Source organism: Desulfovibrio desulfuricans DSM 642, assembly GCF_000420465.1.
GTDB lineage: Bacteria > Desulfobacterota > Desulfovibrionia > Desulfovibrionales > Desulfovibrionaceae > Desulfovibrio > Desulfovibrio desulfuricans.
On the sequence record NZ_ATUZ01000015.1, the window covers coordinates 57,672 to 115,342 of the forward strand.

Genomic DNA, 57,671 nt, shown 5'->3' on the forward strand with positions numbered 1-57,671 from the left:
GCTGCCAGGGACGATGCTCTTAAATCGCGTGCTGCGGGCATGGTTGAAGCTGCCAACATGCTTGATGGTGTTGTCGGTTCCGTTACCTCGGCATCTCAGGAAATTTCAGCCCAGGTTGAGCAATCCAGCAATTTTGCCTTGAGCCTCTCAAACAGCATGAATTCTGTTGCCGCTGCCATGGAGCAGATGAATACCTCTGTTCATGAGGTATCAACCAATGCGGCGCAAGCTTCATCTTCGTCTGAACTGGTAAAAGTCAATGCGAATAAGGAGCTTGGCGAAGTTCGTATCATGGTTGAAGCCATCAAGTCCGTGCAGACCATGGCAAACAGCCTGAAGACCGGAATGAGCGAGCTGGGGCATCAGGCAGAAGACATTGGCAAAATTATGAATGTCATCAACGACATTGCAGATCAGACCAACCTGCTGGCCCTGAACGCAGCCATTGAAGCCGCCAGAGCGGGGGATGCAGGCAGGGGCTTTGCCGTGGTTGCGGACGAAGTTCGCAAACTTGCAGAAAAAACCATGCTGGCCGTAACGGAGGTGGGCGATGCCATCAAGGCCGTGCAGCAGGGAACGCGAAACAATGTCGACAGCGTTGATGCGGCTGTGGAGGCCATTTCAAAGGTCAACGGCATGGCCGAGGGAACAGGGGAATCCATCAGCCAGATCACACTCCATGTGAACGAAATGGCTGGGCAGATTCAGGTCATTGCCCGCGCAGTGGATGAGCAGACGCACGCTTCTGCTGAAATAACGCAATCCATCTCTGCGGCAGATCAGAATACGTCCGAGACTTCGGCGGCGCTTCAGGAGATATCAACGGCACTGATTGACCTTTCGCAGCAGAGTCAGGTTCTTGAGTCTCTTATTACCAAACTGCGGAATGGTGCAAAGCAGATTACGGCAAAGCTTGATTAGCGGTGCGCAAACAGCGCGGAAAGGCCGCGTTTGCCACTGGTTTTTTATTTGCATGGTCATAAGCTCGGGCGGGCAAAGCATATTCGCCTCCAGAACGCCAACAGTTTGCAAACAACGATTGAGCGCGTTTCTGGGGACGGCGCATTGCCCGCCTTTACTTTGCCTCAGGCATGCGGAATTGCGGAGTACAGGTCTGTGCTATATACTCCCGCTCTATGATTATTCTTGGCGACAGAGACATCAAGACGCTCCTTCTGGATCTGGCGCAACAGCGCGCAGTGGAAGACGTGCTTTCGCTGGCTGTTAAAAGCCTCGGCACCGCGTGCGATTCCGCGCTGGTACGCATATGGCTTGTGGAACCGGACACCGCCTGTCCCACATGCGCGGACAAGTCAATCTGCGCGGGCCGGGGCCGATGCCTGCACCTCAAGGCCAGCTACGGCAAATCCCGCACCGATGGCAGGCTGTGGACAGAAACGGAACTGTCTGGATTTTATCGCTTTCCCCTTGGCAGTCGAAAGGTAGGGGCCATAGCTCTGACCAACAAACCGCTTGAGGTTGCCCGCATTGACGGCACGGAACCCTGGATCGCCGACCCGCAATGGATCGAGCGGGAGGGCATTGTTAGTTTTGCCGGGCAGCCCCTTGTTTGCCGGGGGGAAACTCTTGGGGTCATAGCGGTTTTTTCGCGCGGCATGCTCGAAGCGGGCACCCTTGAACTGTTGCGCATGGTTGCCGATCATATCGCCTACGCCATTGCCAATGCGCGTCTTTTTGAAATAGCCGATGCCAGCAACCAGAAAAAAGAGCTGGAAAACGCTCACCTGCGCGAAGAACTCTGCGAAGCGCGCAAATTTACGGGCATAATCGGCGAAAGCGCCGCAATCAAGGAACTCCGCGAACAGATTCAGATTGTCGGCGATACGGAAGCAACCGTACTCATTCAAGGCGATTCCGGCACGGGCAAAGAACTTGTCGCCCATGAGCTGCACAAGCACAGCAAAAGAAGAAACAGCCCGTTTATCAAGATAAACTGCGCCGCAATCCCGCAGCACCTTTTTGAAAGCGAATTTTTTGGTCATGCCAAAGGGGCTTTCACTGGCGCGATCAACGACCATATGGGATTTTTTCAACTGGCTGACGGCGGGACTCTTTTTCTTGATGAAATTGCCGAGATCCCGCTGGAGCTTCAAGGCAAGCTGTTGCGGGTCATACAGGACGGAGAGTTCAGGAGAGTCGGCGAAGGTAAAAGCCGACACACCGATGTGCGGATCATCGCCGCCACAAATAAAAATCTGAAGCAGGCCATCCAGAACAAGACATTCAGGGACGATCTTTATTACCGCCTGCAAGTCTTCCCCATCCTCATGCCAGGCCTTAAAGAGCGGGAGGAAGACATCCCCCTGTTGGTGCGGCATTTTATTGGCATTTTTTGCAAAAAAAATAACCGTTGCGCCTTTGACCTGACGGAAGAACAGATGCTCAGGTTGCGGCACTATAGCTGGCCGGGCAACATCAGGGAATTACAGAATTTCGTTGAACGAATGGTCATCACCGGACGGCCAGAGCAGGCTCTGACCTATCTTGCCCTTTGCGGGCCAGCAGATCAGGCGGGAAAAAATAGCGGCGAGACTGCTGCTGGCCCGCAAAAGATTTTGACGGAAAGGCAGATGCGGCACATGGAAAAAGCCAATCTGAAAGCCGCGCTGGAACGGACAAACTGGCTCATATACGGAAACCGGGGCGCTGCGGCCTTGTTGGGGATAAAACCAACAACACTTATTTCCCGGCTCAAACGGTTTGATCTGTATAAGCTCCGCCCGGCATCCATATCCTTTGACGAGCCAAAGGATTTTTCCGGGGCCGATTAATTTACGCAGTTCCCTATGAAAAAAGGCGAAGTTCCGGCGGCAATGGCGTGCTCCGAAACTTCGCCTTTCATGTCATCTGCCTGCAGTGCAGATCAGCTCAGCGAGGTGCGGGATTGTGGAGGAACGGCATTTCCTATCCCTCGCCCTCGGCCTGGCTTTGCTTTCCAGCCCCCTTGAGGCCGTACATGGTTGTACTGCCTGAGGACCAAAATTCCATCACTTCGCATTGCACCATTGAAGTCAGAATTTTTTTTACTTCTCTGGGGCCTTTTTCAGGAAAAATTTCCAGAAAATCTTTGAAGTAAAATTTGGTCTTGTTTTTCTCGCTGATGAAATCAACGATTTTTTGTTGATCCGGCGTCATGGTAACCTCATTGTGCCTTGGCACCCCGCAGAGGGAAGCGGGGTGCCCCAGGCTGTTAGAACTTGAACTGCGTGCTCTGACGCCACGTGTAGTAGGCGGGATCACGGAAGTCGTCGATAAGGTGGTGGGTGAATTCAAGGCCGGTCATCTTGAAGAAGGTTTCCCAGCCGATGCGTTCAGCCCAGTCGCCCAGACGTTCGTACTTGTTGGCGTTGGCCGCGTACACATCCACAATATGCTTGATGGTTTTGGTCAGTGTGGGCCAGCGGGGCGGTTCGTTGGGGATGTAGCCCACAACGACCTTGGAGAACTTGGGCATGCTGATGCGGTTGGAAACCTTGCCGCCGACCATGATGGCAACGCCGTCGCCCTCGGCATCCGAAATGGGCAGCGCGGGGCACATCGTGTAGCAGTTGCCGCAGTACATGCAGCGGTCTTCCTTGATGGCGATGGAGTTCACCTTTTTGCCGTTATGTTCCACCTTGGTGGGGCGCACAGCGGCGGTGGGGCAAGCGGAAACCGCCAGCGGAATTTCGCAGAGCTGGTCAGCCCATTCGTGGTCGACCATGGGGGGCTTGCGGTGAATACCCACAAGGCCGATGTCCGAGCAGTGCACAGCGCCGCACATGTTGATGCAGCAGGCAAGGGCGATACGCACCGGGGCGGGCATGCGCATGTCTTTAAACTCTTCAAAGAGGGCGTCCATAACAGCCTTGACCGGGCCGGAGGCGTCGGTCGCGGGGGTGTGGCAGTGCAGCCAGCCCTGAGTGTGCACCATGTTGCTGATGCCGGCGCCGGTGCCGCCCACGGGGAACTTGAACGAGCCGCCGTCAAACTTGCGGCTGTTCAGGTCGTCGCGCAGAGCCACCATGGTGGCCTTGTCTTCCACCATGAATTCGATGTTGCTGCGCGTTGTCCAGCGCAAATGACCGCCGCAATACTTGTCGGCAATATCGCACAGCTCACGGATGTGGGTGATGGACATGGTACGGGTGCCGCCAATGCGCACCGTGTAGCAGGTTTCGCCGCTTTCGGCCACGTGTACGAGCACGCCGGGCTCCAGAATTTCGTGGTAGAGCCATTTGCCAAAGTTTCTGGCAATTACCGGCGGAAAGAATTCATTATATTTGCGGGGGCCAATATCGCTGATACGGCCTTCCATCGGTTTTGCGGGATTGTACCCGGAAGAAATAAAAGCCATGTTCTTCTCCCCCTTTGACTAGCGTTGATGGCGTTTGCGGTAAGCAGCGAGGTCACGGTTCCAGCCGCCGGGCACTTCTTCTTCCTTGAAGAAGATGTACGGGTTGGAACGCGGTTCCTTCACATGGTAGGCAGCGGCGGGAGTGTCGGTGACTTCCAGCAGCTTCTGGAACGACAGGCGCTTCATGGTTTCACCCACGCGCTCGCGGTTCTTGCCTTCTTCCATCCACCAGTCCCAAATCTTTTCGATGACTTCTTTCACGTCATCGTAAGGGGCTTCACAGGAAACGAAGGGCACGAGCAGCGAACCCATCTGGGCGCCGTCCACCACGGGGGCCTTGGCGCCCACGAGGATGCTCGCGCCGCGTTCGTCACCGATGTGCAGAGCGCGGGGCATGGTGTTGATGCAGTGCATGCAGCGCACACAGTCGGCGGTCTTGATGGAAAGCTTGGAGCCGTCCCACTTCATGCACTTGGAGGGGCACAGATCAACGACTTCCTTCTGGATGTCGAACTTGCCCCAGTCGCGACCGGAGTGAGCGCCGGCGTTGGGGGCGAATTCGCCGCCCACGTAGCCCTTCACGGCGTCCTGGTCGATCTTGATGTCGTCCTTCCAGGTACCGACAACGGCAAAGTCGGAACGCGCCATGGCGCACACGCAGCCGTTGGGGCAACCGTCGAACTTGAACTTGAACTTGTAGGGGAAGGCGGGACGGTGCAGTTCGTCCTGATAGTCCATGGTCAGCTGGTAGCACATGTCCTGCGTGTTGTAGCAGGCATATTCGCAGCGCGACTGGCCAAGGCAGGCTTCAGGCGTACGCAGGTTGGAGCCGGAACCACCCAGGTCGACATTCATCTTGTGGGTCAGTTCGTGGAAGATTTCTTCCAGCTGGGGGGTCTGGGTACCGAGCAGCACGATATCGCCGGTGGAACCGTGCATGTTAGTCAGACCAGAACCACGCAGATCCCAAATATCGCACAGGTCGCGCAGGAACTTGCTGTGGTAGTACTTGCCGGAAGGCTGGGCCACACGCATGGTGTGGAAGTGCGCCACGCCGGGGAACATTTCGGGCTGGTCGCAGTAACGGCCGATAACGCCGCCGCCGTAACCGAACACACCCACGATGCCGCCGTGCTTCCAGTGTGTTTCCATTTCGTTGTAGGAAAGCTCAAGCACACCCAGAAGGTCTTCAGGGCAGTCCACAGGGATCTGATACTCGACATTGTTGGCATTGGCCGCGCGATGCGCAGCTTCCTGCTTGATATCGGATACAAAGCTCGGCCATGGACCGGATTCAAGCTGATCCAACTGCGGCGTTGCGAATTTTGACATCATCACACCTCAAAAGTTCATTGTTCTGTCCAGCCCAGAGCACAAAGCCAGACATTGATCGAGCAAAATCAAATGCCACCGGAAGCTGTGCAAAGCACGGCAAGTTGCCCGCTCAGTCTCCGTGGTTTCCTTTTGCCAGCTTCAGCCCAATATGCTTTCCCCATTGTGTGGGGGAGCAGCATCATTGGGCCGTAGTATTCAAAAACCAAGCCGTTACATATTATTCCTTTAATTGCGGTGTGTTGCCGTATTCTCTACTCATCAATCGCTCTTGGTAAAAATGATATTTCATAAATAAAAACGAAATTTCGTTGTTTTTACGCAAATATTGCTGTGTTTAAGGGCTGATGCTCTGCGTGGGGATATGGTCGGTTGCTTGATTGGCTCTGGAATCTGAGGGGGAGGTGGGCTAAAAAATATTTTTTTTCAGGGGAGGCGGGAGGCGATATTTTTTCTGATGGGGCCTGAAGGGCACATCTGCGCATGCCACGTATCAGATTAATATTGCAGATTAAAAATTTTCAAGGCAGGGTGTCACAGGCAGACAAATGTGAAGGTAAGGTTATTTTTTGTCTACTGGTATCTCATGTTGACAGGAATACCAATTATGGCATGATTCAACCACCTCAACTGTTTTTTTCGTGCAATTCCCCGGCTTCCGTCGGGGTTTTGCATTTTTTTTGGTGCCTGCCAATGGGAATTCCCCAACTGCCTTGTGCACCGGGCAAGTAGCAAAAAACGCAAGGCCGCACAAATAGAAAACCGCGCACACCGCCTCTGATAAAGGACGGCTGCGCGGTTTTATGTCTTTCGGGCCTGAAGAGCGGTGAGCAGGGATTGTTCCCCACACTCCGGCGCGGCTGCCAAACGTCAGCTTTTGCGGATGCGCACCTTGTACTTGCGCAGAAAGTCGGCAGGCAGGTAGGTCATCTTGGCCTGACGCAGGCCTTCTTCGTCCAGATCCTGCGCCCGGTTGATGTAGGTAAATCCCGCGCCAGCGTTGCGCGAGAACAGGCAGTTGATGGTCTGGTACACGCCCTTGAAGCCGTTGAGGCCTTTTTCGTAATGCACGCCAAGGTTTGCGCCGTCCAGATTTTCACCTACGCTGAAGGCCACCATCTTGCCGTCCACATAGAGCGAACCGCCCACAAGCCCGGTAAAACAGTTCCAGTGGCTGAGCACACGGTTGATGGCTTCGTTCTCGGCCCTGAGCGAAGGCGATTCCTCGCATTCGTGCCACTGGCACCAGTCGTCCTGCACAGCCAGCACGTCTTCAACCATGGCATCGTCCAGCGTGTGGTAATCCGGCTGACCATAGGTCTTCACATAGCTGTTGAGATGATTTTTCTTTTTATGAAAGCGGTTGCCCGGCAGTTCCGCCAGTTCTTCCTGTTTGTACAGGTATTCCCACTGGCCGCGGTCTTCTTCCGCATCCACAAGGCCGGGCAGTTCGCGCTGCCAGATTTCCAGCAGCTTTTCCGGCACGCGGTTGATGTTGTGGGCCTCGGGATTGAATCCGCAGGGCAGCAGATCCTTCCACGACACCGCGTTCCAGTCGCCCACAGGGGCCCAGCACACGGCATAGGGCCGGGTCTGGCGGATCCAGCAGAGGTTGTCCTCAAAGCACCATTCAAGCCCGTAGTAATCCTGCCAGCCCCACAGGTTTGCCAGGGTGTAGTCCAGTGAACGCTGGGGGGTGCGGCCCCACAGTTCGTAATACTGTTGGCGTGCATCCAGACTGACAGGGGTAAAGGTCTTGCTCACAATCGTCTCCTCGCGTCTCAATGCGCAAATGCAGACAGTGCGCGGGCGCATGCCAAGGTGCCGCAGTTGCGGCCTCTCGGGCGGTATTTACGGGGTTTGCGGCTGACGGCAGCGGCTCATGGCAAAGCGCGTCCAGTCGCTGAAAAGCACCACATAAAGCATGATGCTGGTTTGCAGAATCTGGGATACGAGCATGGCCACAAATACGCCCGAGGCCGTGCCCCAGAGCATGTGACCAAGCAGCCAGCCCAAGGGCAGGCGCACCAACCAGAAACTGCCGCCAAAAATCATGAGGTTGTACTTGGTGGCACCGGCTCCCGTCATCACGCCGCCCATCACAGTGCTTGCGATGGAAAAGGGCGTGGAGAGCAGGTTGTAGGTAAGGTAGCTCACAATTTGCGCTTGCGTGCCCGGCTCCTGCGAGAGCAGGTGGGCCACCTCCTGCCGGAAGGGCCAGAGCAGGGCGGCCATAAAGCTCATGGCCACAGCCGCAAGCGTCACCATATTGAGGGCCACGCGCCGGGCCTCGGCGGATTTGCCCGCGCCAAGGCTGTTGCCCACCAGCACGGCCACGCTCATGTTGAAGGCCATGCCCGGCAGAAACAGCAGGGCCTCCACCCGCAAACCGGCATTGAGACCGGCCAGTGCGTTGACGCTGTCGGAGGGCAGTGACGCCACCAGAACAAACAGCATCATGTAGCCGGACTGCCATACGATCTGCGCCGCGCCTGCGGGCAGGGCCACCTTGAGCAGGTAGGGCAGGCCAGCGCGGAGCCAGCGCAACGAGGGCAGGGATTTGCGGCTCAGATAGCCGGAATGCGCCAGCAGCACACAGTTGCACACAGCACCAAGATACTGCGCGCCCACGTTTGCCCAGATCAGGCCCATATAGCCCATGTTGGGCATGCCAAACCAGCCGAGCCCAAGGCCAAGGCAGGCCAGCAGGTTGCACAGACACACGCCGGAAGCAACCCACAGGGGCGGCAAAACCTGGCGCGTGGCGCGAAACATGACCCCGGTTGACGCGTACAGATACTGCGCAGGCAGCCCAAGCATGCTGGCGGCCCACATTTCGCGGGTTTGCGGCATGATGCTGTCAGGCACCATGAGCACGCGCAGTATGCCATCGCTGAAAAGGGCGGCTGCCAGGGCCACAAGAAGGCCAAGCCCCATGCAGCCGATAACTGTTGTGCCGATATAACGCTGGGCGCGCATGACTTTAAGCGCGCCCAGCGACTGGCTCACAGCCGCAGTTGCTCCGCTTGAAACAGCCATGGCAACCACCATCAGCAGGATGCTGCACTGGTTCACCATGCCCAGCGCCGCCTGAACGTCCGCGCTGATCTGTCCGGCAACCCATACAGCCACAAAGCCCATGAAGAACATAAGGTACATCATGAGCATCTGGGGCCAGGTCAACCGCCAGACCGCGCGGGGGGAAGTGCTCAGGTCGGGCGCGGGCCGGGCCTGCTGCGCGGATGCGCCGCGTAATTGTGTCACATTAATCCATCAGGCATCGCGCAAGATCCTCAAGGGTTTCGCGGCGGCGGATAAGTTTGGCAGTGCCGTCGCTTTGAATGAGAACTTCAGCGGGGCGACGACGCTGGTTGTAGTTGGAACCCATAGTAAATCCATAAGCTCCGGCGTCAAGTACCCCAAGCACATCTCCCTCGCGCATAACGGGCAGTTCGCGTTCCTTGGCAAGGATATCGCCGCTTTCGCAAATATTGCCCACAATGGTCTGCACCATGTTGTTGCGGGCCTGCGTGTCGGCACCGTAGATTTCCACATCGTGGAAGGAATCGTACATGGCGGGGCGCACAAGCACGTTGAAGCCCAGATTTGTGCCTACGTAGCGCTTGTCGCCATTGTTTTTGACGGCAAACACGGTGCCCAGCAGCACGCAGCATTCTGCGGCCACATAGCGGCCCGGCTCCACAAGAAAACGGCCTTTGTAACCGGATTTTTCAGACCAGCCCGCAATGAGGGCGTGCAGGTGTTCGCCAAGGTCGGTCATGCTCAGGCGGGCCTGCCCCTCGTACTTGTGGTAGGGAATGCCAAAGCCGCCGCCAAAGTCGATGACTTCAAGCTTTGCCAGCATGCTGGCGGGCAGGCGGTCGGCAAGGTGCAGCAGCACTTCGGCGGCATCAAGGTAGCCGTCGGGTTCCATAAAGAGCGAGCCGATGTGCTGGTTGATGCCAGCCAGCGTGAGGTCGTGCTTTTCAAGCAGGGCAAAAACTTCGTCCAGCTTGTCGGGGGTGACGCCGAACTTGGTGTCCTTGCCAGCTGTGATGACCTTGGCATGGTGACCAGCGCCAATGCCGGGGTTAAAGCGCACCATGACCTTGCCGCCCTTGTTGATGCGGCCAAGGGTATCAAGCTGTGAAAGAGAATCCACACTGATAAGCAGCCCGCGCGAAACGGCGTTTTTCAGCTCGGCTTCAGAATTGTTGTTGGAAATGTACAGAATTTCGGCGGGCGTAAAACCGGCCAGCTCGTCCATGTACAGTTCGCCGGGGCTCATCGCGTCCACCACCAGCCCTTCTTCGCGCACTATGCGCAGCAGGGCGGGGGTCGCATTGGCCTTGACAGAATAGTTCACGCCGAAACCGGGGTGTTTGGAAAGCCCCATAAGGTCGCGGCAACGCTGCCGCAGCACGTTCTCATTGTATACATAGAGAGGGGTGCCGAAGGTTTCAGCCAGCTCGCGGGGGGTGTGGCGGCCATAAAAATTGCATTCGTCGGTGTACGTGGAGCGGATATCGGACATAAAATACCTCTGAGATACCTCTGAAAGATTGCGTGTGCCGCCCGAACAAGAGCGGGGTTTTCCCGTTGAGAGCAATTGCTGATTATTAGTGTCGTATGGCACTCTGTCAAGCCTGCAAGCGGCTGTAACGGCGGGGTGACAGCCGTGTCGCGTCAGGGGGGGATGCAACTGCGGCAGTTGTATTTTTATCGCAATGGCACGCAAAAGATCAAAGCCAGCAAACCCGCTCTGGCAGGGGAATTGGAGGCATTTGCGGCAACGTTGCAGATTGACAGAAGGCCCCCGGCGTGTTTTGCTTGCACTTTATTATCGGGCGTTATTATTTTCGCGGGCGGGTTTCTGCCCTGGCAGCTTCTGCCGACAATGCGGCACACTGCCGCAGACCGCCCACACACACTGCAATGGAGTAGTTATGCCTATTAAAAAAGGCGATACGGTGCGCGCGCATTACACGGGTACCCTTGACGATGGCACGGTGTTCGACTCTTCGCGTGAGCGCGAACCCCTGGAATTCGTGATGGGCAAGGGTATGCTGATCCCGGGTTTTGAATCCGCCGTTGATGGTCACGAAGCGGGCGAAACCGTTACCGTGACCGTTGCGCCTGATGATGCCTACGGCGAGGCTGATCCCGAACTGGTGTTCACCGTTCCTCGCGCCCAGGTGCCCGACCATATTCCCCTGAACGTGGGCGTGCCGTTGCAGCTCTCCAACGAGCAGGGCCAGATGGACGTGACCATCACCGAAGTTGGCGCGGACGAAATCACCCTTGACGCCAATCACCCCCTCGCTGGCAAGACGCTGACGTTTGAAATCGAAATCGTGAGCGTGAGCTAAAGCGGTTTCTGGTTCGCGCTTCCGGCTTTGCCGCTGCCTTATTGGCCGTGTTGATTGATTCCGCTCGGCTGGCTTTGTGTGGTGGCGGGCAGTTCCAGGGCGCGTTCCGTTAGAGTACACTGTTCCGGGCCTGGCCTTCATGGTCAGGCCCGGAGATTATGGCTTTGGTGCGGGCGTCTGCACGGCGTCCGCAAGGCCTCTGCAACAGCCCCCCTTGTCCGCGTGCGCCAGGGCAGCACGGGCGCGGGCGTTTTGCGGTTTGCATGCAGCGGCATAAATCCAACCGCCATAAGCGGGAATATCGGCACCCCCAACACTGCGTCAGCCCTGAACGCGAGGTTCGTCCATGAGCAGCAAATCCGCCAGACAAAGCGCCATTGAGGCCATCACCACCTACAAACCCGAAGCGGCCCCCCTGAATTTCGTGGACACCAAACCCACTGATATTTTCGGGTGCAACGTGTTCAATGACCGCATCATGCGCGAACGCCTGCCCAAGAGCGTGTACAAGGCGCTGCGCAAAACCATTGAATTCGGCGAACGCATGGACCCCGCCATCGCCGATACCGTTGCCGCAGTCATGAAAGACTGGGCCATTGAAAAGGGTGCCACCCATTTTACCCACATTTTTTATCCCCTCACCGGGCAGACTGCCGAAAAGCACGACAGCTTCCTGATGCCTGACGGCGCGGGCGGCGTGATCGCGGAATTTTCCGGCTCCATGCTCATTCGCGGCGAACCTGACGCTTCTTCCTTCCCCTCCGGCGGCCTGCGCTCCACCTTTGAGGCGCGCGGCTACACCGCATGGGATGTGACCAGCCCCGCCTACATCATGGAGAACCCCAACGGCACATTCCTGTGCATCCCCACCATGTTCCTTTCGTGGACGGGTGTTGCACTGGACAAAAAAACGCCCATGCTGCGTTCCGGCCAGGCCCTGAACCGCGAGGCGCACCGCGTGCTGGCGCTCTTTGGCGAAGACACGCCGCTGCCCATTGTTTCCTACGCCGGGCTTGAGCAGGAATACTTCTGCATTGACCACAACTTCAATTTTGCGCGTCCCGACCTCCAGATCGCCGGGCGTTCCCTGTTTGGCGCGCGTCCGGCCAAGGGACAGGAATTCAGCGACCAGTACTTTGGCGTTATCCCCCAGCGTGTGCTTTCGTACATGATGGAAGTGGAGCGCGAACTGTACAAGCTGGGCGTGCCCGTGCGCACCCGCCACAACGAAGTGGCCCCCAGCCAGTACGAAATTGCGCCCCTCTTTGAGGTGAGCAACCTTGCGGTTGACCACAACCACATCATCATGGCCAAGCTGCGCAACGTGGCAAAGCGCTACGGCCTCAAGTGCCTGCTGCACGAAAAGCCCTTTGCGGGCGTGAACGGCTCGGGCAAGCACCTGAACTATTCCATCGGCAATGCGGAACTGGGCACCCTGTTTGATCCCGGCGAAACCCCGCATGCCAACGCCAAGTTCCTGGTGTTCTGCGCCGCCATGATCCGCGCCGTGCACAAGTTCGGCGGTCTGCTGCGCGCAACGGTCGCCAGCGCCAGCAACGATCACCGTCTGGGCGCCAACGAGGCTCCGCCGGCCATCATGTCCATCTTCCTCGGCGATCAGCTGACGGAAGTGTTTGAAGCCTTCCGCGCCGGACGCGTTGAAAACGCCGCCGGTGGCCGCACAGGCCGCGCCCTCAATCTGGGCGTGGATACGCTGCCGCCGCTGCCCGCCGATCCCGGCGACCGCAACCGCACAAGCCCCGTGGCTTTTACCGGCAACAGGTTCGAGTTCCGCGCGCTTGGCTCCAGCCAGTCTGCGGCGGGTTCCATCACCGCCCTCAACACCATGATGGCCGATTCGCTGGGCTTTGCAGCCGACTGGCTTGAAAAGGAACTGGCTCAGGGCAAGACCTTCAATCAGGCTCTGGAATCCTTTATCAGCCATGTCATTGACGAGCACAGCGCCGTTATCTTCAATGGCGACGGCTACTCCGAAGTGTGGCACAAGGAAGCCGAGCGCCGTGGCCTGCCCAACCTGCGCACCACCCCCGAGGCTCTGGCCGAGCTGACCAAGCCCGAAGTGGTCAACCTTTATGAAAAGGCGGGCGTGCTCAACAGGGCCGAACTCAAGGCGCGGCAGGAAATTTACCTTGAGCAGTACTGCAAAACCGTGCGCACCGAGGCCAATCTGGTTATCCGCATGGCCAATACCATCATTTACCCTGCGGGCATGCGCTATCAGGGTGAACTGGCCGCCACGGCAGCCAATATGCGCGCCATCGGCAAGGATCCCAAAACTGTGACCCTGGCCGAAATCACTTCAAATCTGCGCCTCATGCAGGATGCCTGCGGCCAGCTTGAAGAAGTGCTGGCCAAGGCGGACAGCCTGGGCTACGGCTTTGAAGCCGCCCTGAGCTACCGCGAATATGTGCTGCCCCGCATGGTTGAAGTGCGCCGCTACGCAGACATGCTTGAAGTGCGCGTGGCTGACGACCTGTGGGCGTTGCCCAACTATCAGGAAATTCTGTTCGGCAAGTAGGCCTGTAGGACAGGGGAGGGCAAAGCCGGTTCGGGCGCGCCCTCCCGCTTGCCATAGCTGATGCTGTAACGGAAATTTACTGAAAAACCGCTCTGCGTTGTTGACAGCCTGCGGCTGGATGCGTAGTGTGACTTGAAACATAAGGAACTAGGCATTTATATGAACGTTTTCTCCAACACCATTTCTAACAGCTTCAAAGGCTGGTGGTGGCGCATCCAACTGCGTGGGGGAGACGTGCGGGCTTAATAGTTCCGGTACGTTGGCATTGTCGTAAGTAGACGCCGTCTCCCCAAGGGAGGCGGCGTTTTTTGTTTTTCAGGCACAAAAACCCAAAGGATGCGCCAGATGAAAGAGAACGGTGATGCGCAGCATATGCTGACGCTGCAACAAACCGCCCGCTGGTTGCCAGCGGATATGGACACGCCCATCAGCCTGTTCATGGGCATGGTCGGGGCCGGTAACGGCATCTTGCTTGAAAGCGCCGAGGTGGATGGTCGCTGGGGCCGTTACAGCATTCTGGCCTGCGATGCGGCTTTGTTCATCTCCTGCCGCGATGGCAAGCTTGCGCTGGACATCCGCAACGACATCTTAACGCCTCTGGCGCGCTTTGAGGGCAAACCCTTTGTGGACGGCCTGCGGGCGCTCATGGCTGCGCTGACCATAGCTGGCCCGGCCAATATCACAAATCTGCCGCCTATTACCCGCGCTCTTTACGGGTATCTTGGATTTGGCATGGCTGGCCTGTTCAACCCCAAGCTGGCCCCGGTCATGCCGCAGAGCGAGGCCGACTGCCTGCTCATGCTGCCGTCAACCGTGCTTGTGTTCGACCATCTGTATAACCGGCTCTGTCAGGTGAGCCTGGGCGAACACCGCGCGCTGCAAAGCTCGCGAGAATCGCTGGAAGCCCGCGCCACGGGGCAGGCCGGTGGGGTGCGCATCAATCCCGATAACGTCTGCGCCGAACCCGGTGAAGAAGGTTATAAGGATTACGTGCGCCGCATCAAGGAGATGCTGCGCCAGGGCGAGGCCATTCAGGTTGTGCCTTCCGTGCGGTTTTCCACGCCTTTTGAGGGCAATCCCTTTGAACTGTACCGCCGCATGCGCCGGTTCAACGCCTCGCCCTATATGTTCTACATGCGCTTTCCCGATCTGACGCTTTTCGGCTCCTCGCCTGAGGTCATGGTGCGTTGCACGGCGGGGCATTTGCAGCTTTCGCCCATTGCAGGCACGCGCAAACGCGGCGCGGACGACCTTGAAGACGCCGCCCTTGCCGCCGAGCTGCGTGACGACCCCAAGGAACGCGCCGAGCACGTCATGCTGGTAGACCTTGGCCGCAACGACCTTGGCCGCGTGGCCCAGCCCGGCTCGGTGAATCTGGAACGCTATATGGAAGTTGAGCGCTACTCCCACGTCATGCACCTCACCAGCCGGGTCAGCGCCCGGCTTGAGGAAGGCCTGGACGCTCTGGACGTGCTGGCGGCCACCTTCCCGGCGGGTACGGTTTCGGGCGCGCCCAAGGTGCGGGCCATGGAAATCATCCGCGAGGTGGAAGGCCGCGCGCGTGGCCCCTACGCTGGCTGCATCGGCTGGCTCGGTCTGGACAAGGACAGTGTGAACCTTGATACAGGCATCACCATCCGCAGCATGTGGATGCGTGACGGCAAGCTCTTCTGGCAGGCGGGCGGAGGCATCGTGCATGACTCCGATCCCGATCTGGAATGGAAGGAAGTGTGCAACAAATCAGCCATCATGCGCCTGGCCCTGCGTGCGGAGGACGAAGAATATGTTTCTGCTCATCGATAATTACGATTCCTTTACCTACAATCTTGTGCAGGCTTTTTACGCCTTGGGCCACAAGCCCGTGGTGCTGCGCAACGATGACCCCGCCGTGCTGGACATGGCGGTGAATCCCGAGCTTTCCATGGTCTGCATTTCGCCAGGGCCGGGGCATCCCGCCGATGCGGGGCTTTGCCCGGAGTTCCTCAAACGCCTCAGCCCGCGCATTCCCGTGCTGGGCGTGTGCCTTGGGCATCAGCTTTTGGGGCTGCATGCCGGGGCCAAGGTTGAGGTCGGCCCGTGCATCATGCACGGCAAACAGTCTGAAATCGTGCACGACGGCACGGGCATGTTTTTGGGCCTGCCCAACCCCATGCGCGTGGGCCGCTACCACTCCCTTGTGGTACGCGCCGATGAAGACGCGGAAAACCCCCGCTTTACGGTCACTGCCCGCGCACCCGAAGGCGAAGTTATGGCCCTGCGCTACAATGACCGCCCGTGGGTGGGGGTGCAGTTCCACCCCGAGTCCGTGCTTACGCCGGACGGCCTGCGCCTGCTGGGCAACTTCCCGCAGAGCATCCTCGGCACAGGCGCGGAAACCTCCGACTTCTCCGGTATTCTGGAGCGTCTGGCCCGCAGGGAAAACCTCTCCGCCGAAATGGCGGCGGCGGGTTTTGCAGCCCTCATGGACGGCAAGATGACTCCGGCGCAGGCGGGCGGTTTCCTCATGGGGCTGCGCATGAAGGGCGAGAGCGCCCTTGAACTGGCCCACGCCACGCGCGCCGCACTGGCCCGCGCCGTGCGCGTGGACGGCATTTCGGGAACAACCATCGATGTGGTGGGCACCGGCGGGGATGGACGCAATTCCTTCAACTGCTCCACGGCCTCTTCTCTCATTCTGGCAGGCATGGGCTACAGGGTGGTCAAGCACGGCAACCGGGCGGTTTCGTCCAAGTGCGGCAGCGCGGATGCTCTGGAAGCCCTCGGCATCACGCTGGAAAAAGACCCCGCCTCTGTGGCCGAGATGGTCAAAAAGCGCAATTTCGCCTTTATCTTTGCCCCGTACTTCCATCCTTCCTTTGCCAATATCGGCCCTGTGCGCAAGGAGATGGGCGTGCGTACCCTGTTCAACATTCTTGGCCCCATGATCAACCCGGCGCGGCCCAGCCATCTGCTCATGGGCGTGGCGCGGCCCGAACTGGTTGAGCTGGTGGCCGAAACCCTCATGCAGTCGCCCCTGCACCGCGCCGCCGTGGTCTGTGGCTCGGGCAATTATGACGAGGTAACGCCTATCGGCCCCACCAAGATGGCCTTGCTGCACAATGGCAAGGTGACGCCCATGATGCTTGACCCGCAGGAATTCGGCATTGCATCCTGCACTGTGGAAGATCTGGCCGTGAGCGGCAAGGAAGAAGCCGTGGCCGTGCTCAATGATATTCTCAACGGGCAGGGGCCGCGCGCCATGATGGACATGGTGGTGCTCAACGTGGGGCTTGCCATCTATCTGCTGGAAGAAAAGATGGATATGGCCCTGTGCATGGCCCGCGCCCGCGAGGCCGTGAGCGCGGGTGTGGGCAGGAAGGTGCTCAATGCTGCTTGAGCGTTTTCGCAAAGCCAAGGAGGCTGAGGTCGAGACCCTGCGAGCTCTGGAAGCTCAGGGCGTTCTGCCAGCGGTGTATGAAGGGCAGCGGCCAGATTTTGCTGCGGCCTTAACTCTCCGTGCGCCGGGCTGCCCTCTGGCGGTGGTGGCGGAGTATAAGCGTGCCTCGCCTTCACGCGGCGTGATCTGCGAGAGTCTGGATGTGGAAGATGTGGCGCGTCAGTATGCCGCCGCAGGGGCCAGCGCCGTGTCGGTGCTGACGGAAGAAACCTTTTTTCGCGGGCGGCTGGAATATCTGGCCCGCGCCGCTGCCCCGGCGCTCTACAATGGGCCGCCCGCGCCTCTGCTGCGCAAGGATTTTATTTTTGATCCTTTGCAGGTGCGGGCCACGGCAGCCACGCCAGCCTCAGCCCTGCTGCTCATTGTGCGGCTGACGCCGGACGCCGCGACCTTGCGCGCCCTGCGTGAACAGGCGGAGGGCTACGGCATCCAGGCTGTGGTGGAAATATTTGATGCCGAAGATCTGCGCCTTGCCCGTGAGAGCGGGGCGCGCATCATACAGGTCAATGCCCGCGATCTGGAAAGCCTTGCGGTGGATCGCGATGCCTGCCTGCAACTGATACAGGCCTGCCCGCCCGTCAATGGCGAACTGTGGATTGCAGCCAGCGGCATGTGCAGCGCGGAGCATCTGCGGGCAGCGGCATCTGCGGGGTATCACGCCGCCCTTGTGGGCAGCGCCCTGATGGAAGGCGGCGCTCCGGGCGAGGCCTTGGCGGCCATGCTGGGAGCCACGGTCAAAACTGATGGAGATTGCACATGCTGATCAAGTTCTGCGGCCTCACACGGCAAGAGGATGTTGACCATGCGGCCAGCCTTGGTGCTGCCATGTGCGGTTTTATCTTTCATCCTCGCAGCCCGCGCGGCGTGACGGTTGCTCAGGCGGCAGCCTTGGACAGTGGCTCCATGCTGCGGGTGGGCGTTTTTGTGAATCAGGGCTCGGACGAAATCCGGCGCATCATGGACGAAGCCCGGCTTGATTACGCGCAACTGCACGGTCACCAGAGTGTGGAATGCGCCCGCACCATCGGCGCGGAGCGCGTCATTCGGGTGCTCTGGCCCGACCGTTACACCCACCGTGCTTTGCTGTACAATGATTTACAACGCAATGCCGAAGCCTGCGCCTATTACCTGCTTGATGCGGGGCTGAAAGGCGGTGGGAGCGGGCACAAACTGGACTGGTCGGATCTGGCCAGCCTGCGCCCGGCGCATCCCTGGCTGCTTGCCGGGGGATTGAGCGCAGCCAACGTGGCAATGGCCGTAGGCATGTGCGCGCCTGCCGGGGTGGATTTCAATTCCGGCGTGGAAGACGCGCCGGGGTGTAAAAACAGGGAAAAAATGGCGGCTGCATTTATGGCCGCAAACTCCAAAGGCAATGGGTATTCGCTATGAAAGACAGTTACTTTGGCGAGTTCGGCGGCTGCTTTGTTCCCGAACTGCTTATGCCGCCCCTTATGGAAGTGGAAGCGGCCATGCGCGACATTTATCCCACCGAAAAGTTTCAGGCAGAGCTGAAAGACCTGCTGTTCAATTATGCCGGGCGCGAAACGCCGCTGACCTATTGCCCCACGCTTTCGGGCGAGCTTGGTTTTGACCTGTGGCTCAAGCGCGAGGATCTGCTGCACACGGGCGCGCACAAGGTCAACAACACCCTTGGGCAGGCCCTGCTTGCCAAATATATGGGCAAAACAGCCCTGGTGGCGGAAACCGGCGCGGGTCAGCACGGCGTTGCCACGGCTGCGGCAGCCGCCAGGCTGGGCATGGAATGCACCATCTATATGGGTGCGGAAGACGTGGTGCGGCAGGCTCCCAACGTCATGCGCATGAAGTTGCTGGGCGCCACCGTGCATGCGGTGGAAAGCGGCACCCGTACCCTCAAGGACGCCATCAATGAGGCATTGCGCGCCTGGATCGGCAGCCAGAAAACAACCCACTACTGCTTTGGCACCGCTGCCGGGCCGCACCCTTTCCCCAAGCTGGTGCGCATGCTGCAAAGCGTGATTGGCCGCGAAACCCGCGCCCAGATGCTGGAAAGAACCGGGCGGCTGCCTGATGCCGTGGTGGCTTGCGTGGGCGGCGGCTCCAACGCCATCGGCATGTTCCATCCCTTTGTGGATGACGCCAGCGTGCGCATCATCGGCGTGGAGGCGGCAGGCACGGGCGAGACCGGCTGCTTCAATTCCGCCCCGCTGAATCTTGGCACCCCAGGTGTTCTGCACGGCGCGTACAGCATGCTGCTGCAAAACGAAGACGGTCAGGTTGAACCCTCGCACTCCATTTCTGCCGGGCTGGATTATCCCGGTGTGGGGCCGGAACATTCGTGGCTGCAAAAAATCGGGCGCGTCCATTACGGCATGGTCAAGGACGCCAACGCGCTCAATGCCTTCCAGCGCCTGTGCCGCGCAGAGGGCATCCTGCCCGCGCTTGAATCTTCGCACGCTCTCGCCTGGGTGTTCGACCACCCGCAGGAATTCAAAAAGGGCGATCAGGTGGTGGTGAACCTGTCTGGTCGCGGCGACAAGGATCTGGGCATTGTCAACAAGGCGCTGGGCTTTGCGGCGCAGGGCCAGGAAGAGGTGTAGTCATGAATATTCTTGAACAGAAAATCCGCGATGCCAAGGCGGCCGGTCGTCCGGCACTGATTCCCTTTTTGACGGCGGGCTTTCCCGATCAGTCCACCTTCTGGCCCACGCTGATGGAACTGGACGAAGGCGGCGCGGATATTATCGAAATCGGCGTGCCCTTTTCCGACCCTGTGGCAGATGGCCCGGTGGTGGAAGACGCCTCGCGCCGCGCCCTGAGCGATGGCGTAAGCCTGCGCGGCATTCTGGAAGAACTCATTGAACGCAAGGGGCTTATTCAGGCTGGCGTGGTGCTCATGGGCTACCTGAATCCTTTTCTGCAATATGGCTACGAAAAGCTGGCGCGGGATGCCGCGCGCGGCGGCGTGCATGGTTTTATCGTGCCTGATCTGCCCTATGAAGAAGCCGGGCCGCTGCGCGAAGCCCTGAAAAAAGAAGGTATTGCCCTCATTCCCCTGGTTGGCCCCAATACCAGCGCGGAGCGCATGGCCCTCTACAACAGCGTGGGTGAAGGCTATGTGTACGTGGTTTCGGTCATGGGCATCACTGGCGAGCGCAACGACCTTGCGCCTCAGGTGGCTGTGACCATGCGCCGTGCGCGTTCCGCCTTCAAGCTGCCGCTGGCGCTTGGCTTTGGCCTGCGCGAGCCTTCGCAGCTTGAGGCCCTTTCGCCCGATGCGCGGCCCGACGCCGTTGTTTTCGGCAGCGCCCTGCTCAAGCATATCGATGCGGGCAACAGCGCCGCCGAATTTCTGGCCCGCTGGAAGTAGCTGGAAATAGAAGCTGTATTTATCGTCTTATGCACAAAATGAGGGCGCTTTTCCGTAGGGGAGAGCGCCTTTGTTATTTGAATTGAAATTTATTTTCAAAAAAATGGTTCAGACTACTTGACTTTGAAAATCGTTTTCAATTAAAAGAAGGGCACAGAGCAACCCACCCGCGCAAGATTGAACTGTGCGGCAAAAGACGGAGGATCATATGTGCGTAACCCTGATAGGCGGTATGGACCGACTGAAAAAAGATTACATGGCAGCGGCGGAGCAGGACGGGCATTCCCTGAAGTTCATTACCCGCAATGAGCGCAATTTTGTGGACAAAATCGGCAACCCTGACGCCATGATCGTGTTCACCAACAAAATTTCGCACGAAGCCAAGCGCAAGGCCGTGCAGGTGGCGCGCTCGCGCAACATTCCTCTGCAAATGGTTCATTCGTGCGGCGTGTCTTCCCTGCGTGAATGCCTCAAGGGCGCATAGGCTGCTGAAGGAGCGCTCTCTAATGCAGAACTGCCAACCCGGTGAAGGGAAGGGAGGCCGCTGACCAAGGTCGGCGGCCTCCCTTTTTGCAGGGCACTGTGAGCGACCGTCTCTGCGAGGGAAAGTCTGTGCGGGGAAATCTGGCCGGGAAAGTTTGGTCAGGAACGTTTGAAAAGTTCGCGGGTGTTTTGCTCATGGCCGACCGGGTTGGAGTAAAGTTGCGGAAAATTAGTATCCATAGCTTGACATTTGGTGGGCAGGTAGCTAAATCAATCAGGACTTTGGAATTGAATTTCAATTTTTTGAGCAGCGTGTTGTATCCGACCCTTCGGCAGGATCGAAAAGGGTCAGGTAAGACAAGCCGTTTGACGGCAAGGCTGCTGGCAGGAAGGCTGGTATGGACAAATTTTTGTTCGCGGTAATGGCTGGGATGTCGTACGTGCGGCGTCAGTCTGTTTATAGCATGGGGAGGTTCGTGCATGAGCGCGGTTCGGCAGTTTAATAATCCCGATGATGCCAATTTCAACGCTGATGGAAAGCTGCGGATAGCTCTTGCTGGCAATCCCAACTGCGGTAAAACAACAGTTTTCAACGGCTACACTGGCGCGCGCCAGCATGTGGGCAACTATCCCGGTGTCACGGTTGACAGAAAAGAAGGACACATCACCGTGGGCGGCAAGCAGGTTACCGTGGTTGACCTGCCCGGAACGTACTCGCTGACCGCCTATTCCATGGAAGAGCTGGTGGCGCGCCGCGAGTTGGCGGCTGGCAATGTGCAGGCCGTTATTGACGTTGTGGACGCCTCGGCCCTTGAGCGCAACATGCTGCTTACCGTGCAGCTGCTCGAAATGGGCATCCCCGTGGTGCTTGGCTGCAATATGATGGACGAAGCCCGCGCCGCAGGCATCCATATAGATATGGAGCGCCTTAGTGAGCTGCTGGGCATCCCGGTGTTGCCCATGGTGGCCCGCTCTGGCGAAGGCCTGGATGATGCCATGGCCGTTGCCATGAAGCTGGCGCAGGAAGGCAAGGCCAACGCCCTGCGTATTTCTTACGGCAGTGATATTGATCCCGTGCTGCTGGACATGGAAAAGAGCATTGCCGACAACGGCCTGCTGGCCCCCCAATATATGCCTCACTGGGTTGCCCTCAAGATGCTTGAAGGCGACAGCGAAATCATGAGCGAGGTTCGCGCCGCCAATGCCGCGCTGGCCGAAGAGCTTGAGGGTATGCGTAAAAAGGCTGCCGCTCATGTGCGCAGCACGCTCAACGCCAATCTTGAATCCATCATCACCGATTACCGGTACGGCTTTATCCGCAGCCTGCTGCGCGATGGCATCGTGACTCAGGATGCCGGCAAGGACCGTCTGGCCCTTTCCGACAAGCTGGACAAGGTGCTCACCAACGCCTTTCTTGGGCCGCTGCTCATGATCGGCGTGCTCTACCTCATGTTTCAGGTAACGTTTACGCTCGGCGCATACCCGCAGGGATGGGTTGAGGATGGGTTCGCCTGGCTTGGCGAAACCTGCACAACCCTGCTGCCAGAGGGCTTTGCCCAGTCGCTGATCGTGGACGGTATCCTTGCGGGTGTTGGCGGCGTGGTCAGCTTTGTGCCCCTCATCCTCATCATGTTTGCGCTCATCTCCTTTATGGAAGACAGCGGCTACATGGCCCGCGTGGCCTACATGATGGACCGCATCTTCCGCTTTTTCGGCCTGCACGGCGCATCGGTCATGCCCTATATTATCGCTGGCGGTATTGCGGGCGGTTGCGCCATCCCCGGCGTCATGGCAACCCGTACCCTGCGCAGCCCCAAGGAAAAACTGGCAACCCTGCTGACGCTGCCTTACATGACCTGCGGCGCAAAGCTGCCCGTGTTCTTGCTGCTGGCCGGGGCATTCTTTCCTGACAATGCCCCCACCGTCATGTTTCTTATCATGATAACCGGTTGGGTTATGGCTCTGCTGGTGGCGCGCCTGCTGCGCTCTTCCATCGTCAAGGGCGAGGCCACTCCCTTTGTTATGGAGCTGCCCCCGTACCGCATGCCTACCCTCATGAGCCTTTTGCTGCACTGCTGGGAACGTGCCTGGATGTACCTCAAGAAGGCCGGTACCGTACTGGTGGCCATTTCCATCCTGATCTGGGCCGCCATGACTTTCCCCGGTCTGCCGGAAGACAAGTCCGCCCCCTTTGACGCCCAGATCGCCCAGCTTGAAGAAAAGATCGCGGCCATCCCTGAGGGTGACGAAGCCCGCGCGCCCATTGAAGAAGAACTCGGCAACGTGCGCAACGAACTTAAGGAAGAAGCCTTGTCCTTCTCCATGGCTGGCCGTCTTGGCAAGGCCGTGGAACCTGCCACGCGCCCCATGGGTTTTGACTGGCGCACAGACATAGCCCTGCTGGCCGGTGTGGCCGCCAAGGAAGCTGTTGTGGCCACCATGGGCACTGCCTACGCCATGGGCGACCAGGATCCCGAAGATGCCGCCCCCCTGGCGGAGCGCCTCAAGGGTGATGAAGCATGGTCAAAGGCCACGGCGCTTTCCCTGATGCTCTTCGTACTGCTGTATTCCCCCTGCTTTGTGGCCCTGGTGGTCATTCGGCAAGAGGCTGGCAGCTGGGGCTGGGTGGCGTTCAGCATAGTGTTCAATACAGCTCTGGCTTTTGCTGTAGCCACAGCCGCCTACCAGATAGGACGCACTGTCTGGGGATAGCGCCACTGTCTGATTTCTGATTCCCCTCCTTGATGCCTGTGCCGCCTGCCTTGACAAAGGTCTGGCGGCACAGGCATTATCTGCTGGCGCACATTTGCAGGCCTTTACCGAGGGGTTCAGCAATGCTCAACCGGCTTTTTGCAAGTATAATCCTTATGGTTCTGGCTGTGTCTCCCGCTGCTGCGGCTACAACGTGGAATGCGTATGTGGTAAGAGTGGAAGACGGCAATACCGTTTCAGTCAGCACCAAGAAAGACAGTGAAGAACCGGAGAAGGTGCTGGTTTTTTACGGCATTGAAGCTCCCAGTCTCAGGCAGCCTTACGGGCCTCAGGCGCTGGCCTATTTGCAGCGCATGATGCCCAAGGGGGCCAAAGTGGACGTTGAAGACGTGGGGCAGCTCGAAGCTGGCCCCATTACCGCGCTTGTGCAGGTGGGCGGTGATTCCGTCAACTACAAGCTGGTGATGGAAGGTCTGGCCTGGGTGGACAGGCAGAAGTGCAGGGCTATTTTTTGCCGCCGCTGGCTTATTCAGGAACATCAGGCGGTATTGGACAGGCGTGGAATTTGGGGGCTGAACATTGGCACCCCCCCCTGGCAATGGACCCGCTGACACGCCGCCGTAACCCATAAAAGGAGCGCGTATGGAAGTTACAGGTTCCGAAGAACTGCGTAAATTTCTTGATTCCTGGCAGGATGACCCGCTTAACATCAAGAAATCATTTACGGAATACATGGATTTTCTGGCCGCGCACAGCAATATTTCCTTTACTTTCAAGGCCCGGCCCGGCGTAAGTTATTCCCTGCGGGCGCGCCATAGCGTACAGACCGAACGTGTACTCTTTGTGCTGCTGGATGTGGTGGATGATGAACCGGCAAGCCGCTGGCTTTCCATTTGTTTTTATGACGAAATGGTTTCTGACCCCGGCGAAAAGGGCGACTTTGTGCCCGGTGGCCTCATGGGCGAAGATGCCCGTTGTTTTAACCTCGAGGACGACGATGCCGTCATGCGCGACTATATCAAGGCGCGTTTGGCCGAAGCCGCCCACAAAGCCGCAAAAGAGTAAGTGTGGTTTCTACAGATTTGAGCCGTAGTGTAGCTATTGATTTTGAAACTTCCGGCTACTCGGCCCACAGCGCTTGCGCCGTGGGCCTTGCTCGTATTGAGCAGGGCAGCGTGACCGATGTTTTTTACAGCCTCATCAGGCCCCCGTCTTCGCGGGTGATGTTTACCGAGATCCACGGTTTGACCTGGCCCATGCTGAAGGATGCGCCCACTTTTGCCGAACTGTGGCCGCAGATAGATACTTTTCTTGAGGGGGCGGGCAGCCTGCTTGCGCACAATGCCTCCTTTGACAAGCGTGTGCTTGCCGCAAGCTGCCACGCCGTGGGAGCGCAGGAACCCCGTGCGCCTTTTTTGTGCACGCTTAAAGGCTCCCGCCGCAGTTTGCCGCTTGCCTCCAAAAAGCTCAGCAGCGTGAGCGCCTACTTTGGGATAGCGCTGAACCACCATCATGCCGGATCAGATGCGGAGGCCTGCGCCCGCATCTATTTGCAGTTGCGCGCTCTGGGCGTCACCGATGCCCAAATGAAACTGTAAGCCGCAGTTCGTCCCTTCCCGCCAGATTGACCCCGCCCGGATTTTCGGGCGGGTTTTTCTTTTTTGCGCTTGCACTCTGCCTGCGGTGCGTCTTTGTTTTTGTCAAAATACCGACTTCTGCCTATTCTCTATTTTTTAAAGCCCTTGAATAACATGTTTTTTACGCAGTGGAACGCTTGTTGCTAAAGGCTTGGCAAGCAGATTTCCGTGACGCACGGGGGTACGTAATATGAAATCAATGTTCAATATGCAGATAGGCCTTGTGGGCAAGGTCATGGATATGCAGTTGCAGCGGCAGAACGTCATCGCGGGCAATATCGCCAACGTGGAGACGCCCAACTACAAGCCGCGCGAACTGTCTTTTGAAAAAGAACTGCAATCGGCCCTCGGGCTTGATGCAAGAGGGGAGATGACCCGCACGGAATCTTCCCACATGCCCACGGCTTTCAGGCCTGATTCTTTTGGGCCGGAATGGGATATGGCGGTCAAACCGCGTGTTGTTCACGGCGAAGACCGCGTCAATATTGATAAAGAAATGGCCAAGCATGCCAAGAACCAGTTGCAGTACACAGCGCTTACCCAGGTGATGAGCAAGTCTTTTGAAGGACTGAACAACATCATCCAGGATGGCAAGCAGTCCTGATTTTTGCCCGCCGCCGCGCCGCTTCCATACGCGGCATAATAACCCCGGCAGCGGACAGTGTAGGAGGAAGCCATGGACTTCATGACGGCATTTGATATCAGCGCGTCCGGCCTTTCAGCCGACCGCACCCGCATCAACACCATTTCGATGAACCTTGCCAACGCCAAGACAACGCGCACGCCCCAGGGCGGGCCGTACCGTCGGCGCAGCGTGGTGCAGCAAACGGCAGATGTGGATGATCCTTTTTCCATCCACATGCGTTCGGCCCTCGACAGGGCGGTGCAGGGCGTGCGTGTTTCTGCCGTGACCATGGACAACCGGCCCTTCAAGCGGGTGTACGAGCCAGGCAACCCTGACGCCAATGCGGAAGGCTTCGTCATGTACCCCGATATCAACGTGGTTGAGGAAATGGCCAACCTCATGACTGCCCAGCGCAACTACGAGGCCAACGTCACCACGGTGGATGCCGTCAAGGGCATGTTCATCAAGGCGCTGGATATTGGCCGCTAGGTTTTGACCACGGTTGCAGCATAAAAAAGATTTTTTTGGAGCGCGGAGGTTGTTATGAGCATTCAGGCAGTTGGCATGCGGGCGTACAGCGAGGCAGTGCAGAATTTCAGCAAGGTGCAGAGCAGCATGCAGCAGGGCGGCTCCATCGGCGGCCAGACCCAGTTTGCCAAAACTCTTGACCAGAGCCTTTTGCGCGATAGCGTTGACCGGGGCGAAAATTTTGGCGCCCAAGCGGATTTTATCAAATATCCCACACAGGCGCACACGCCGGTGACGCCGCAGAACAGCTTTTCCGGCACCATCAAAAATTCGCTGAACAAGGTTAACGAACTGGACAGCGCCAAAAATGCGGCTATCGAAGATTTCGCCGCAGGCCGTACCCAGAATGTGCACGAACTCATGATCACCATGCAAAAATCCAGCATGGCCATGAAGCTGACCTCTGCCGTGCGCGGCAAGGTGCTTGAAGCCTACAAGGAAATTTCCCGCATGCAGTTCTAGGGCAACTGCGTGAGCAGCTGTTCGCCGCCGGGGCGCGGAGCGTTTAATTACGTTGCGATACGCCCGGGCAGGTGTATTTTACAAATTCCAGATTTTCCTTTCCGCGCGTGATACTCCTGAACGCCGAATCCCCCACGGGCTGTGTGTGCCTTGGGGGATTCGGCGTTTCTGGCGCAGTGTCACAAATTTGAATGAATCAGGGGAGCGTTTTAAAAAGTTATATAATTACAGTATTTTGTAATATGGCATGGCAATTGCTTTGGCAGGGCATATGCCCGGCCAAAGTGCCGGAATTACGCCACGTCTTCGCAGGAGCTACCATATGCCGGCTTTTCTTATGCAACTTGTCAATTCCATCAAGGCAGTCTGGGCCAGAATGAGCGTCATGCAGCGCGTGATGGTCATGGGTGGATTTGTGCTTATCGGCTCTGCGGCCATTGGCCTTTCTGTCTGGGCCTCGCGGCCTGACTTGAAGGTGCTGTATTCCAACCTCAGCGCCGAAGACGCCAGCGTTGTCATCAAGTCGCTCCAGGCAGACAAGGTCATATACCAACTCACGGACAACGGGAAAACCATTCTTGTTCCCAAGGAAGTTGTGTATGATGAACGCATCAAGATCGCGGGCGAAGGCGGTCTTGTGGGGCAGGGCATCGGTTTTGAAATTTTTGACAAGGTCAAGGTCGGGCAAACCGACTTTGTGCAGAAAATAAACTACACCCGCGCCCTGCAGGGTGAACTTTCGCGCACTATCAGCGAGTTCCCCAATGTGGAAAGCGCACGCGTGCATCTGGTCATTCCGCACCGCAGCCTGTTTGTGGAGGAGCGCCAGTCGCCCTCGGCCTCGGTTGTGCTCAAGCTCAAGCGGCCCAACCTCAAGCCCGACCAGAAAGAAATCAACGCCATCCTCAACATGATGCTCATGGCTGTTGAAGGGCTGGATAAAACGCACGTTTCCATTTCAGACAACGGCGGCAAGGTGCTGTATCAGCCGGAATCAGACAGCCTCGCCGGTGCAAGCTCCACCCAGATGGAACACCGCCAGCAGGTGCAGCGCAACCTTGAACGCCGCATTGAAGAAATGTTGCAGCCCATGTTTGGCCCTGGCCGAGTTATCGCCAAGGTCAACGTGGATATGGATTTCAGCCAGCGCACCATCCGTCGCGAACTGTTTGACCCCGAAAAAACCGCAGTACGCAGCGAGCAGCGCAGTGAAGAAACCCAGCAGGGCCGCTCGAATCTTGAGGGCGGGTCGCCGGACGCCAACTTCCGTGGCGATGGCATAGCCGGATCTGTTTCACAGCAGAACGGCAGCCGCGAAACCCGCACCACCAACTACGAAATTAACAAGGAAGAGCAGCAAATCGTATCCAATGTGGGCGATTTAAAGCGCATGACGGTTGCAGTCCTTATCGATGGGACGTATGAAAAGACCAGCGGGGCGTGGACATTTGTGCCGCGCAAGGCCGATGACCTTGAGCGTGTGCGCCAGCTTGTTACCAATGCCGTGGGTCTGGACAAGGCCCGTGGTGATGCTCTGGAAGTAAGCTCCGCTCCGTTTACGGATTCCGAGCCGCCCAAGGATCCCAATTTTGCCGAAATGCTGGCCGATTATGCCGAACGGCTGGGCAAACCCCTGCTCAACGCGCTGCTGGCCTTTTTGTTCCTCATGCTTGTGGTGCGGCCCGTGGTTCTGGCCCTCATCAGGCCGAAGGTTGAAGCCGGTGAAATGATCGAGGGGCTTGAAGGCCTGCCCGCAGCCGAAGAGCAGCTGGCCCTGTATGAGGCTCTTGAAGAGGCCTCCAAGGCAGATGACGAGATCGCCGCAGACGAAGAAGACGATGAACTGGTTTTCAAAGATATTGAAGCCCTGAAGTCGCACATTTTCACCCTTTCCGATAATCATATGGAGCAGGTGGTGATGCTGGTGCGCGGCTGGATGAAAAACGATGAAACAGCTACCGCCTAAAGCAGCAGACCGTCAATTGACGGAAAGCAACTCGACGCTTTCGCAGCTCAAGGCCTTGCGCCTGGCGCAAAGAGAAAGCAACCAGCGCGTTGAAGAATTGAAAATGCGGCTCTTTCACATTACCGAGCAGCATATGGAACAGGCCGTGCGGCTTATCAAGCGCTGGCTTGCAGACAAGGAATAAGCAACCCCGAGCAGCCTAGTGCGGATCTCGGTGAAGGAGTAGGGAGATGGAGTTGACCGGCAAACAGCGTACTGCAGTGCTGCTGCTCGCCATGGGCGACAAATTCACGGCTGACGTGTTCAAGCGCATGGACCGGCAGGAAATAGCCGACATCTCCAGAGCTATCGTGGAATTGGAGCCTGTGCCGCGCGAAATAGTCGAAGAAGTGCTGCGCGAATTCCACGAATCGCTGGTTGAAGGCGTGGATATGATCACAGGCGGCAGCGAAACGCTGAAACGCCTGCTGGTCAAAAACCTTGATCCTGAAACCGCCAAGTACGTTATGGACTCCCTGAGCCTTGAAACCGGCCCCGCGCCCTTCCGCGAGCTGGAGTCGGTCAGCCCCAAGCTGCTTTCACAGATTCTGCGCAACGAGCATCCGCAAACCCTGGCCTTAATCATTGGTCACCTGCATCCGGATCAGGCCGCCAATTTATTGACAAACCTTCCCGCAGGCGTGCGCGCCGAGGTGCTCATGCGCCTTGCGCGGCTTGAAGCCGTGCCGGAAGAAATGCTCATGGAAGTGGACAAGGTGCTCACAAGCCAGCTTATCGCCATGGGCGGCAAGGAAGGCAAAAAAGTGGGCGGCGTGCAGTCTGTGGCAGAAATTCTCAATGCCGTGGACCGCGCCACCGAAGAAGAAGTGCTCTCCGAAATCGAAGAAGATTCCGCGCAGATGGCCGAAGATATTCGCAACCTCATGTTTGTCTTTGAGGACTGCAAGAATATTGATGACCGTGGCGTGCGCGAAATGCTGAAGGAAATTTCCAACGAAGATCTCACCCTGGCCCTGCGCGGGGCCAGCGACGACCTCAAGGAAAAATTCTTCAAGAATATGTCGGAACGCGCGGGCAACATGATTCGCGAAGAACTGGAATTCATGGGCCCGGCCAAACTCTCGGACGTGGAATCAGCCCAGCAGAATGTCGTCAAGATCGTGCGGCGGCTTGAAGGCGAAAACAAACTTGTCATCAGCCGTGGCGCTGGCGATGTGTTTGTGTAGCGGCCCGCCGCAGAATCTGTAACCATCGGAATCCGGCATGGCGTCAGACGAGTTGCGCAAAAAATGGGGCACCATCTTCATGGGCGAGCGCGAGGCAACACCTCAGCAGCTTGATGCCATGCAGGAACCCTTGCTCCGTGAACGCGCCCAGCACCTGCAGCAGGAGGACTATCTTGCCCGGGTGCGCGCCAGGGCCGAGGAACGCGCACGCGAGATTCTTGGCGCAGCCTATGCCGAAAGGCAAAAGGTGCTGGAAGAGGCCGGGGCCGAGGCTCAGGCCCGCGTGGAGCAGTTCACGCGCGAAGCGAAAGAGCTGAAGGCGCAGGCGCAGGCAGAACTGGCCGAGGCCGAGGCAGAGCACGGCAAGGCCCGCGACCTGCGCGAAGAAGCCGAGTTTATCCGCGGCAACGCGCATAATGAGGGCTTTCAGGCGGGCATGGAGCAGGCCGGGGCCGAGCTTAAGGAGTTCCGCGTTGATGTGGGGCAGATGCTCGGCAACATGCTGCGCGCTCTTGAGGCGCAGCGTCACAACCTTGGCGAAGCCTGGCGCGATGAACTGGCAGAGCTGGCCCGCGTGGCCGTAGAGGCCGGAACCGGCTGGATTTTGCAGGCAGAGCATCAGCGCATTTTGCAAAGCCTGGTCTTTGGTTCCCTGCAACTGCTGGAAGACCGCGCCACCGTGAGCATCCGCGTGCACCCCGATGACGAGGACACCGTGAGCGACCTGTTTCGGGCCGCCCGCGAGCGTGTGCCCGAGTTGAGCCAATGGATCGTGAACGGCGATCCTTCTGTTGAGGCTGGCGGCCTTGTGGCCGAGAGCGTCAGCGGTTCTGTGGAAAATCTGCGCGAACATTACCGCGAAATGGTCAACGGCATTCTGGAGCATCTGACCTTGCCGCCGCGTCCCGAGGAAGAAAGGGCGGGGGAAGAGGTGAGCGCCACGGCTGCGCGTGAATCTGAGCGGTTGACGCAAATCGTGCCGGAAGCTGCCCCTGTTGCGGAGCCCGAGCCTGAACTGCCCGTTGAACCTGTCAATACGACGGGCCAGCCGGAACTGTTGCCAGAACATTCGGCAGAACATCCGGCTGAAACTCTGGCGGCTGAAGCCTCGCCGGAATCCGGGCAGGAATTTGCGCCAGAATCTGTACCAGATATGGCCCAAGGTGCGCAGCCAGAACGGGCCTCCTTTGCCGGGCAGGATGGCGCTGGCCTTGCACCCAACGAAATTTTGCCCGCATCCGGGCCTGTTGATATGGCTGCTGCCGCTGATTCTTTTGAGCAAGGGCAGGAGCCTGCGCCAGCTGATGCCGCAGTTCCTCTTGCCAATGTCTCGCCCGAAATGATGCAGGGTTCCATGCCAGAACCCGGAGTGCAGGCAGAGGCACATCCTGCAGAATCACCCCCGGCCCCGATGGCGCAGCCTGATGGTGGTGTTGAAGGGCAGCCCGCACAGGAGCAGGCTCCGGAACCTGCCCATGTTCAGGCAGCGGAACACAATGCCAATCCCAGCCTTGCCGAGCTTGAGGACGAGCTTTTTCCCTTGCCGGAGGAGGAAAAGGAACACGTCTCGCAATCTTCTTCCAGCGTCTTTGTCAGCGGGGGCTTTCTGCCCGGCTCGGGCAACGGCCAGCCGGGATAGCCAGCCATGAAGCTTGACCCAGATTCCTGCATAAAGCTGCTCAAAACAAGCACGCCAGTGCGCCTCTACGGCAAGGTCAACAAGGTCGTGGGCCTTGTGGCCGAGGGCAGCGGTTTGCGCGCGCCCCTCGGGGCCGTGTGCCACATGCTGCCCGATGAAGGCGACAACGGTATTGCCGCCGAAGTTGTGGGCTTTCGCGAGGGCAATCTCCTGTTCATGCCTTATGGCGACATGCGGGGCATCCGCCCCGGCAGCCGTATCCGCAACACAAGTCTGCCTCCGGTGTTTCCCGTAGGGCCGGATTTGCTTGGCCGCGCCTTTGACGCCTTTGGCACCCCACTGGATGCCGGTGCGCCCATAAGCGCAGAACTCTACGTTTCGCCCCTGCCCTCTGGGGAAAGCTCCAGAGAGGATTTTATCCGCCAGCAGGAAGAGCAGCGCCCCTTTGTGCCTCACTGGCTTGAGGAGGCCCGCAAGCACTGGAATCCAGAGCTGGTGCCCATCTATGCCGATCCACCAAGCCCCCTGCAACGCCCGCGCATTACCGATATTCTTGATGTGGGCGTGCGCTCGGTCAACAGCCTGCTGACCCTTGGCAAGGGGCAGCGCGTGGGCATCATGGCCGGTTCGGGCGTGGGCAAATCCACGCTCATGGGCATGATGGCCCGCTACACCCGCGCTGATGTCAACGTCATTGCCCTCATTGGCGAACGCGGGCGCGAAGTTGTGGAATTTATGGAGCGCGACCTCGGCCCCGAGGGCATGGCCCGCTCCGTGCTGGTTATCGCCACGTCAGACCAGTCTCCCCTTGTGCGCATGCGCGCGGCTTACACAGCCACGGCTGTTTCGGAATATTTCCGTGACAAGGGCATGGACGTGCTGCTGATGATGGACTCCGTAACCCGTTTTGCCATGGCTGCCCGCGAAGTTGGCTTGGCAGTGGGCGAGCCGCCCACCACCAAGGGCTACACGCCTTCGGTTTTTGCCCAGTTGCCCAAGCTTCTGGAGCGGGCGGGGCGTTCCGCCAAGGGGACCATCACGGGGATTTATACCGTACTTGTGGACGGCGACGACTTTAACGAACCCATCGCCGACTCCGTGCGTTCCATCCTTGACGGGCATATTGTGCTTACCCGCGATCTGGCCGACCAGGGGCATTTCCCCGCCATTGACGTGCTGCGTTCCATCAGCCGTCTGCGTTCCGACATCTGTGACCGGCAGGATGTTCTCGCGGGCCGCGTTGTCACCCGCTGCATGAGCACCTTCCGCCGTGTGGAAGACATGATCAACATCGGCGCCTACGCCAAGGGCTCCAATGCGGAGATTGACGCAGCCATTACCAAGATGCCGGACATCAACGCCTTTTTGCGGCAGGATGTGGGCGAACCCCAGTTTGTGGAGCAGTGCATGGCCCAAATGCGCGCTCTGGCCGATATGGACGATGGCCAGCAGGGCGATCCGCAAGGCGATCCGCAGGGCGGCATGCCTGTGCCGCAACAGCCCAACGGCGTTGCGCCGCTGTAGTTTTATCCATAATTTTCTTTTCCAGATTTGTTTTTTTGAGAATGGGAATTCTGTCACATGCGGCTTGAAGGCGGCTTGGTGCTGTGCTAGGTTCAATGTGTAACTGTTGGCGCTGCGCGGTTTTTCGCGTTGTCGCAGGTTTACAGCCTTATCTTGTGGAGCCGCCATGTCCTTGAGCCGTCTGTTGGGCTTTTTAACGCGAGGCGCCCGCCGGGGCGACGAAGCCGTTTCCTCTTCTTCCGTCAGTGCGGCGGAGGAAGCCCAACGCTTTTTTGCCTTGCGGCACCACTCCTTCCGCCTGTTTCTTACGGCATGGAACGCCTTTCAGGAAACCATGACCGATCTGGAATACACCCTTTGCTGCGACCACCCCTTTGGCCTGTACCGTGTGCGGGCGCTCTGCACCTCTATGGCCACCCAGGTTTTTCAGTGCATCAAGCAGCTTGAGCGGCTTGATCCTGCGCCTTGCCCTGCCCTCTATGCCCGTTTTGGCGAGCTGCAAAAACTGGTGGCGGAAGAAGTGTACGAGCCGGAAGCCTGTCTGCTCGGGCCGCTGGTCGTTCCCCTGTGTCAGGACGATGCCGGATGCCTGGCCGCTCTGCACAGCGAGGGCAGGGTACTGGTGGATCCCGCAACCGCCCGGCTTGAAAAATTGCGCCCCCATTTTCCCGGTGCTGTGCCGCAGGGCTTTGTGGTCACGGCGGCGGGGTGCCAGCACTATTTTCAGAGCGGCGACCTGCAAAGCGAGATCAACCGCTGCATTCAGGCTGCTGGCGGCCTGGCCCCCAACCATCTGGCGCGGCTTTCAAAAAAGCTGGGCGCGCTGGTGGAGGGAACCCCCCTGCCGGAAGACCTTGCCGCAGCTATCCTTGAGCAGGTGCAGCGTCTGCGTGGCCTTTGCAACAAGCCCATGCAGCTTTTGCTGCGCGGGCGCGTATGGCCGCCTGCAGCGGGCGAGGGCGAAGGCTGCGGCGTTGTGCTGTGGGGCCCGCCTGTTTCGTTGCAGGCGCATGACGATGATATTTTGCGCGCAGTGCGCGTAACCCTGTCCAGCAAGCAGCGCGCTCAGGCTCTGGTTTATCGCCGTGCGCGCGGGCTGACAGAAGGCGGGGCTGGCGTCTGCCTCACCTGCATGGCAGTGGATGAGGGCTGTTTTGGCGGCATTGCCCAGTCATCCGCGCCATTGACCCCGCACAGTGAAAATGTGCATGTCTACGGTTGCGCGGGTTTGCCGCAGGAGGTGGAATATTCCACCATGCCTGTAGATGCCATAAGTGTTTCGCGCGCGGCGCCGCACACGGTGACAGACCGCCGTCCTTATAAAGCCAAGCGCCCGGTGCTGGACGATGCCACCGCCATACGCGCCGCAGAGCTTGCGCTCGCGGTGGAAGAAGCCGCCGGAAGGCCCGAGGTGCTCACCTGGGTGTGCAACCCCGAAGGCCGGGTTTTTATGCTTATGGCGCGGCCCATGTCCTTGCCGCAGGAGGAAGAACCCGCCTTGCCGGAGCCAGCCATGGCGCTGGACGATGCCCTGCTGCTGGAGGGGGGATTTACGGTCAATCCGGGTCGCGTATCCGGTCCTGCATGGGTGGCCCGCCGCTGGGAAGACGCACGCAGGTTCCCCACGGGCGGTATCCTTGTGGTGCCGGACGACAACTACATCTGGGGTTCGCTCATTGACCGCGCCGCCGGGATTGTGGCGGAGCGCGGTTTTCAGGGTTCGCGTCTGGCTTCGCTGGCGCGGGAGTTCGGCAAGCCCGCCGTCTTTGGCCTCAAATGGGCCACGGAAGTTGTGGAAAGTGACCAGCGAATTACACTGTGCGCAGACCTGCGCACAGTGTACGAAAACCGGCAGGATTCCCTGCTGCCCAAAGTTCCGCCTGGCAAGGACTATATGCCCGGCAGCCCCGTGTACCAGATTTTGCAAACCGCCTCCCGCCGCATTCTGCCTCTGACGCTTGAGGTGGACAGCGTGGACTTCAAGGCGGCCAACTGCGCCACCTATCACGACATAGTGCGCTATTGTCACGAAAAGGCCGTGAGCGCCATGTTCAGCCTCGGCTCGGAAAAAAAGTACGCGCCGCAGCGCATCAAGCAACTGCGGGACAAGGTGGTCAAGCAGTTCTGGGTGGTCAACCTCAGCGATGGTTTTGTGCGCACCCCCAACGGGCCTGTCATTGACGTGGAAGATATTGCCTCGCTGCCCATGAAAGCCTTGTGGCAGGGCATGAACGCCCACCCCTGGCAGGGGCCGCCGCCTGTGGACGGCAAGGGTTTTTTATCTGTGCTTTTTGAGGCCACAGCCAATCCCAATCTGGATCCAGCCGCGCAGACGGCGTATTTCACAGAAAAAAATTATTTTCTTATCTCCAGCGACTATTGCAGTCTGCATTCCCGCTTTGGCTTCCATTTTGTTTCGGTCGAGGCGCGCCTTTCGGAGCGCACCAGCGAGAACTATCTGAATTTTCAGTTGCGCGGCGGCGCTGCCGACATTGAGCGCCGTATTCTGCGGGTGCGCTTTGTTGCCGATATCCTTTGGGAATTCGGCTTTTCGCCCGTTGTGCGCAACGATGCCGTGAGCGCCACGCTCAAGGATATGGATAAGGAAGAAGGCGAACGCCTGCTGGCTGTGGCAGGGTATATGACCATCCATACCCGCCAGCTCGACATGATCATGCAGGACCCTGGCCAGGTTGCGGCCCGCCGCCAGGAAATGCTGGCCCACTGCCGGGCGCTTTTCAGGGGAGAATCCCTGGCTGGCGTTGTTGATTCTCCATCCCAGGAGGCCCGTTAATGTCGTCCACCGTGCCTGCATCCCACAGAGGCTACAGGGCCATATATCGCCGTTTGCTGATAACGCTGCTGCTCATGGCGCTCACGCCGCTGGTCGCTCTGGGGATGTTTTGTCTGGACAGGCTCAGCGCCATCTATGACGAAAAAATCACCGCGGGTATCGAGGCTGTCATCAGCAGCAAGCACCGCGCTCTTGATACCTTCATGGTGGAGCGCATCGCGCAGGTCAAAAACCTGGCTTTCACCCACCCGTATTCTGATCTCAGCAATCCCGTACGCCTGAGCGAAATTTTCAGCGTGATGCAGAGCAACAGCCGTTCGTTTGTTGATCTGGGCATTATCGGTATGGATGGCCGCCATGTTTCCTATGTGGGGCCGTTTGACCTGCGGGACGCCAATTATTCCGAGGCCCCCTGGTTCTCGGAAGTGCTGCGCAAGGGCGTGTATGTCAGCGATGTATTCATGGGCTACCGCCACGTGCCGCACTTTATCATTGCCGTTCTGCGGCACGAGGGCGGGCGCTCCTATATAATGCGCGCCACCATCGACATGGACGCCATTGACGCACTGCTGCGGCGCATATATTCCGGCCCGCACAGCGATGCTTTTATCGTCAGCAGCACTGGAGTGTTGCAGACGGGTTCGCGTTTCTACGGTCCTATTATGGGTAACTTTGCCCTGCCGCAGGAAAATTTGACCCGCAACAATGTGGTTACCATGCGCTCGGTCGTCCCCAGCGGGGAAGAAATGCTGGTGGCCCTGATGCGGCTGGATTCCATGCCCTGGGTGCTGGTGGTCATGGACGATGTGCGTGACAGCCTCAAGCCCTTGCGGCAGCTCAAGGCGCTGATACTCTTTTTTACACTGCTTGGCGGCGCGCTGACCTGCATGGGCGCGGAGCTGTGCACCCGGCGGCTTGTGGCTTCACTTGAAGCCTCGGATCAAAAGCAGGCCCACATTGACGCGCGCATGCTGCAGTCAAGCAAGATGGCCGCTCTGGGCAAGATGGCGGCTGGCGTGGCACACGAGGTCAACAATCCCCTGATGCTCATTCAGGAAAACGCGGGCTGGATACGCGACCTGCTGGACGATGAAGACCCGTCAACCATGAAGAATTACAAAGAAATTTTCGATAGCACGGAAAAAATCGAGCAGCACGTCAAACGCGCCAAGGGCATAACGCAGCGCATGCTGGGCTTTGGGCGGCGCATGAATCCGGGCCGCACGGAAATTCTTATCAGTTCCCTGGCCGATCAGGCCGTGGAAATGCTCAAAACCGAGGCCGCCAACCGCAATATAGCCATTGTGCGGCAGTACGATGCGCATGTTCCCGTAATTTTGTCCGACCCGGCCCAGCTTGAACAGATATTCATCAATGTGATAGACAATGCTATTGATGCCATGGGCAAGAATGGCACCCTGACCGTCAGCACGCAGCCCTGGCGCAACGGGGTGCGTGTTTCCTTTACCGACACCGGGCCGGGCATGGATCAGGAAACCCTGCGGCAGATTTTTGACCCCTTCTTTACCACCAAGAAGGTGGGCGAGGGCACGGGGCTTGGCCTTGCCATCTGCTACACCATTCTTGAAAAGCTCGGTGGACGCATAGACGTGCAGAGCGAACTTGGGCACGGCACCACATTCAATATTTTTCTGCCTGCGGAACCGCCGCAGCTCGCGCCTGAAGAAAGCGCAGAAGCATAATACCACTAGGCGGCCCCAATGGGGCATGCTGCCATATGAAGGAGGCCTCCATGCGCGCATTGTTTGTGGACGATGAAGTGGAATTTCTGGAACTGATGGAAAAACGCCTTACCCGGCGCGGAATGGAAGTTGTAACCGCCCCCGATGGTCAGTCGGCCCTTGATCTGCTGGATCAGGCCCTGCAATCGGGCGAGACGTTCCAGATTGTGGTCATGGATGTGCGCATGCCCGGCATGGATGGTCTGGAAACCCTGCGCCACATGAAGGAAAAAGCCCCCAACCTGCCCGTTATTCTGCTTACGGGGCATGCCTGCATGGGCGTGGCCGTGCAGGGGCTTGATCTTGGCGCGTATGACTACATGCTCAAGCCCGTGGCCATCAGCGAGCTGATTATCAAGATGGAGGAAGCGGCCCGGTCCGCTATGTGACATGACGCTGCTCGACTGCCTGCGAAAGTGGCTGGTGCGCGATGGCTCGGATGAGCCGGACGCGGAACAGCTTGCGCGTGAGGAGGCTTTTAAGGCCCATCTGAGGGAGCGTTGCGCGCGCTTCCGCCGCTTGCTGTCGTCCAACAAGACAGCCCTTGAGGCCATGAGCGATGTGGAGGAGCACCTCTCTGGCGCGCGGCCCTTTGGCATGGATTATGTGCATGCCGTGAGTACTCGCGCCGTAACGGCGGTTTTTCAGATGGTGCGCGACCTCAACGCGCTTTCAGATGAAGGCTACGAGCCTTTGCAGCAGGCTTTTGACCGCATTCGTGAGCAGATGCAGAATCTGCTCGAAGATCAGCCGCATCAGGACGGCCCCAATATCATGCCGCTTGGCGATATTCGCCTGCACCACATTACCCTTGTGGGCGGCAAGATGGCCAATCTGGGTGAAGTGGCGGCCCACGCGGGGCTGGACGTGCCTGATGGTTTTGCCGTGACGGTCAGCGCCTACTACCGTTTTATGGAATACAGCGGCCTGCACAGCGAGCTGAACCGCCGCATTCAGGCTACGGATATGCACAGCCTGGATGAAGTTTTCAGCCTTTCTGCGGCCTTGCAGCAGGCCGTGCTCAGTGCGCCCCTGCCGCCGGAGCTGGAGCAGGAAATTACCGAGGCCGTGGCCGTCATGCAGCGCCGGGCCGGACCGGGCCTTGCCCTTGCCCTGCGCAGCAGCGCCGTGGGCGAAGATTCGCTTGGTGTCTCCTTTGCCGGGCAGTACCGCTCCGAGCTTAACGTGCCGCCGGAAGAAGCCTGCGAAGTCTGGAAAGAAATTATCGCCAGCAAGTATGCCGTGACGGCCATGAGCTATCGGTATCAGCACGGTATCCCTGACGATGCTGCGCCCATGTGCGTGGGTGTGCTTGCCATGGTGCCCGCTGCCGCTGGCGGCGTGGCCTACAGCCGTGATCCTGTGGCTGCCGCGCGCGGGCAGGAGCAGGTGCTGCTCAATGCCGTGCCGGGCCTGCCTCAGGCCGTGGTGGACGGCGCAGTTACCCCTGATGTCTTTATTTTTACCCGCACCAATCCGCCGCAGCCTATAAGCAAGACTCTTGCAGGGCTTGCTGGCGTGCCAGCCAGCCTTACGGATGCGCAGGCCGCAGACCTTGCACAGGTTGCGCTGGCGCTGGAAGAATACTACGCCGAACCGCAGGATGTGGAATGGGCGCTTGATTCCCGCAACGGCCGCATTGTGGTGCTGCAAAGCCGCCCCCTGCACGAGGCGGATGCCGCCACGGAAAACCGCGGCGATGTTGCGGACGGCGCAGCGGTGGGATCGGGCGAGTGTAAAATCCTGGCGGAAAATCTGCCCGAAGGCCTTTCCATGCTGGCCTGCGGGGGCGTTGCCGTAAGCCCCGGCGTGGGCATGGGGCCTGTGTTTGTTGCCCGCAAGGAAGCGGACATGCTTTCCTTCCCCAAGGGCGGCATTCTGGTAGTCGAACGGGCCTTGCCCCGCTGGGCCCCCCTGCTTTCCCGCGCATCTGGCATGGTCAGCGAGACGGGCGGCATGGCGGGCCATCTGGCCTCTGTGGCGCGCGAATACCGCCTGCCAGCCGTGTTCAGCCTGCCCAAGGCCTGCAGCCTGCTGGATAACGCCGGAGACGCCACTCTGGATGCCGTGCGCTGCGCCGTATTCGCGGGGCTGAATCCCGAGCTTGCCGCCCATGTGTCGGAGCCGCCCAATCTCATGGAAGGCAGCCCTGTGCATCAGCGGCTTGAGGCCCTGGCGACCCTGATAGTTCCCCTGCATCTGCTGGACCCGGAATCACCGGAATTTGCGCCGGAACATTGCCAGACTCTGCACGACATCACCCGCTTTTGCCACGAAAAATCCGTGCAGCTCATGTTCGAGGAAGGCTCGGACGTAAACCAGCGCATGGGCAAGCAGCTCAAGGCCGGGGTCAAGCTTCAGTACTGGATTGTGGACATGGGCGGCGGTTTCAGGCGGCATGTGGGCGGCGCGGTGGTGGATATCGCCGATATAGCGAGTACGCCCATGCTGGCCCTGTGGGACGGCATGGTGGCCGTGCCCTGGGCCGGGCCGCCTGCGGCAAGCGCCTCTGGCTTCATGAGTGTGATGATTGAAAGTACCATGAATCCGGATCTGGAAAGCACAGCGCCCAATGCCATGTCCAACAAAAACTTTTTTATCATTTCTGATAATTACATGATTTTGCAGGCACGCTACGGCTACCATTTTTGCACGGTTGAAAGTCTGGCTGGCGCAAATAATCATGAAAATTTTGTGAGCTTCCAGTTCAAGGGCGGTGCCGCTGACCGCCAGCGCCGCCGTCTGCGCGCCCGAATGGTTGCCGACCTGCTGGAGGCGCACGGTTTCCGCGCTGATGTGAAGGACGATTCGCTCTTTGCCGTGGCGGAAAACTTCCCCGCTGCCGATATTCTGCAAAAAACCCGCATGATCGGCTATCTGCTCATCCATACCCGACAGGTGGACATGATTATGCTGGAGCAGGAGCGTGCCGCGTCCCTCAGGGAAAAACTGGGCGGCGACATGGCCTCGTTGCTCGACAGGCCTTTACCGGCGGGCGATTAGAGGTTTTTTCAGCACACGTTCACGGTGCTACCTTCCAGAGAAACCTGTACGCTGGCTATGCCTTTGCGCCGAGTGCGGCGCGGGGGCACCCCTTTATCTTCCTTGCCATTACATTCCTAGCTGTTTACTACAAAAAACAGGCGACTGCGCTGGACTATCCGGCGGGTTGCGCCTCTGTTTGTCCTAAGTTTTTCGTATTCTGGAGTAGAGTTCATGAGCAGACCAAGAATTTTTGTTCCGCGTACGGTGGTGCCCGAGGCGCTTGAATCGCTGCAAACCCGCTGTGATGTGGAGATGGGCCCCGGCGGCGGTTTACCGCACGAAAAGCTGGTTGAAGCGGTACGCGGATGCGATGGCGTTCTTTCGCCGGTGGTGGCCTTGCCCGCGGATGTCATTGATGCCATGGCCCCGACCTGCAAGGTTATTTCCTGCTTTGGCGTTGGTTTTGATCATGTGGATATAGCCGCTGCCACCCGCAACGGCATATGGGTGACGCACAATCCCGGCTTTGTCACCGATGACACAGCTGATATGGCCTTTGCACTCATGCTCGGCGTGGCGCGTAAACTGCGCGCTTGCGACACCTTTGTGCGTAGCGGAGAAAGGCCCTGGCCCATGACGGTCAACCTGGGCCTGCGCGTTTCTGGCAAAACACTGGGCCTCGTGGGCAGCGGGCGTATTGCGCAAGCCGTGGCAGCCCGGGCCGCAGGCTTTGGCATGTCGCTGCTCTACACCGCGCGTCACCGTAACGAGAATTTTGAGGCCAGTACGGGCGCGCGCTATGTCAGCAAGGATGATCTGCTGCGGCTGTCCGACTTTGTCAGCCTGCACATGCCGCTGACGCTGGAAACGGAAAAATATATCGGCAGCAGGGAGCTTGAACTCATGCAGCCTCATGCCATCCTTATCAATACAGCGCGTGGCAAGGTTGTGGACGAGGCCGCGCTTGCCAGCGCCCTGAAAAACGGCGTGATAGCCGGGGCCGGGCTGGATGTGTTTGAAAACGAACCGCTGGTGCTTCCTGTTCTCTGCGATCTGCCCAATGTGTTAATGACACCGCACAAGGGGGCGGCGACCATGGACGGATTCAGAAACATGGGGCGCAGCAGTGCGGAAAAGATTTTTGCAGCCCTGGACGGCAAGCTGCCCGCCAACTGCCTCAACCCCGAAGCACGGCAAGTATCAAACTGATTTATTTTGAAATTTGTTGAGGGTAGGGCGCTAAGACAACGGCATTACCCGCGCGGGCAAGCCGCAGCCTACTCCTGTTTTTTGTTGCGCCGACTTTGTCAGCGCAACAAAAAGGCTCCCGCTTTCGCGGGAGCCTTTTTCATTCTTCAAACGTATGAGCTGTTGGGCTGGCTTAGTACATGCCGCCCATGCCACCCATGCCGCCCATGCCACCCATGTCGGGCATGGCAGGAGCAGCGCCCTTGGGTTCGGGCTTTTCAGCAATGGCGCATTCGGTGGTCAGCAGCAGGGCGGCCACGGAAGCGGCGTTCTGCAGGGCCGTGCGAGTAACCTTTTTGGGGTCGATAACGCCAGCCTTGATGAGGTCTTCGTATTCGCCGGTGGCGGCGTTGAAGCCGAAGCCGTCCTTGCCCAGGCGAACCTTTTCGACCACGATGGAGCCTTCAAAGCCGGCATTGTGGGCGATCTGGCGCAGGGGTTCTTCAATGGAACGGCGGATGATGTTCACGCCAGCAAGTTCGTCGTCATCGGCGGGCTTGATGTCGTTCAGCACCTTGGAAACGCGGATCAGCGCAGTGCCGCCGCCAGGCACGATGCCTTCTTCAACGGCAGCGCGGGTGGCGTTCAGGGCGTCTTCAACGCGGTCTTTCTTTTCCTTCATTTCCACTTCGGTAGCAGCGCCAACGTGCACAACGGCCACGCCGCCCACGAGCTTGGCCAGACGTTCCTGGAGCTTTTCGCGGTCGTAGTCGGAGGTGCTGTCTTCGATCTGGGCGCGAATCTGCTTCACGCGGGCCTTGATGTCGTCGCCCTTGCCAGCGCCGTCAACGATGGTGGTGTTTTCCTTGTCGATGACAACGCGCTTGGCGGTGCCAAGTTCGGCAAGGGTCATACTTTCAAGCTTGGAGCCGGTGTCGTCAGAAGCCACCTGGCCGCCGGTCAGCACGGCGATATCCTGAAGCATGGCCTTGCGGCGGTCGCCGAAGCCGGGGGCCTTCACAGCCACAACCTGCAGGGCGCCGCGCAGCTTGTTGACCACCAGGGTGGCAAGGGCTTCGCCTTCCACGTCTTCAGCGATGATCATGAGCGGACGGTTCACCTTGGCAACCTGCTCAAGCACGGGCAGCATGTCTTTCATGCTGGAGATTTTCTTCTCGGTGCAGAGGATGTAAGGATTGTCCATTTCGCAGACCATCTTTTCGGTGTTGGTCACGAAATAGGGGGAGAGGTAGCCGCGGTCAAAGCGCATGCCTTCCACCACGTCCATGGTGGTTTCCAGACCCTTGGCTTCCTCAACTGTGATCACGCCTTCCTTGCCCACTTTGGACATGGCTTCGGCGATGATGTTGCCGATAGTGGCATCGGAGTTGGCGGAAATGGTGCCGATCTGGGCAATTTCCTTCTGGTCGCGGGTGGGCTTGGCCAGATTGGCAAGCTCGGCGATCAGGGCTTCAACGGCTTTGTCCACGCCGCGCTTGATGGCCATGGGGTTGCGGCCAGCGGCCACAAGCTTGGTTCCTTCGCGGTAGATGGCCTGGGCCAGGATGGTGGCGGTGGTGGTACCATCGCCAGCGGCGTCAGAGGTCTTGGAGGCCACTTCCTTGACGAGCTGGGCGCCCATGTTTTCGAACTTGTCGGTCAGTTCGATTTCCTTGGCCACGGTCACGCCGTCCTTGGTGATGACGGGAGCGCCGAAGGACTTTTCAATGGCAACATTGCGGCCCTTGGGGCCGAGGGTCACTTTAACGGCATTGGCGAGCTTGTCGACGCCACGGGCAAGTTTTTCACGGGCTTTAACGTCAAAAAGAATTTCTTTAGCGGACATTGGAAATTTTCCTCCTGAAATATAATTCGGCAGCAGTGGGAGTTAGTCGATAATGGCGAGAATGTCTTCTTCGCGCATCACAAGGTGATCAACGCCGTCCAGCTTGACTTCGGTGCCAGCATACTTGTTGAACAGCACCATGTCGCCCGCTTTCACAGCCAGAGCGACGCGTTCGCCATTTTCCCCAGCCTTGCCGGGACCGGCAGCAACAACCTGACCCTTGGAAGGCTTTTCCTTGGCCGTATCAGGGATAAACAGGCCACCGGCGGTCTTTTCTTCGGATTCAAGGCGTTTGACCAGCACACGGTCGTTAAGGGGCTTCAGCTTCATGACGTCAAATCCTCCCGGAAATGATATTATTATTGTCCATCTAGGACGCAGCAGCGGCCGCATCGCAGTGGCCGCGCTGGAAATATTGCGCGTTATGAACCGAAGCCAGTTACACTTCGCTTCAGTTCCGCACCGGCATAGAAATAAGACGCGCTCGGAGCTTGAAAAGGGGTTTGGACTGATTTTTTTACTTTTTTTGCAAAAAAAATAAAAAATCAAACAAATCAAGCATGTTGAAATTGACCCCGCTCCGGATGCCTTTTTCTCTGCGGCGTAACCGCGCTCAATACTTTGGGCAAGGAGCACTACCGGAGGCAGGGCGTGCCGTCAAGCTCGACTTGCCCGGAAGCCGGGTCCTTTGCTTGCCTTGGCCCGTGCCGAATCAGCACAGGCAGGGGCATGCGCCCAGTTTTGACCGCGCCTCGCGGCGAAGTTCCTTCACATAGGCCCTGTTGTTTTGCAGATAAAAGGCCAGTGCGCGGGCAAAATCTTTTTTCAGCAGGCCCTCAAGAATGAGGGTGCTGATTTCCCGTTCAAGCGAGAGCAGGGCTTGCATGCCAATGACAATGCGCCGTTCCTCCTGCGGCAGGGCGCACAGCTTGCGCCAGAATACCTCCCGGGCGCGGGGCTGATAATACCACATGTACATCATGTCCAGGAGGTGCGTTACAGTTTGCCGGGCTGCTGCCCGGTCTTTTCCGTACAGTATGCGCCAGTATTCCGCAGGGTCTTGCAGCATTGTCTCAAGGTCTTTGCTGGGGAACAGCAGTTCCTGTCGCGTCAGGCTTTTGTATATCTGCGTAAACTTGCTGTCGTAATCGCATTGCCGCATGCGCAGATACATGTTGCGGTCGGCAAAACCTTCGATGATGGATGCCACCATGTCGGACGAGCACTTGGAAACAATGGCCGCGCAGTTCTGCATCAGGCTTATGGGATCAGGCAGGTGCATTGCGGTAAAGCAGAGCAGCAACCCTTGACCCATGAGCATGGACAGCGGAATGGAAAGGGCGCTGCGAAAGAGATTGCCGACTATGGCTTCCTTGGGCAGGCCCCGGTAAATGTTGTGCCCTGAAATATAGGCGCTGTTGATCATGGCTATGACAGTATAGACCGCAAGCGCATTGTCCTGCACCGTCAGGCCCATGAAGTCCTGCAAGAGCCACAGGCGCACGACAACTTCAAGCAATGGTACGGATATGCCGGTGTAGAACAGCGAATCGGCCATGCGGCTCCAGCTCACATAGCGTTTCCACGGCACAAGCACAGAACGGGTAAAGGCCCCGCCGCCCACAACAGCCTGCCCCACGTTGCGCACCGCTGTAATGGCAAACCAAATGAGCGCGCCAAACCACGTGAGCACCCACCAGCCGTCCACGTAGCTGAAGGCCCATTGCGCGGGCAAAAAACCAGCCAGGATTTTGAGAACATTGACAATGTCGCTGTTCATGTATTCGGGCGACCAGAAGGGGATTTCCCCTTTTTCCGGGCCGGGAGTCTGCTGCATTTCGCGGTTCACGCCCTTGGCGTCAACACCGCCCAGGGTCACAAGGTTGCCGTCATGCCCCACGCTGGTGGTATTTTTTTCAAGGCCCCAGCCGCGCACCCGGTGGCAGCCCAGATTGCCAAGGCCGGGAATGCGCCTGAGCAGGCGCTGCCACAAGGGTTGCGGCTGCGTTGGTTCATGGTAGTGCGTGAAGCGGTAAATATCCGTATGCACGGGCAGGGTGAGCCGCAGGGCGTTATCTTCGTTGCGCAGGGCAGCACGAGCCTTGGGGGGCAGGGTTTCCACAAACACAAGCCCCATGCCGTGGGTGTGGTGCGAGCGGCTGGTGGAATCCGTGCCGATGCGCGAACCCAGCGGCGAAAGCGCATAAAATTCCTGCAACTGCGGAATATGACCCAGAATCTCCTGAAACAGGGGCATGCGCGGGGAATCCTTGGGCTCCTTGCTGATAATGCTGCGGATGACCTGCTTGAGTCGCGGGGTGCTGCCCTCGTTGACGGCCCTTTGCAGGGTATTGATTTCTTCCACATGGGCAAGCTGACCGGCAGTCCACTCGCGCAGGTTGAAAAGCTCAAGGTGGGTAATGCGCCCACGGCCCAGCCACAGCAGTTCCAGCACGTCCTGTTCCGTCAGCCCGGCAAGATTAAGCACAATCTGGCAGGGATGCAGCGGATAGATGTTTTCCAGCAGAAATTCCGGCGACTGCTGCAAAATAGCGGGCAAATCCTTGTGCGGCTTGTAGGGGAATACGATCTCCGGGTTGGCCTCCGGGCCGAGCCAGTCTTCGCGCAGCATGTCGGGCACCATGTCGGTCAGTTCCGTCAGGCTTTCGCGCAGCTTGGCGGCACGGGTGGGATTGGTTTCTTCAGCCAGAGCCTCGTGCAAGCGTTCGCCGCGCAACTGCCGCATGGGCTCAAGCTGATGATAAATAAATTCGGCAAGATGCAGCGAGGACGGCTGCTTTTGACCCACATAGGCAAGAAAAGTCTCTTCCTTGATGGGGGCAGGCGCGGGCATATCCCAGCGGGCAGCCAGCGAGGCGGCGTGCCTTTCGTTCCAAGCCCGCAGGAGCTTGAGCACGTAGGCGCGCATCCAGTCGTTGACGGGCGCGTACTTGCGCAGCGCGTCTGTGATGTCCTTGCGGTGCAGCAGGTTGTCAAAAGCCCTGGATGTTTCGGTATTGAGCGGCGACCATGTAAATTCCACCAGTTTGTCGCGGAACGTGGCCTTGAACTCAATGCCTATGCGCACTGTAATGTCCATGATGCGCGCAGCGCGCAGCAGTTCCTGAGCCGCCTCCGGGTCAACGGTATTGTAGTAGATCACCGTCAAAAAGCGGATGCCCTTGATCCACGCATCCATGACCAGATGGGTGGGGTTTTTGCGTCCCTTGGTATTGGCGTCGTGCACGTGGTGGTCAAAGGCGTGCTGGTTCCATTCCTCCGGCATTTCAAGCAGGTGGTATTTGCGCAGCAATGCCCGCACAATGCGCGGCGTACCGCGCACTGCCTGATGAAATTCGTGCGCGAGGGGCAACTGGTGGCTGGCATCGTTATGCGAGCGCACGAGGTCTTTCATGATCTGCACCAGCACGCGCGCTGTATTGTTTTGCAGCGAAGAATGCGTGGAGTACAGAACCTCGTCGTGCAAGCGGCGCAGAGCCTGCAATCTCTCGCTGGGGCCGCCAGCCTCCAGGCTTTCCAGCAGCACGATGACGGCGCTGGCAAGGCGCAGGCCGTGCGAGGAGGTCATTTCAATGATGCCGTGAGGGTGCAGGCCCGGTTCGGGCTGGCGCAGGGCGTGATCCTGGGCGCGGGCGTCCACAAAGGCGTTCACCATCTGGATGAGCTTGTGGTCCTGCCTGTCGAACAGCAATGAAGAAAACTTCCGGTGCGCGCGTTCGCGTCCATCGGTTGAGGAACCGTTGGTAGTGGTACTTGTAGAACTGAGCATGTATAATGTCGGGAAAAAGTGCTTAAAGATATTTGCAGCGGCTGCATGCCCTGCAAGCTGACCATATATGCTTATGATGCAGTGCAAGTGCGCGAAAGTCCAGCGTCATGTTTCTGCCGTCGGGCATGCGCTCAACTGCATTGATAAAAAGGCCATACTGCCGTTAAATGGCAAAAAGCAGTCTTCTGCGCGGATGGCCGCTCCAACCAGTTACCCCGGAGGATGTATGTACCAGCAAACCAACGATCTGGCCGGAGGGCATGTGTTCGCCTCGGCCCAGGAAATGATGGACTGGCTTGAAAAGGCCATGACTGACAATATCCAGAATAATAAGGATCAATACCGGTTTGAGGCTGATCCCTACGCCTATGTGGTCAACTATGCCGCTGCCGCCGGGCTTGAACTTGACGATGCGCAACTGGGCGACATGCAGCGGCATGTGGCGCAGTGGGCAGAGCAGCACTTTGCCGAGAATATGACGGAAGAATAGCTGTCTTTTCTTTTACTGCTGGCTGCTGCGGTGATTGCAATGCAAAGCGTTGGAGATGACCAAAAAATTCACGTGCTTTGCACTGATATTTGCCGACAGCAGTCAGCAATGTTTCGTTGATTGCATATTTCAAACCGTTACTGAAAACTTATGGTGCAGGTTGTATTGATATGTCAGATTGCATTATTTCAGAATGTTACGTAAAACCTTACACATTAAATGTAATTGTTTTGCTGCGGTTATAAAAATTTTATGTGCAATGGTTGCATTTTTAGTTGCCAAGAGCGCATAAATTGATGAAGGTGCTGGAGGTACTTTTTTACGACAAACGCAAGGGAATATGGCTTGTGAGTATGGTTTTTTGTATATGAATTCACTGTTCGGACTGCTCAGAACGCAAATTGAAGAACGTCCAACTCGAGCAATATTTTTGCTTTGGTCTTTGTCACTTCCTGTTGCTGCATTATTTTCACTGCTTGTAGCGTTGCACTGGCGTTCAGAACGTTTGACAGTTGCAATTGATGAAGCAGAGTATTCTCTGTCGCAGCGTGTTCAGCGCGTTGCTGAAATGGCTGACCTTAAATTTGATACGATAAAAAAGCTTACCGGACTTCTGGCTACAGACTCACGCATTATTGCCGCTCTGAGGGGAGATGGGGATTTTGCGGAATGCACCCGCTACCTTCAGAGTGTGGGGGACACGCTCCGGCTGCACCGTGCGTTCCTGCTTGATAAAAACGGCGTGTGCGTTGCTTCCAACGATGCCGGAATGCCCAAAAATCTCCTTGGCGTTAACCTTGCCGACCGTGATTATTTTATCCGCGCCATGGCTGGCGAAAGTTCCGTGCAGTTTGTTGTAGGGCGGGTTTCAACAATTCCCGGTTTTCATTTTTCTGCGCCTGTCAGCGGGCCTGACGGCTACCTTGGCGTGGCTGTGCTCAAGGTTGATACGGAGACACTTGCGCAGCAGCTTTATCTGCCCACGGGTTTTGTTACGGACAAGGCGGGCGTGGTGGTGCTCTCCGATTCACCGGGGAACATGCTGCGCGTAGTGCCTGGCGAGAGCGCCGCCTTGCTTGCCCCGGCCAAGAGCCTGCTCCGCTATCAGCGCGAAAGTCTTGAACCCGTGTATCTGCGCAAAGTGGATGTGGACGGCTACGATGCCTGGGAGCTTAGCCCCGGTGGCCCGCCCTACCTGTGCAAGACTGTCCGCATAAGCAAGGAGGGGCTCAGCGTGTACGGCTTTGAGGGCCTTGCCCCTCTGCTGGCCGACATTGCGGAAAGCTTCCGCATGCATCTTGCCACCACATTTATTTTTTTTGTGCTTGGTTTTGCGGTCATAATAGGTACCACAGTGAACCTGCTGCGCGACAGATATCTGCGCAACACCTTGCAAAAACTTAATGATACCTTGCGGGTTCAGGCGCAGCATGATTCCCTGACCGGGCTGCTCAACCGCAGGATGTTTGATGAAATGGCCGAAGCGTGGTTTGCACAGACATTGCGGCTTGGCGTGCCTTTTTCGCTGGTGCTGTTTGACATCGACCATTTCAAGCGGCTGAATGATGCATTTGGGCATCAGGCTGGCGACCATGTCCTGCGCGAAATCGCCAGATGTGTGAGTATCCGCCTGTCCCGCCGGGGCGACAGGGTTTTTCGCATCGGAGGGGAGGAATTTGCCGTGCTGGCCAGCGCGTCAGAGGAGCGGCAGATTGTTTCCCTCATGGAAAAGATCCGAAAAACAGTGGAGGATATGCGCCTCCAGCATCCCGATGGGGCAGACAAGGTTGTAACCATCTCTCTTGGCGGCTTACTGGTGCGTGACTGTTGCGACATGTCGTTTGACGAAGCGTTCAAGCGAGCGGACGAAGCGTTGTACAGCGCCAAGGCTCAGGGGCGCAACCGAAGCGTATTGGCAGGCAGTTGCCGCGCTGAGGGGAGTGCGGGCTGTTTGATACGTCCTCATTCCTGACATTGCGCGTTTATGCGCTCTCCATTACGCAGCTTTTCGTGCTCAAATTTCCAGCTTTGCGCTGATAATCCATTCAGTTGCGATCATGCGGGTCGCAAGGCGGCAATATCCTTTTTTAACGCATTGACTTTGAATTTCAATTTCATATAATTATGCCTGTTGCCCTCAACCGGGCCGCACTGTTTACCGCCGCAAAGGCATATCAGGAGAACAGGTAGCATGTATAACCGATTTGGAACAACGCAGGAAATGATGATCCAGACCGTTCAGGAAAATGGAACGGAGGCTGTGCTGGCAATCGACAGCAGGGGCCTGTATCTGACCTCCGCCCAGTTTGTGGGACGCCCCATTGCCGACCACAACCGCTATAGCGGTGTGCGCAACGAGGTGCCGCAGAGGCTTGCCGCCCTGGGGCTGGATGTGGATGCCCTGCTGGCCGCAAACCAGCACCGCATTCAGGTGGAGACCGTCTCCGCCAAGAAGGTCAACCCCCTCAAGGCCTCCAAGCGTGGTTCCAAGGGCTAGGCTGGGGGCAGCCAAGTCTGCAACTTCCATACTCCAGAGCAGGATGTGGCTGAAAATGCCCACCTGCTCCGGGTGACGCCACAGGCCGCGATTTTATGGTTGTATACCATCGCCCGTTGTTGACACGGCTGCCCGTACAAGGCTCCGTTCAACAGCGGGCGCTGCTGTTTCAATCTCGCCGGAATTTCCTTTATCGCGCAAGCGTTGGAGGGCGGATCGGCAGAGGGGAGGAGGCATTGCCCAAGCGTCCACGCCTTGCGCCCTGTGTACTTTTTCCGTAGGCTTTATTCATGTCGAAAACACGTGAAATTTATATATGCTCTTCTTGTGGCTCACAAACCATGCAGTGGCGTGGACAATGCCCCAACTGCCATGAGTGGAATACGCTCCAGGCGACAGTGCAGCCCAAATCCGCTCCCGGCGGCAACAGGCCCCGCGCTGCTACGGATTCCTCCAGCCGCCCCATTGCCTTGCGGGATGTGGAAGATGCCGGGCATGCGCCCTACGGCAGCGGCCTGAAAGCCCTTGACCGCGTGCTGGGCAAGGGCCTTGTGCCCGGTGCGGCCATTCTTGTGGGCGGCGAGCCGGGCATCGGCAAATCAACCCTGCTGCTCCAGGTGGCCGGGCTTGTGGCAGCGCAGGGCAGACGCGTGCTCTATGCCAGTGGGGAGGAATCCCTGCCGCAGATCAAGGGCCGGGCCGAGCGGCTCGGCATGCTGGATCATAACCTCATGGCCATTGCCACCTCCCGCGTGGAAGATGTGCTCGGAGCGGCCAATGCCGCGCCGCCAGCCCTGCTGGTGGTGGATTCGGTGCAGACCCTCACAAGCCTAGAGGCCGATGGCCTGCCGGGCAACGTCAGTCAGGTGCGGGCCGTGGCAACAACATTGCTCGAGGCCTGCCGCCGCCTGTCCTGCACCCTGATTCTGGTAGGGCATGTGACCAAGGACGGCGTGCTGGCTGGCCCCCGCCTGCTGGAACACATGGTGGACACCGTTATTTCGCTTGAGGGCGACCGCCGCCAGATGTTCCGCCTGTTGCGCGTGTTCAAAAACCGCTTTGGCCCCAATGAGGAACTGCTGGTCTTTCGCATGGAAGCCTCGGGCATGCAGATTGTGGACGATCCCTCCACGTTTTTTCTGGGCCAGCGCGATCCTTCGTTATCCGGCACTGCCGTGGTTATGGCCGTGGATGGGCAGCGCCCGCTGGCAGTGGAGGTGCAGGCCCTTGTTTCCCGCACATTTTTGAGTATCCCGCGCCGCGCCGCCCTTGGTTTTGACGTGGCCCGCCTGCATTTGCTGCTGGCCGTGCTGGAAAAAAGGCTCAAGCTCAACTTTGGTCAGGTGGATATTTACGCCAAGGTAGGCGGCGGCATGAAGCTGAGCGAGCCGGGGCTTGATCTGGCGCTGGTGGCTGCGGTGCTTTCGTCGTATTATGATGTCCCGCTGCCGGAAAAGAGCGTGCTGTGGGGCGAGGTGGATCTCAACGGACAGGTGCGGCCAGTATCCGCGCAGGATTTGCGCCTCACGCAGGCGCGGCGGCTGGGCTTTGACCCCATTGTCCAACCGGCTGTGGAGCAGGGCGGCATCAGCACCATAGCCGCCTTGCAGCAAAAACTGTTTCATCGCAAGTAAAGGCGGCAGTCATGGGCCTTGAGATTGAACGCAAATATCTGCATGTGAATCTGCAAACCCTGCGTCAGGCGCTTGTGGACAACGGGGCGCACTGCCTTGGCGCGCATTTTGAGTGCAACTGGGTGTTTGACACTGCTCAGGGAGCGCTGGTCACAGGCGGCAAACTGCTGCGTTTGCGCAGTCAGGAATGGCAGGACAAAACGCGCCACCTGATCACGCTCAAGTTGCCCGCCATGGAAGACGGCGGTTTCAAGGTGCGCGAGGAGCGCGAAACGGAAGTTGTCGATGGCGCGGCCTTGCGGGGTATTCTGGAAGGGCTGGGCTATACGGTGGCGGCCCGGTACGAAAAAGTTCGCGAACCATGGCGCATGGACACCGTGGAAGTGGAGCTGGACGCGCTGCCCTTTGCCCAGGTGGTTGAGCTGGAAGGCCGGGCGCAGGATATTGCCAGGGTCGAGAAGCGTCTGAACCTTGACAATGCAGAAATAAGCATCAAAAGTTATCATGAGCTGCATCAGGAATGGTTGCGGCAAAACAACAAGCCGAAACAGCTTTCCTTTGTGTTTGACGAAGCGCAGAGGGCGCACTGGCGCACAGTGCTGGGCCTGACCGACAAGGCCGATGTCAACACGGATTCATCGCGGCAGAGCTGAAACGTCTTGGGAGCCATGCATGTCTTTTATCCCCGACAATCAAACCAGCGGCGACAGCCGCGTAATCGTGGAAAAAAAACTCAAGGAACCGGATCGCTACCGGGTACTCCTGCACAATGACGACTATACAAGCATGGAGTTTGTGGTGTCGGTATTGTGCGGCATTTTCCACAAAACCGCCGAAGAAGCCACGGCCATCATGCTGGCGGTACACCAGCGCGGGGTAGGCCAGTGCGGCATATACACCCTTGAAATAGCTGAGGCCAAGGTTCGGCGTGTGCACAACACGGCGCGGGCGGCAGGGTATCCCCTTAAATGCACCATGGAAAAAATCCATTGAGATAAGCCTATGTTGAGTAAAAATGTTCAGTTGGTCATTCGGGACGCCCTCATGGAAGCCCACCGGCGACGGCATGATCTGTTGACTGTGGAGCATGTGCTCTTTGCGCTGACCAACAGCATGAAGGGGCGCATCATTCTTGAGGGCAGCGGGGCAAGTGTGCCCGTGCTGCGCGAGCAGCTTGAGGAATTTTTCAACAAGGAACTGGAAACCGTTTCCCTGGCGGAAAAGCACGAAGTCTCGCAGACGGACAGTGTGCAGCGTGTGCTTGAACGCGCGCTGGAGCATATCCGCTCCTCCGGGCGCGATGCTGTGGAGCTTGGCGACCTGCTCATTTCCATCATGGATGAGGAAGAAAGCTACGCACACTTCTATCTGCGCAAACAGGGCGTTGAGCGGCTGGACGTGCTGACCTTTATTTCGCACGGGCTTGACGAAGGCGCTGGCTCGCGCGGAGTGGAAGCCGGGGCCGAAGCCGGAGACGGCGAAGCCAAGGCCGACCCTCTGGCCCAGTACACTGTTGAGCTTACGGCCCGCGCCAAGGAAGGCAAGATTGACCCCCTCGTGGGCCGCACTGCGGAGCTTGACCGCGCGGTTGAGGTTCTGTGCCGCCGCCGCAAGAATAATCCCCTGTTTGTGGGCGACCCCGGCGTTGGCAAAACCGCTTTGGCCGAGGGCCTTGCCCTGCGCATTGTGGAAGGCAACGTGCCTGAAATGTTTGCCAAAACAAAGCTCTACGCCCTTGATATGGGCCTTCTGCTGGCGGGCACGCGCTACCGGGGCGACTTTGAAGGCCGCCTCAAGGCAGTGGTGCAAAAGCTTAAGGAGCAGCCCGACTGCATCCTGTTTATTGACGAAATCCACACCATCGTGGGCGCAGGTTCCACCTCTGGCGGCTCGCTTGACGCGTCCAACCTGCTCAAGCCCGTGCTCGCCAATGGCGAAATCCGCTGCATTGGTTCCACCACCTACGAGGAATACCGCAACCATTTTGAAAAAGACCGCGCGCTGGCCCGCCGGTTTCAGCGCATTGATCTTACCGAGCCGACCACAGAAGAATGCCTTGGCATTCTTGAAGGGCTTGAGCCGCGCTATGCGCAGTATCACCACGTGCGTTACAGCCCTGCGGCCCTCAAGGCCATGGTGGATCTTACCTCGCGGCATGTGCGCGACCGTCTGCTGCCCGACAAGGCCATTGACGTGCTGGATGAAACTGGCGCGGCCGTGCGGCTTGGCCGTGGCGTAACGCCTACCGGAAAGCCTGCCAAAAAGAGCGGCAAGGATGCCCCGCTGGTCAGCGTGGCCGATGTGGAGCGCATTGTGGCCCGCATGGCGGGCATACCCGTGCGCACAGTTTCCGGCAAGGAACGCAACAAGCTGGCAACGCTTGAAAAAGACCTCAAGAGCCTTGTGTTCGGGCAGGAAAAAGCCATTGAGCTGACCGTGCGCGCTATCCTGCGCGCCCGCGCCGGGCTTGGGCAGGAGCAGCGCCCCGCAGGCGCATTCCTGTTCTACGGGCCTACGGGCGTGGGCAAAACGGAAGTGGCCCGGAGCCTTGCCAAACTCATGGGCGTGGAATTTTTGCGCTACGACATGAGCGAATACATGGAAAAGCATTCTGTTTCGCGGCTCATCGGCGCGCCTCCAGGCTATGTGGGCTTTGATCAGGGCGGGCTCATGACAGAGGCCGTGCGCAAGGCCCCGTATTCCGTGGTGCTGCTGGACGAAGTGGAAAAAGCCCACCCGGATATCTTCAACGTGCTGCTCCAGGTGATGGATTACGCCACGCTGACGGACAACACCGGGCGCAAGACGGACTTTTCGCACGTTATCCTTATCATGACCTCCAATGCCGGAGCCTTTGAAATGTCGCGGCCCGCCATGGGTTTTGGTGGCACGGCCCCGCAGGATGCGGCGCACAAGGGCCTCAAGGCTGTGGAAAATACCTTCAGCCCTGAATTCCGCAACCGGCTGGACGCTCTGGTTCCCTTTGGCAGCCTCACAGAACCCATGATGCTGCGCATTGTGGACAAGTTTGTGGGCGAAATCCGCACCAGCCTCGAACAGCGCGGCGTAACGCTTACACTTATGGAAACCGCCCGCAAGTGGCTGGCCCGCAAGGGCTTTGATCCCTCCATGGGCGCACGGCCCCTGCGCCGCCTGCTGCGCACGGAGCTGGAAGACCGGCTGGCGCACGAGCTGCTGTTCGGCTCGCTCAAGAAGGGCGGCACCGCAAAACTGACGGTCAAGGGCGAGGAACTGGCCCTTGAACATGAGGGCAGCGCGGCAAAAGGCCGCAAGCCGATGCCTGTAGACGCCTGATTATATGCACAAAGGCGGGCCGGGGCTGTTGCCGAATGCGGCAGTTCCGGCCCGTTTGCTTTAACGCCGTTTTCAATGGCATCCGCCCCTTCCCCGAAATATTCAAATGGTATTCTGTCGGCAAAGGACGCTATGATCGGGGCATTTACAGCACTGGCCTCTCAATTTCCGCCGCCGGAATCAGCCCGTGAAGACGGATTGCTGTGTCTTGGAGGCGATCTGCGGCCAGAACGTCTGGTCGCGGCCTACAGCCGTGGAATTTTCCCCTGGTATTCCAAGGGAATGCCCATTCTCTGGTGGTCGCCGGATCCCCGCTGCGTCATGCCTCTTGAGGCCTTTCGCCTGCCTGCGCGCAGCGCCCGCAAGCTGCGCCTGCATCCTTTTGAACTGACCCACAACGCCGCCTTCAAGCAGGTTATCCGCGCTTGCGCAGCGCCAAAGGACAAGGAGGGCGGCACCTGGATTATTGACGACATGATGCGCGCTTACGAAGACCTGCACGCCCTTGGCTATGCCCATTCCATTGAGGCCTGGCGTGATGGCGAGCTGGTGGGCGGTCTGTACGGCGTGGCGTTGGGGCGGGCTTTTTTTGGCGAATCCATGTTCCACACTCAGGCCGAGGCCTCGCGCGCCGCGCTGGCAGGGCTTGTGGCCCTGCTGCGCCAGCGCGGAGCAACCTTGCTTGACTGCCAGCAGGAAACGCCGCACATCATGCGCATGGGCGGCGTAATGCTGCCGCGTGTGATTTTTCAGGCCGAGCTTGAGCGCGCCCTTGCCATGCAAACGCAAACAGGCGCTGCGCAAAGTTGCGCAACGCCTGAAATGGTTGAAAGCGGCCTGCCGTTTCCGTGGCTGCCCTGGGGCGTCGTCTACAGCTATTCCCCGGATGGCTTCTGGGCGGCCAGATCGTAAAAACCGTAGGCCGGGAAGGGCAGCGGGTAGTCGCGCACCGCGTCAAAGCGGATGAAGCCCGTGGTCTTGCCTTCGCCAATGCCTGCCAGCGGCGCAACGCCCATGGGCACGGGCAGATCAAGCGGGCAGACCGTGATTTTTTCAATCTGGTCGGCATAGCGCTTTTCAAGGTATTCAACCAGCGCGTGGCTTTCTTCTGCGGTGAAGGATTCAAGCACGCAGCGCAGGGCGGCTTCTTCCGTAGCGCCTTGCAGCACTTCTGCCGGAACGGAAGGGTCAGCCGGGGCCACAAGGCCAAGACCCTTGATGGCTTCCACTTCGGCATCAGTCGCGCCGGGGCGGAAAATCTGCACGTCCAGATGGCGGCAGCCCTTGAAGGTGCTGAGAGTTGCGGCCACAATGAAAACCCGGTCGATGGGCAGATCTATCTGTGAAGGTACGAAGATTTTTTCCATGGCAATTCCCGTTCGTTATTGATGTAATCCTGTCCTCTTACTCCAAAACATAATATTATGGAAGATAATCCGGTCATCCCATTCAGCCTTGAAACGGCATACACGCCCACGGGCGACCAGCCCACGGCCATTAACGCTCTTGTGGACAATCTTCAGGCCGGGGTTCCCTCCCAGGTTTTGCTGGGCGTTACCGGCTCCGGCAAAACCTTTACCATGGCCAACGTCATTGCCCGCTGCAACCGCCCGGCCCTGGTTCTCGCCCCCAACAAAACGCTGGCAGCCCAGCTTTACGGCGAGTTCCGGGGGCTGTTTCCGCGCAATGCCGTGGAATATTTTGTCAGCTATTACGACTATTACCAGCCGGAGGCCTATGTTCCGGCCTCGGACACCTATATTGAAAAAGATTCGTCCATCAACGACAACATCGACAAGCTGCGCCATGCCGCCACTCACGCCCTGTTGACCCGGCGCGATGTAATCATTGTGGCTTCGGTTTCGTGCATTTACGGCCTTGGCTCGCCGGAATATTACGCCAAGATGGTCATTCCCGTTGAGGTGGGGCAGCACTTCCCCATGGACAAGCTCATCACCCGGCTGGTGGAAGTGCACTACGAGCGCAATGATTACGACTTCCACCGCGGCACCTTCCGCGTGCGCGGCGATGCTCTTGAAATCATTCCCGCCTACCATCACGAGCGGGCGCTGCGGCTGGAATTTTTTGGCGACGATATCGACCTCATGCGCGAGATTGATCCCCTCACGGGCGAGGTGCTGGCCGAAGTAAGCAAAACAGTGCTGTACCCTGCCAGCCACTTTGTTTCAGCGCAGGACAACCTCAA

Annotated in this window: 47 protein-coding genes (2 of these 47 cut by a window edge); 37 read left to right on the forward strand and 10 right to left on the reverse strand. The window is 58.4% G+C overall.

Features of this window, described 5'->3' with window-relative positions; translation table 11 throughout:
- Together G449_RS16790 and G449_RS0110105 are read left to right on the forward strand one after the other, a co-directional pair.
- Positions 1–921, forward strand: partial view of a methyl-accepting chemotaxis protein gene (locus G449_RS16790; RefSeq protein WP_022659191.1) — the 3' portion only. Its footprint begins 897 nt before the window's first position; the window shows 921 of its 1,818 coding nt (coding positions 898–1,818); its start codon lies off the left edge, out of view; it ends in the stop codon at positions 919–921.
- 215 nt (positions 922–1,136) lie between these two features.
- The gene (locus G449_RS0110105) at positions 1,137–2,792 is read left to right on the forward strand and encodes a sigma-54-dependent Fis family transcriptional regulator (protein ID WP_022659192.1); all 1,656 of its coding nucleotides are present in this window, start codon (positions 1,137–1,139) and stop codon (positions 2,790–2,792) included.
- Between the two features lie 133 nt (positions 2,793–2,925).
- Here the strand turns inward: G449_RS0110105 and G449_RS0110110 are convergent, their stop codons facing one another.
- From G449_RS0110110 to lysA, 6 genes are all read right to left on the reverse strand, one after another.
- Entirely contained in the window at positions 2,926–3,156 is a 231-nt protein-coding gene (locus tag G449_RS0110110) for a dissimilatory sulfite reductase D family protein (RefSeq protein ID WP_022659193.1), read from the reverse strand.
- Between the two features lie 55 nt (positions 3,157–3,211).
- On the reverse strand, positions 3,212–4,357 hold the full coding sequence (gene dsrB / locus G449_RS0110115) for a dissimilatory-type sulfite reductase subunit beta (protein WP_022659194.1): 1,146 nt from the start codon (positions 4,355–4,357) through the stop codon (positions 3,212–3,214).
- 18 nt (positions 4,358–4,375) lie between these two features.
- Positions 4,376–5,689, reverse strand: coding sequence for a dissimilatory-type sulfite reductase subunit alpha (gene dsrA / locus G449_RS0110120; protein WP_022659195.1), 1,314 nt, complete (start codon positions 5,687–5,689; stop codon positions 4,376–4,378).
- A gap of 870 nt (positions 5,690–6,559) precedes the next feature.
- Positions 6,560–7,453: a DUF2156 domain-containing protein gene (locus G449_RS0110125; protein ID WP_022659196.1), complete on the reverse strand. Its 894-nt coding sequence runs from the start codon at positions 7,451–7,453 to the stop codon at positions 6,560–6,562.
- Positions 7,454–7,540: 87 nt separating this feature from the next.
- The gene (locus G449_RS0110130) at positions 7,541–8,953 is read right to left on the reverse strand and encodes an MATE family efflux transporter (RefSeq protein WP_022659197.1); all 1,413 of its coding nucleotides are present in this window, start codon (positions 8,951–8,953) and stop codon (positions 7,541–7,543) included.
- A gap of 1 nt (position 8,954) precedes the next feature.
- Complete coding sequence (gene lysA, locus G449_RS0110135) at positions 8,955–10,223, reverse strand: diaminopimelate decarboxylase (protein ID WP_022659198.1); 1,269 nt, start codon at positions 10,221–10,223, stop codon at positions 8,955–8,957.
- Between the two features lie 412 nt (positions 10,224–10,635).
- On the opposite strand from lysA, the gene G449_RS0110145 reads away from it, so the two are divergent.
- The 26 genes from G449_RS0110145 to G449_RS0110275 all read left to right on the forward strand — a co-directional run bounded on the left by G449_RS0110145 (position 10,636) and on the right by G449_RS0110275 (position 41,914).
- Positions 10,636–11,058: an FKBP-type peptidyl-prolyl cis-trans isomerase gene (locus G449_RS0110145; protein ID WP_022659200.1), complete on the forward strand. Its 423-nt coding sequence runs from the start codon at positions 10,636–10,638 to the stop codon at positions 11,056–11,058.
- 346 nt (positions 11,059–11,404) lie between these two features.
- The gene (locus G449_RS0110150; RefSeq protein ID WP_022659201.1) at positions 11,405–13,597 is read left to right on the forward strand and encodes a glutamine synthetase III family protein; all 2,193 of its coding nucleotides are present in this window, start codon (positions 11,405–11,407) and stop codon (positions 13,595–13,597) included.
- 345 nt (positions 13,598–13,942) lie between these two features.
- A complete protein-coding gene (locus G449_RS0110155; protein ID WP_022659202.1) occupies positions 13,943–15,400 on the forward strand; it encodes an anthranilate synthase component I family protein in 1,458 nt (485 codons plus the stop codon).
- Positions 15,381–16,973, forward strand: coding sequence for an anthranilate phosphoribosyltransferase (gene trpD, locus G449_RS0110160; protein ID WP_022659203.1), 1,593 nt, complete (start codon positions 15,381–15,383; stop codon positions 16,971–16,973). The genes G449_RS0110155 and trpD overlap by 20 nt, the downstream gene beginning before the upstream one ends.
- Positions 16,963–17,796, forward strand: a complete 834-nt coding sequence (locus G449_RS0110165) for an indole-3-glycerol-phosphate synthase (RefSeq protein WP_022659204.1) — start codon at positions 16,963–16,965, stop codon at positions 17,794–17,796. Before trpD ends, G449_RS0110165 begins: the two co-directional genes overlap by 11 nt.
- Positions 17,790–18,422 (forward strand): phosphoribosylanthranilate isomerase, encoded by a 633-nt coding sequence (locus tag G449_RS0110170; RefSeq protein ID WP_022659205.1) that lies wholly within the window; start codon positions 17,790–17,792, stop codon positions 18,420–18,422. Before G449_RS0110165 ends, G449_RS0110170 begins: the two co-directional genes overlap by 7 nt.
- A complete protein-coding gene (gene trpB, locus G449_RS0110175) occupies positions 18,419–19,612 on the forward strand; it encodes a tryptophan synthase subunit beta (RefSeq protein WP_022659206.1) in 1,194 nt (397 codons plus the stop codon). The genes G449_RS0110170 and trpB overlap by 4 nt, the downstream gene beginning before the upstream one ends.
- Positions 19,613–19,614: 2 nt before the next feature.
- Positions 19,615–20,382, forward strand: a complete 768-nt coding sequence (gene trpA / locus G449_RS0110180; RefSeq protein WP_022659207.1) for a tryptophan synthase subunit alpha — start codon at positions 19,615–19,617, stop codon at positions 20,380–20,382.
- Between the two features lie 208 nt (positions 20,383–20,590).
- On the forward strand, positions 20,591–20,866 hold the full coding sequence (locus G449_RS0110185) for a DUF2325 domain-containing protein (protein WP_022659208.1): 276 nt from the start codon (positions 20,591–20,593) through the stop codon (positions 20,864–20,866).
- A 479-nt stretch (positions 20,867–21,345) separates the two neighbouring features.
- Entirely contained in the window at positions 21,346–23,577 is a 2,232-nt protein-coding gene (gene feoB, locus G449_RS0110195) for a ferrous iron transport protein B (RefSeq protein WP_022659210.1), read from the forward strand.
- Positions 23,578–23,699: 122 nt separating this feature from the next.
- Positions 23,700–24,188, forward strand: a complete 489-nt coding sequence (locus G449_RS0110200) for a thermonuclease family protein (protein ID WP_022659211.1) — start codon at positions 23,700–23,702, stop codon at positions 24,186–24,188.
- A gap of 31 nt (positions 24,189–24,219) precedes the next feature.
- The gene (locus tag G449_RS0110205; RefSeq protein WP_022659212.1) at positions 24,220–24,642 is read left to right on the forward strand and encodes a hypothetical protein; all 423 of its coding nucleotides are present in this window, start codon (positions 24,220–24,222) and stop codon (positions 24,640–24,642) included.
- Positions 24,643–24,644: 2 nt separating this feature from the next.
- Positions 24,645–25,175: a 3'-5' exonuclease gene (locus G449_RS0110210; protein ID WP_022659213.1), complete on the forward strand. Its 531-nt coding sequence runs from the start codon at positions 24,645–24,647 to the stop codon at positions 25,173–25,175.
- Positions 25,176–25,404: 229 nt separating this feature from the next.
- Complete coding sequence (gene flgB / locus G449_RS0110215; protein ID WP_022659214.1) at positions 25,405–25,818, forward strand: flagellar basal body rod protein FlgB; 414 nt, start codon at positions 25,405–25,407, stop codon at positions 25,816–25,818.
- 72 nt (positions 25,819–25,890) lie between these two features.
- Entirely contained in the window at positions 25,891–26,328 is a 438-nt protein-coding gene (flgC, locus tag G449_RS0110220) for a flagellar basal body rod protein FlgC (protein WP_022659215.1), read from the forward strand.
- Positions 26,329–26,382: 54 nt separating this feature from the next.
- Positions 26,383–26,829, forward strand: coding sequence for a flagellar hook-basal body complex protein FliE (gene fliE, locus G449_RS18695; RefSeq protein WP_022659216.1), 447 nt, complete (start codon positions 26,383–26,385; stop codon positions 26,827–26,829).
- 322 nt (positions 26,830–27,151) lie between these two features.
- Entirely contained in the window at positions 27,152–28,795 is a 1,644-nt protein-coding gene (gene fliF, locus G449_RS0110230) for a flagellar basal-body MS-ring/collar protein FliF (protein WP_022659217.1), read from the forward strand.
- Positions 28,796–28,811: 16 nt separating this feature from the next.
- Positions 28,812–28,979, forward strand: coding sequence for a hypothetical protein (locus tag G449_RS16795; protein WP_022659218.1), 168 nt, complete (start codon positions 28,812–28,814; stop codon positions 28,977–28,979).
- 46 nt (positions 28,980–29,025) lie between these two features.
- On the forward strand, positions 29,026–30,021 hold the full coding sequence (fliG, locus tag G449_RS0110240) for a flagellar motor switch protein FliG (protein ID WP_022659219.1): 996 nt from the start codon (positions 29,026–29,028) through the stop codon (positions 30,019–30,021).
- Between the two features lie 37 nt (positions 30,022–30,058).
- Positions 30,059–31,660 (forward strand): FliH/SctL family protein, encoded by a 1,602-nt coding sequence (locus G449_RS0110245; protein WP_022659220.1) that lies wholly within the window; start codon positions 30,059–30,061, stop codon positions 31,658–31,660.
- A 6-nt stretch (positions 31,661–31,666) separates the two neighbouring features.
- Entirely contained in the window at positions 31,667–33,184 is a 1,518-nt protein-coding gene (locus G449_RS16800) for a FliI/YscN family ATPase (protein ID WP_022659221.1), read from the forward strand.
- A gap of 166 nt (positions 33,185–33,350) precedes the next feature.
- Positions 33,351–35,978 (forward strand): PEP/pyruvate-binding domain-containing protein, encoded by a 2,628-nt coding sequence (locus G449_RS0110255; protein ID WP_022659222.1) that lies wholly within the window; start codon positions 33,351–33,353, stop codon positions 35,976–35,978.
- Positions 35,978–37,681 (forward strand): sensor histidine kinase, encoded by a 1,704-nt coding sequence (locus G449_RS0110260; protein WP_022659223.1) that lies wholly within the window; start codon positions 35,978–35,980, stop codon positions 37,679–37,681. Before G449_RS0110255 ends, G449_RS0110260 begins: the two co-directional genes overlap by 1 nt.
- 50 nt (positions 37,682–37,731) lie before the next feature.
- Complete coding sequence (locus G449_RS0110265; RefSeq protein WP_022659224.1) at positions 37,732–38,109, forward strand: response regulator; 378 nt, start codon at positions 37,732–37,734, stop codon at positions 38,107–38,109.
- Between the two features lies 1 nt (position 38,110).
- Positions 38,111–40,723 carry a PEP/pyruvate-binding domain-containing protein gene (locus tag G449_RS0110270; protein ID WP_022659225.1) on the forward strand — a complete coding sequence of 871 codons (2,613 nt, stop codon included), beginning with the start codon at positions 38,111–38,113 and terminating at the stop codon, positions 40,721–40,723.
- A 213-nt stretch (positions 40,724–40,936) separates the two neighbouring features.
- Positions 40,937–41,914, forward strand: a complete 978-nt coding sequence (locus tag G449_RS0110275) for a 2-hydroxyacid dehydrogenase (RefSeq protein WP_022659226.1) — start codon at positions 40,937–40,939, stop codon at positions 41,912–41,914.
- A 172-nt stretch (positions 41,915–42,086) separates the two neighbouring features.
- Here the strand turns inward: G449_RS0110275 and groL are convergent, their stop codons facing one another.
- The 3 genes from groL to G449_RS0110290 form a co-directional block, all read right to left on the reverse strand.
- On the reverse strand, positions 42,087–43,739 hold the full coding sequence (gene groL / locus G449_RS0110280) for a chaperonin GroEL (RefSeq protein ID WP_022659227.1): 1,653 nt from the start codon (positions 43,737–43,739) through the stop codon (positions 42,087–42,089).
- 42 nt (positions 43,740–43,781) lie between these two features.
- A complete protein-coding gene (gene groES / locus G449_RS0110285; RefSeq protein ID WP_022659228.1) occupies positions 43,782–44,069 on the reverse strand; it encodes a co-chaperone GroES in 288 nt (95 codons plus the stop codon).
- A gap of 382 nt (positions 44,070–44,451) precedes the next feature.
- Positions 44,452–47,529 carry a hypothetical protein gene (locus tag G449_RS0110290; protein ID WP_022659229.1) on the reverse strand — a complete coding sequence of 1,026 codons (3,078 nt, stop codon included), beginning with the start codon at positions 47,527–47,529 and terminating at the stop codon, positions 44,452–44,454.
- A gap of 226 nt (positions 47,530–47,755) precedes the next feature.
- Between G449_RS0110290 and G449_RS0110295 the strand changes: the two genes are divergently transcribed.
- From G449_RS0110295 to aat, 8 genes are all read left to right on the forward strand, one after another.
- The gene (locus tag G449_RS0110295; protein ID WP_022659230.1) at positions 47,756–48,019 is read left to right on the forward strand and encodes a hypothetical protein; all 264 of its coding nucleotides are present in this window, start codon (positions 47,756–47,758) and stop codon (positions 48,017–48,019) included.
- A gap of 568 nt (positions 48,020–48,587) precedes the next feature.
- Positions 48,588–49,991 (forward strand): sensor domain-containing diguanylate cyclase, encoded by a 1,404-nt coding sequence (locus G449_RS0110300; protein ID WP_159060467.1) that lies wholly within the window; start codon positions 48,588–48,590, stop codon positions 49,989–49,991.
- 219 nt (positions 49,992–50,210) lie between these two features.
- The gene (locus G449_RS0110305; RefSeq protein ID WP_022659232.1) at positions 50,211–50,516 is read left to right on the forward strand and encodes a hypothetical protein; all 306 of its coding nucleotides are present in this window, start codon (positions 50,211–50,213) and stop codon (positions 50,514–50,516) included.
- A gap of 290 nt (positions 50,517–50,806) precedes the next feature.
- Positions 50,807–52,150: a DNA repair protein RadA gene (gene radA, locus G449_RS0110310; RefSeq protein WP_022659233.1), complete on the forward strand. Its 1,344-nt coding sequence runs from the start codon at positions 50,807–50,809 to the stop codon at positions 52,148–52,150.
- Between the two features lie 11 nt (positions 52,151–52,161).
- A complete protein-coding gene (locus tag G449_RS16805; protein ID WP_022659234.1) occupies positions 52,162–52,803 on the forward strand; it encodes a class IV adenylate cyclase in 642 nt (213 codons plus the stop codon).
- A 19-nt stretch (positions 52,804–52,822) separates the two neighbouring features.
- Positions 52,823–53,143, forward strand: a complete 321-nt coding sequence (gene clpS, locus G449_RS0110320; protein WP_022659235.1) for an ATP-dependent Clp protease adapter ClpS — start codon at positions 52,823–52,825, stop codon at positions 53,141–53,143.
- 9 nt (positions 53,144–53,152) lie between these two features.
- Positions 53,153–55,465, forward strand: a complete 2,313-nt coding sequence (clpA, locus tag G449_RS16810) for an ATP-dependent Clp protease ATP-binding subunit ClpA (RefSeq protein ID WP_022659236.1) — start codon at positions 53,153–53,155, stop codon at positions 55,463–55,465.
- A gap of 132 nt (positions 55,466–55,597) precedes the next feature.
- On the forward strand, positions 55,598–56,377 hold the full coding sequence (aat, locus tag G449_RS0110330; RefSeq protein WP_022659237.1) for a leucyl/phenylalanyl-tRNA--protein transferase: 780 nt from the start codon (positions 55,598–55,600) through the stop codon (positions 56,375–56,377).
- Here aat and G449_RS0110335 read toward each other — a convergent pair.
- On the reverse strand, positions 56,341–56,832 hold the full coding sequence (locus tag G449_RS0110335) for a hypothetical protein (RefSeq protein ID WP_022659238.1): 492 nt from the start codon (positions 56,830–56,832) through the stop codon (positions 56,341–56,343). The genes aat and G449_RS0110335 overlap by 37 nt on opposite strands.
- Before the next feature lie 57 nt (positions 56,833–56,889).
- On the opposite strand from G449_RS0110335, the gene uvrB reads away from it, so the two are divergent.
- Positions 56,890–57,671, forward strand: partial view of an excinuclease ABC subunit UvrB gene (gene uvrB / locus G449_RS0110340; RefSeq protein WP_022659239.1) — the 5' end (the start) only. It continues 1,249 nt past the right edge of the window; only the first 782 of its 2,031 coding nucleotides appear in the window; it begins with the start codon at positions 56,890–56,892; its stop codon lies off the right edge, out of view.

Excerpts from the sequence above, each read along its gene's own strand:
- G449_RS0110170 (WP_022659205.1), top strand. The coding sequence starts at position 17,790 with ATGCTGATCAAGTTCTGCGGCCTCACACGGCAAGAGGATGTTGACCAT.
- fliG (WP_022659219.1), top strand. The coding sequence starts at position 29,026 with ATGGAGTTGACCGGCAAACAGCGTACTGCAGTGCTGCTGCTCGCCATG.
- clpA (WP_022659236.1), top strand. The coding sequence starts at position 53,153 with ATGTTGAGTAAAAATGTTCAGTTGGTCATTCGGGACGCCCTCATGGAA.
- G449_RS0110155 (WP_022659202.1), top strand. The coding sequence starts at position 13,943 with ATGAAAGAGAACGGTGATGCGCAGCATATGCTGACGCTGCAACAAACC.
- groES (WP_022659228.1), bottom strand. The coding sequence starts at position 44,069 with ATGAAGCTGAAGCCCCTTAACGACCGTGTGCTGGTCAAACGCCTTGAA.
- G449_RS0110290 (WP_022659229.1), bottom strand. The coding sequence starts at position 47,529 with ATGCTCAGTTCTACAAGTACCACTACCAACGGTTCCTCAACCGATGGA.
- G449_RS16805 (WP_022659234.1), top strand. The coding sequence starts at position 52,162 with ATGGGCCTTGAGATTGAACGCAAATATCTGCATGTGAATCTGCAAACC.
- G449_RS0110275 (WP_022659226.1), top strand. The coding sequence starts at position 40,937 with ATGAGCAGACCAAGAATTTTTGTTCCGCGTACGGTGGTGCCCGAGGCG.
- dsrB (WP_022659194.1), bottom strand. The coding sequence starts at position 4,357 with ATGGCTTTTATTTCTTCCGGGTACAATCCCGCAAAACCGATGGAAGGC.
- aat (WP_022659237.1), top strand. The coding sequence starts at position 55,598 with ATGATCGGGGCATTTACAGCACTGGCCTCTCAATTTCCGCCGCCGGAA.
- G449_RS0110205 (WP_022659212.1), top strand. The coding sequence starts at position 24,220 with ATGGAAGTTACAGGTTCCGAAGAACTGCGTAAATTTCTTGATTCCTGG.
- G449_RS0110255 (WP_022659222.1), top strand. The coding sequence starts at position 33,351 with ATGTCCTTGAGCCGTCTGTTGGGCTTTTTAACGCGAGGCGCCCGCCGG.
- G449_RS0110305 (WP_022659232.1), top strand. The coding sequence starts at position 50,211 with ATGTATAACCGATTTGGAACAACGCAGGAAATGATGATCCAGACCGTT.
- G449_RS0110200 (WP_022659211.1), top strand. The coding sequence starts at position 23,700 with ATGCTCAACCGGCTTTTTGCAAGTATAATCCTTATGGTTCTGGCTGTG.
- flgB (WP_022659214.1), top strand. The coding sequence starts at position 25,405 with ATGAAATCAATGTTCAATATGCAGATAGGCCTTGTGGGCAAGGTCATG.
- flgC (WP_022659215.1), top strand. The coding sequence starts at position 25,891 with ATGGACTTCATGACGGCATTTGATATCAGCGCGTCCGGCCTTTCAGCC.
- G449_RS0110145 (WP_022659200.1), top strand. The coding sequence starts at position 10,636 with ATGCCTATTAAAAAAGGCGATACGGTGCGCGCGCATTACACGGGTACC.
- trpA (WP_022659207.1), top strand. The coding sequence starts at position 19,615 with ATGAATATTCTTGAACAGAAAATCCGCGATGCCAAGGCGGCCGGTCGT.
- G449_RS0110105 (WP_022659192.1), top strand. The coding sequence starts at position 1,137 with ATGATTATTCTTGGCGACAGAGACATCAAGACGCTCCTTCTGGATCTG.
- lysA (WP_022659198.1), bottom strand. The coding sequence starts at position 10,223 with ATGTCCGATATCCGCTCCACGTACACCGACGAATGCAATTTTTATGGC.
- G449_RS0110270 (WP_022659225.1), top strand. The coding sequence starts at position 38,111 with ATGACGCTGCTCGACTGCCTGCGAAAGTGGCTGGTGCGCGATGGCTCG.
- G449_RS0110335 (WP_022659238.1), bottom strand. The coding sequence starts at position 56,832 with ATGGAAAAAATCTTCGTACCTTCACAGATAGATCTGCCCATCGACCGG.
- G449_RS0110295 (WP_022659230.1), top strand. The coding sequence starts at position 47,756 with ATGTACCAGCAAACCAACGATCTGGCCGGAGGGCATGTGTTCGCCTCG.
- G449_RS0110185 (WP_022659208.1), top strand. The coding sequence starts at position 20,591 with ATGTGCGTAACCCTGATAGGCGGTATGGACCGACTGAAAAAAGATTAC.
- feoB (WP_022659210.1), top strand. The coding sequence starts at position 21,346 with ATGAGCGCGGTTCGGCAGTTTAATAATCCCGATGATGCCAATTTCAAC.
- fliE (WP_022659216.1), top strand. The coding sequence starts at position 26,383 with ATGAGCATTCAGGCAGTTGGCATGCGGGCGTACAGCGAGGCAGTGCAG.
- G449_RS0110260 (WP_022659223.1), top strand. The coding sequence starts at position 35,978 with ATGTCGTCCACCGTGCCTGCATCCCACAGAGGCTACAGGGCCATATAT.
- clpS (WP_022659235.1), top strand. The coding sequence starts at position 52,823 with ATGTCTTTTATCCCCGACAATCAAACCAGCGGCGACAGCCGCGTAATC.
- G449_RS0110150 (WP_022659201.1), top strand. The coding sequence starts at position 11,405 with ATGAGCAGCAAATCCGCCAGACAAAGCGCCATTGAGGCCATCACCACC.
- G449_RS0110110 (WP_022659193.1), bottom strand. The coding sequence starts at position 3,156 with ATGACGCCGGATCAACAAAAAATCGTTGATTTCATCAGCGAGAAAAAC.
- G449_RS16800 (WP_022659221.1), top strand. The coding sequence starts at position 31,667 with ATGAAGCTTGACCCAGATTCCTGCATAAAGCTGCTCAAAACAAGCACG.
- G449_RS0110300 (WP_159060467.1), top strand. The coding sequence starts at position 48,588 with ATGGCTGACCTTAAATTTGATACGATAAAAAAGCTTACCGGACTTCTG.
- radA (WP_022659233.1), top strand. The coding sequence starts at position 50,807 with ATGTCGAAAACACGTGAAATTTATATATGCTCTTCTTGTGGCTCACAA.
- dsrA (WP_022659195.1), bottom strand. The coding sequence starts at position 5,689 with ATGTCAAAATTCGCAACGCCGCAGTTGGATCAGCTTGAATCCGGTCCA.
- trpB (WP_022659206.1), top strand. The coding sequence starts at position 18,419 with ATGAAAGACAGTTACTTTGGCGAGTTCGGCGGCTGCTTTGTTCCCGAA.
- G449_RS0110165 (WP_022659204.1), top strand. The coding sequence starts at position 16,963 with ATGCTGCTTGAGCGTTTTCGCAAAGCCAAGGAGGCTGAGGTCGAGACC.
- G449_RS0110245 (WP_022659220.1), top strand. The coding sequence starts at position 30,059 with ATGGCGTCAGACGAGTTGCGCAAAAAATGGGGCACCATCTTCATGGGC.
- groL (WP_022659227.1), bottom strand. The coding sequence starts at position 43,739 with ATGTCCGCTAAAGAAATTCTTTTTGACGTTAAAGCCCGTGAAAAACTT.
- G449_RS0110265 (WP_022659224.1), top strand. The coding sequence starts at position 37,732 with ATGCGCGCATTGTTTGTGGACGATGAAGTGGAATTTCTGGAACTGATG.
- fliF (WP_022659217.1), top strand. The coding sequence starts at position 27,152 with ATGCCGGCTTTTCTTATGCAACTTGTCAATTCCATCAAGGCAGTCTGG.
- trpD (WP_022659203.1), top strand. The coding sequence starts at position 15,381 with ATGTTTCTGCTCATCGATAATTACGATTCCTTTACCTACAATCTTGTG.